At 33.3% G+C, this 50321-nt stretch carries 44 protein-coding genes, 1 rRNA gene and 1 other RNA gene; 25 read left to right on the top strand and 21 right to left on the bottom strand.

Annotated elements, in window-relative coordinates:
• Window positions 1-1746 (bottom strand): vWA domain-containing protein (locus ACQKCJ_RS21060; RefSeq protein ID WP_427402863.1); only part of this gene is annotated, 1746 nt, incomplete at its 3' end.
• Between the two features lie 37 nt (window positions 1747-1783).
• Window positions 1784-2335 (bottom strand): hypothetical protein, encoded by a 552-nt coding sequence (locus ACQKCJ_RS21055; protein ID WP_271337611.1) that lies wholly within the window; start codon window positions 2333-2335, stop codon window positions 1784-1786.
• Between the two features lie 500 nt (window positions 2336-2835).
• Here ACQKCJ_RS21055 and ACQKCJ_RS21050 point away from each other — a divergent pair, with 500 nt between their 5' ends.
• The 7 genes from ACQKCJ_RS21050 to ACQKCJ_RS21020 all read left to right on the top strand — a co-directional run bounded on the left by ACQKCJ_RS21050 (window position 2836) and on the right by ACQKCJ_RS21020 (window position 9319).
• Window positions 2836-3321, top strand: a complete 486-nt coding sequence (locus ACQKCJ_RS21050) for a SixA phosphatase family protein (protein ID WP_271337610.1) — start codon at window positions 2836-2838, stop codon at window positions 3319-3321.
• Window positions 3322-3327: 6 nt separating this feature from the next.
• Window positions 3328-5403 (top strand): polyphosphate kinase 1, encoded by a 2076-nt coding sequence (gene ppk1 / locus ACQKCJ_RS21045; protein WP_271337609.1) that lies wholly within the window; start codon window positions 3328-3330, stop codon window positions 5401-5403.
• A gap of 40 nt (window positions 5404-5443) precedes the next feature.
• A complete protein-coding gene (locus ACQKCJ_RS21040) occupies window positions 5444-6334 on the top strand; it encodes a Ppx/GppA phosphatase family protein (protein WP_072964926.1) in 891 nt (296 codons plus the stop codon).
• A gap of 149 nt (window positions 6335-6483) precedes the next feature.
• On the top strand, window positions 6484-7065 hold the full coding sequence (locus ACQKCJ_RS21035; RefSeq protein ID WP_271337607.1) for a TMEM175 family protein: 582 nt from the start codon (window positions 6484-6486) through the stop codon (window positions 7063-7065).
• A 17-nt stretch (window positions 7066-7082) separates the two neighbouring features.
• Window positions 7083-7643, top strand: a complete 561-nt coding sequence (locus ACQKCJ_RS21030; RefSeq protein WP_271337606.1) for a Crp/Fnr family transcriptional regulator — start codon at window positions 7083-7085, stop codon at window positions 7641-7643.
• Window positions 7644-7705: 62 nt separating this feature from the next.
• Window positions 7706-8737, top strand: a complete 1032-nt coding sequence (locus tag ACQKCJ_RS21025; protein ID WP_271337605.1) for a saccharopine dehydrogenase — start codon at window positions 7706-7708, stop codon at window positions 8735-8737.
• A gap of 3 nt (window positions 8738-8740) precedes the next feature.
• Window positions 8741-9319, top strand: a complete 579-nt coding sequence (locus tag ACQKCJ_RS21020; protein WP_271337604.1) for an NAD(P)H-dependent oxidoreductase — start codon at window positions 8741-8743, stop codon at window positions 9317-9319.
• Between the two features lie 73 nt (window positions 9320-9392).
• On the opposite strand, the gene ACQKCJ_RS21015 is transcribed toward ACQKCJ_RS21020, so the two are convergent.
• Window positions 9393-9767 carry a DNA polymerase III gene (locus ACQKCJ_RS21015; protein WP_271337603.1) on the bottom strand — a complete coding sequence of 125 codons (375 nt, stop codon included), beginning with the start codon at window positions 9765-9767 and terminating at the stop codon, window positions 9393-9395.
• 52 nt (window positions 9768-9819) lie between these two features.
• Here ACQKCJ_RS21015 and ACQKCJ_RS21010 point away from each other — a divergent pair, with 52 nt between their 5' ends.
• On the top strand, window positions 9820-9993 hold the full coding sequence (locus ACQKCJ_RS21010) for a hypothetical protein (protein ID WP_427402862.1): 174 nt from the start codon (window positions 9820-9822) through the stop codon (window positions 9991-9993).
• Window positions 9994-10021: 28 nt separating this feature from the next.
• On the opposite strand, the gene dnaX is transcribed toward ACQKCJ_RS21010, so the two are convergent.
• Entirely contained in the window at window positions 10022-11107 is a 1086-nt protein-coding gene (dnaX, locus tag ACQKCJ_RS21005) for a DNA polymerase III subunit gamma/tau (RefSeq protein WP_271337601.1), read from the bottom strand.
• Between the two features lie 248 nt (window positions 11108-11355).
• Here dnaX and ACQKCJ_RS21000 point away from each other — a divergent pair, with 248 nt between their 5' ends.
• From ACQKCJ_RS21000 to ACQKCJ_RS20985, 4 genes are all read left to right on the top strand, one after another.
• The gene (locus ACQKCJ_RS21000; RefSeq protein WP_271337600.1) at window positions 11356-11781 is read left to right on the top strand and encodes a hypothetical protein; all 426 of its coding nucleotides are present in this window, start codon (window positions 11356-11358) and stop codon (window positions 11779-11781) included.
• 59 nt (window positions 11782-11840) lie between these two features.
• Window positions 11841-12290 carry a nuclear transport factor 2 family protein gene (locus ACQKCJ_RS20995; protein WP_271337599.1) on the top strand — a complete coding sequence of 150 codons (450 nt, stop codon included), beginning with the start codon at window positions 11841-11843 and terminating at the stop codon, window positions 12288-12290.
• 123 nt (window positions 12291-12413) lie between these two features.
• Window positions 12414-12890, top strand: coding sequence for a BON domain-containing protein (locus ACQKCJ_RS20990; protein ID WP_271337598.1), 477 nt, complete (start codon window positions 12414-12416; stop codon window positions 12888-12890).
• Between the two features lie 7 nt (window positions 12891-12897).
• Complete coding sequence (locus tag ACQKCJ_RS20985) at window positions 12898-13269, top strand: LysM peptidoglycan-binding domain-containing protein (protein ID WP_271337597.1); 372 nt, start codon at window positions 12898-12900, stop codon at window positions 13267-13269.
• Window positions 13270-13921: 652 nt separating this feature from the next.
• Here the strand turns inward: ACQKCJ_RS20985 and ACQKCJ_RS20980 are convergent.
• Complete coding sequence (locus ACQKCJ_RS20980; protein WP_271337596.1) at window positions 13922-14215, bottom strand: hypothetical protein; 294 nt, start codon at window positions 14213-14215, stop codon at window positions 13922-13924.
• A gap of 124 nt (window positions 14216-14339) precedes the next feature.
• On the opposite strand from ACQKCJ_RS20980, the gene rnpB reads away from it, so the two are divergent.
• An RNA gene (gene rnpB, locus ACQKCJ_RS20975) (RNase P RNA component class A) lies at window positions 14340-14657 on the top strand.
• 234 nt (window positions 14658-14891) lie between these two features.
• On the top strand, window positions 14892-15815 hold the full coding sequence (locus ACQKCJ_RS20970; RefSeq protein WP_271337595.1) for a ketopantoate reductase family protein: 924 nt from the start codon (window positions 14892-14894) through the stop codon (window positions 15813-15815).
• 4 nt (window positions 15816-15819) lie between these two features.
• Here the strand turns inward: ACQKCJ_RS20970 and ACQKCJ_RS20965 are convergent, their stop codons facing one another.
• Entirely contained in the window at window positions 15820-16038 is a 219-nt protein-coding gene (locus ACQKCJ_RS20965; protein ID WP_271337594.1) for a hypothetical protein, read from the bottom strand.
• Between the two features lie 203 nt (window positions 16039-16241).
• On the opposite strand from ACQKCJ_RS20965, the gene ACQKCJ_RS20960 reads away from it, so the two are divergent.
• The gene (locus ACQKCJ_RS20960; protein ID WP_271337593.1) at window positions 16242-16790 is read left to right on the top strand and encodes a DUF3575 domain-containing protein; all 549 of its coding nucleotides are present in this window, start codon (window positions 16242-16244) and stop codon (window positions 16788-16790) included.
• Between the two features lie 33 nt (window positions 16791-16823).
• On the opposite strand, the gene ACQKCJ_RS20955 is transcribed toward ACQKCJ_RS20960, so the two are convergent.
• The gene (locus ACQKCJ_RS20955; protein ID WP_271337592.1) at window positions 16824-17513 is read right to left on the bottom strand and encodes a response regulator transcription factor; all 690 of its coding nucleotides are present in this window, start codon (window positions 17511-17513) and stop codon (window positions 16824-16826) included.
• A gap of 12 nt (window positions 17514-17525) precedes the next feature.
• On the bottom strand, window positions 17526-18884 hold the full coding sequence (locus ACQKCJ_RS20950) for a sensor histidine kinase (RefSeq protein ID WP_271337591.1): 1359 nt from the start codon (window positions 18882-18884) through the stop codon (window positions 17526-17528).
• 277 nt (window positions 18885-19161) lie between these two features.
• Between ACQKCJ_RS20950 and ACQKCJ_RS20945 the strand changes: the two genes are divergently transcribed.
• Entirely contained in the window at window positions 19162-21276 is a 2115-nt protein-coding gene (locus tag ACQKCJ_RS20945; RefSeq protein ID WP_427402861.1) for a TonB-dependent receptor domain-containing protein, read from the top strand.
• 282 nt (window positions 21277-21558) lie between these two features.
• On the opposite strand, the gene ACQKCJ_RS20940 is transcribed toward ACQKCJ_RS20945, so the two are convergent.
• A complete protein-coding gene (locus ACQKCJ_RS20940) occupies window positions 21559-22161 on the bottom strand; it encodes an RsmD family RNA methyltransferase (protein WP_271337589.1) in 603 nt (200 codons plus the stop codon).
• A complete protein-coding gene (locus ACQKCJ_RS20935; RefSeq protein ID WP_271337588.1) occupies window positions 22158-22979 on the bottom strand; it encodes a DUF3822 family protein in 822 nt (273 codons plus the stop codon). Before ACQKCJ_RS20935 ends, ACQKCJ_RS20940 begins: the two co-directional genes overlap by 4 nt.
• Before the next feature lie 329 nt (window positions 22980-23308).
• Here ACQKCJ_RS20935 and ACQKCJ_RS20930 point away from each other — a divergent pair, with 329 nt between their 5' ends.
• Window positions 23309-24733, top strand: a complete 1425-nt coding sequence (locus ACQKCJ_RS20930; protein ID WP_271337587.1) for an ATP-dependent DNA helicase — start codon at window positions 23309-23311, stop codon at window positions 24731-24733.
• 89 nt (window positions 24734-24822) lie between these two features.
• Window positions 24823-25653, top strand: coding sequence for a 4,5-DOPA dioxygenase extradiol (ygiD, locus tag ACQKCJ_RS20925; protein ID WP_271337586.1), 831 nt, complete (start codon window positions 24823-24825; stop codon window positions 25651-25653).
• Window positions 25654-25748: 95 nt separating this feature from the next.
• Here ygiD and ACQKCJ_RS20920 read toward each other — a convergent pair whose 3' ends face one another.
• Complete coding sequence (locus tag ACQKCJ_RS20920) at window positions 25749-27083, bottom strand: PQQ-binding-like beta-propeller repeat protein (RefSeq protein ID WP_427402860.1); 1335 nt, start codon at window positions 27081-27083, stop codon at window positions 25749-25751.
• Between the two features lie 114 nt (window positions 27084-27197).
• Between ACQKCJ_RS20920 and ACQKCJ_RS20915 the strand changes: the two genes are divergently transcribed.
• A complete protein-coding gene (locus ACQKCJ_RS20915) occupies window positions 27198-27656 on the top strand; it encodes a hypothetical protein (RefSeq protein ID WP_427402859.1) in 459 nt (152 codons plus the stop codon).
• Between the two features lie 36 nt (window positions 27657-27692).
• Entirely contained in the window at window positions 27693-28427 is a 735-nt protein-coding gene (gene kdsB, locus ACQKCJ_RS20910) for a 3-deoxy-manno-octulosonate cytidylyltransferase (RefSeq protein ID WP_271337583.1), read from the top strand.
• Window positions 28428-28819: 392 nt separating this feature from the next.
• Here the strand turns inward: kdsB and ACQKCJ_RS20905 are convergent, their stop codons facing one another.
• From ACQKCJ_RS20905 to ACQKCJ_RS20865, 9 genes are all read right to left on the bottom strand, one after another.
• Window positions 28820-31234: an alpha-ketoacid dehydrogenase subunit alpha/beta gene (locus ACQKCJ_RS20905; protein WP_271337582.1), complete on the bottom strand. Its 2415-nt coding sequence runs from the start codon at window positions 31232-31234 to the stop codon at window positions 28820-28822.
• 188 nt (window positions 31235-31422) lie between these two features.
• Complete coding sequence (locus ACQKCJ_RS20900; protein WP_427402864.1) at window positions 31423-34173, bottom strand: aminopeptidase; 2751 nt, start codon at window positions 34171-34173, stop codon at window positions 31423-31425.
• A gap of 350 nt (window positions 34174-34523) precedes the next feature.
• Window positions 34524-35252: a TIGR00730 family Rossman fold protein gene (locus ACQKCJ_RS20895; RefSeq protein WP_055096620.1), complete on the bottom strand. Its 729-nt coding sequence runs from the start codon at window positions 35250-35252 to the stop codon at window positions 34524-34526.
• A 396-nt stretch (window positions 35253-35648) separates the two neighbouring features.
• A complete protein-coding gene (locus ACQKCJ_RS20890) occupies window positions 35649-36557 on the bottom strand; it encodes a hypothetical protein (RefSeq protein WP_271337581.1) in 909 nt (302 codons plus the stop codon).
• 92 nt (window positions 36558-36649) lie between these two features.
• The gene (uvrA, locus tag ACQKCJ_RS20885) at window positions 36650-39481 is read right to left on the bottom strand and encodes an excinuclease ABC subunit UvrA (protein ID WP_271337580.1); all 2832 of its coding nucleotides are present in this window, start codon (window positions 39479-39481) and stop codon (window positions 36650-36652) included.
• Between the two features lie 101 nt (window positions 39482-39582).
• Window positions 39583-40443, bottom strand: a complete 861-nt coding sequence (locus ACQKCJ_RS20880; RefSeq protein WP_271337579.1) for a Fic family protein — start codon at window positions 40441-40443, stop codon at window positions 39583-39585.
• A 134-nt stretch (window positions 40444-40577) separates the two neighbouring features.
• Window positions 40578-42362 (bottom strand): chloride channel protein, encoded by a 1785-nt coding sequence (locus ACQKCJ_RS20875; RefSeq protein WP_271337578.1) that lies wholly within the window; start codon window positions 42360-42362, stop codon window positions 40578-40580.
• An 86-nt stretch (window positions 42363-42448) separates the two neighbouring features.
• Window positions 42449-44131, bottom strand: a complete 1683-nt coding sequence (gene ggt, locus ACQKCJ_RS20870) for a gamma-glutamyltransferase (protein ID WP_427402858.1) — start codon at window positions 44129-44131, stop codon at window positions 42449-42451.
• A gap of 40 nt (window positions 44132-44171) precedes the next feature.
• The gene (locus ACQKCJ_RS20865) at window positions 44172-44756 is read right to left on the bottom strand and encodes an acyl carrier protein phosphodiesterase (protein WP_271337576.1); all 585 of its coding nucleotides are present in this window, start codon (window positions 44754-44756) and stop codon (window positions 44172-44174) included.
• 284 nt (window positions 44757-45040) lie between these two features.
• Between ACQKCJ_RS20865 and glmM the strand changes: the two genes are divergently transcribed.
• A complete protein-coding gene (gene glmM / locus ACQKCJ_RS20860; protein ID WP_427402857.1) occupies window positions 45041-46429 on the top strand; it encodes a phosphoglucosamine mutase in 1389 nt (462 codons plus the stop codon).
• Window positions 46430-46497: 68 nt separating this feature from the next.
• Here glmM and ACQKCJ_RS20855 read toward each other — a convergent pair whose 3' ends face one another.
• On the bottom strand, window positions 46498-47370 hold the full coding sequence (locus ACQKCJ_RS20855) for a lysophospholipid acyltransferase family protein (protein ID WP_271337574.1): 873 nt from the start codon (window positions 47368-47370) through the stop codon (window positions 46498-46500).
• A gap of 112 nt (window positions 47371-47482) precedes the next feature.
• Here ACQKCJ_RS20855 and ACQKCJ_RS20850 point away from each other — a divergent pair, with 112 nt between their 5' ends.
• The 4 genes from ACQKCJ_RS20850 to ACQKCJ_RS20835 all read left to right on the top strand — a co-directional run.
• A complete protein-coding gene (locus ACQKCJ_RS20850) occupies window positions 47483-48121 on the top strand; it encodes a rhomboid family intramembrane serine protease (RefSeq protein ID WP_271337573.1) in 639 nt (212 codons plus the stop codon).
• A 53-nt stretch (window positions 48122-48174) separates the two neighbouring features.
• Window positions 48175-48864, top strand: a complete 690-nt coding sequence (locus tag ACQKCJ_RS20845; RefSeq protein WP_427402856.1) for an SIMPL domain-containing protein — start codon at window positions 48175-48177, stop codon at window positions 48862-48864.
• 1005 nt (window positions 48865-49869) lie between these two features.
• The gene (locus ACQKCJ_RS20840) at window positions 49870-50061 is read left to right on the top strand and encodes a hypothetical protein (RefSeq protein WP_427402855.1); all 192 of its coding nucleotides are present in this window, start codon (window positions 49870-49872) and stop codon (window positions 50059-50061) included.
• A 79-nt stretch (window positions 50062-50140) separates the two neighbouring features.
• Window positions 50141-50321: ribosomal RNA gene (locus ACQKCJ_RS20835) — 16S ribosomal RNA — on the top strand; the annotation flags it as partial.

Here is a 50321-nt window from a genome sequence, read left to right as displayed (position 1 = left end):
CGGCGCTTGGTTTTGTGCTGTTGTCAATCCGGCAGCATCACTACATTGCAGAGTTTTGTTAAGGGTTGTTGGAGCACTTGTCCATATTGGAGCTGTAGTATCTTGAATTGTAATAGTTTGCACCGCAGTAATGTCACCACAACCTGCCGAAACTTTAAAAGTTCGTGTTACTACTATCGGGCATGTGCCTGATACAGTGTCAGAATAGGATATGGTATAGGTGCCAATTGAAGCACTGTTTGGTAATGTTCCTCCTGCGGTTGTCAATTGAGCTAAAGTTATTGAAGTATTTGCCGTACTGTACACCAGTCCAGTAATTGCTGCAGTGCCACATCCAGCTATAGTACCATTTGCAGGTGCAGTGAGTGTCGCCGCAGGACTAATTGTAACAGTTGATCCAATCGAAGTTAATTCACAATTTGTAGCACCATTTTTTACTTTTACAGTATAAATCCCACTAGTCGTTGCAGTTAGTGTTGCAGCTGTTTGTCCGGCTATAACACTATTGTCTTTGTACCATACGTAAGTTGGTGAAGTTGCGTTTGTAGTAGCTGTTAAAGTAGTTGATCCACATGCTGTTAAAGTTCCTGTAATTACCGGTGCACAAGGTACAAAATAACTCGGACTACTGATAGCTTTTGAATCACTGGTGCAAGATGAATTTTGATAATTCAAAGTCGATGTACTTACAGTTTGATTTCCGCAGGCAGTTCCGGTTGGAGTTAATTCATAATTTAATGTAATCGTTTCTGAATTCAAAAAATCAGTATTCCATGTAATAACCTGACCGGATAAAGAAGCTGTTCCTTTAGTTGTAGTAATTGATCCTATGGTAAATCCCGGAATAATTGTTTCTTTCGTAATCAAACTTTGGGCCACCCATGATATTTGTGTTGCAATCTGATTGTAAATCGAAGTTAAGTTTGCTCCGGTTTGTGTAACGTAAGAAGCACTTCCTTGTATGCCGTCTAATGTGAATTTTGCAATATTTTGCTCGCTGTTATTTGTATTTACATTTCCGTTTAAACCTCCAAGAAGACCAACAGAAAATACCTGATTGTTATAAACGACATTTGATTTTGTAGTTGTTTTAGCACTTGTCCCGGCAGCAATAGCGTCAGTAACACATTGAGATGTTTTACTCGTGTTACAAGTTGTATTTCCGTTTGCACCTGTTGCATTAGTTACTCCATCTGTCAGTAAGATAATAGCTCTTGCGGTGCTGCAATCAAATCGGCCATTAGTGTCTAATTCCGTTTTAGATCTTACAATTCCTGCATAGATATTGGTTGAGTTGGTAGCCTTTAAAGCATTAATCTCATTCGTTATTGCTGTTACACCTGCAGCATCCAAATAAGTAAGTCCTATTTTTAAACTAGCAGTAGTAGTGTATGCAACAATTGCAATTCGGTTTTGAGGATTTGCTTTTGCCTGAGTAAGAAATGCTATTGCAGCATCTTTTGCATAATCCATAGAAGTTTTAAGACTTCCCGGAATAGTAAAAGCCATACTACCGGAAATGTCAATAGCTAGAATTACATCCGAATTTCGGGTAACTGGATTTGAACCCGTTATATCTATTTTTACATTTACGATCCCGCAATTAGTGGTATTTGCAGTAACGGTTTTATTGGTCGTTATTGTTTGAGCAAAGCCAATAAAAGAGGAAAGAAGGAAAAATACAATACAATGTATTTTTTGTGTGTCTCGTAAATAATTGCTGAAAGAGAGTAATAGTTTTTCCATGTTAAATTATTTTAAGGTCTTACTTGGTATATTTTGATTAATCATTAGCAGGGTTAATGATGTAAGTGTGTAAAACTGTATTGAAAGAATAATCCGCACAGTTTGTTGAAGTTGCAGTAACTTGATTGCAAGACCATTTTTGTAGTGTAGTGCCAGAAGGCAATGTTATGTGTATATAAAAATTGATAGATTGCCCCGCATTTAATGTGATTTCGCTAAGAGAATTTCTTTCAGAATCTATAAAATCAGTATTGATTATTACGTTGTTTGCTGTAGAAGTCCCGTCAGTATTAGCACAGGAAGCGTTGATGTTTTTACTACTAAAAACAAAAGTATCAGTAGAAGAGCTGTTGTTGGTGAGTACCATTGAGTAGTAAGTTCCGTCAGGCGGAGTACTTCTGATATTTCCATCATTTTCAACAACCAGTGTGCCGTTGCACGAACCAGATTGAGCAAGTGAAATGCTGGAGATTAAACAAAAGAGTATTGCAAATAGGTTTTTTTGAAAAATGTTATTTTTAAAAGAAAAAATAAACTTACAATTATGAACAAATTTCAATGCTTTTTCTAAAGTAGTTTTGGTTCTCATAGCTTAGTATTTTGGTTTATGATGTTTATCAAATTTTAACAGAATCAAAGTTATATACAGTGATTAATTTTGATTTTTTTTGTCCATAACTAACCTAAAAACTCGTTTAAGTGTAGAATTTTTGTTATAGAAAGCCAAAAAAAGCATTTTTATTTGTCATTTTTAACAAATAAAAAACCGTTGTATTTTTATTTTTTCGACTAAAAATCTAAAATATGAAACGGTTTAAATGATTAATAATCAACTATTTAGTTAAAATTTTACAAATTTGTATAATATCGACTAAGTGTTTATTTTAATAGATGAAGAACACTTGTCGTAAAAACAGCCCAATTTTAGAGTGATTGATTTTATCATTTTTAAAGATTGTTTATTCTTGTTAAAATTTGTATTAAATGTTAACAGAAATAAAAAAACGAGAGGGATTGATATTTCTTTTGTAAATTAGAAGTTCAATAAAAAAAGATTAACCTCCTAAGAGGTTTCTAAACCTGTCGCTTATGAAAAATTTAATTTTAATACGTCATGCTAAATCAAGTTGGGAAGCACCTCTTAAAGATTTTGATAGACCTTTAATGAAAAAAGGAATATTAGATGCACATGAAGTTTCATCGAATATTTCAAATTTCCTTCCTAAAACATATATAATGTGGAGTAGTACTGCCGCCCGGGCATCAGAAACCGCATTAATTTTTGCACAAAACATTTCGTATCCTATAGAAAGTATAGTTTATAAGGATGATCTTTATACTTTTGACGATAAACAATTGGAAAAGATTATCAAATCATGTGATAATAGTTTCGAAAGCGTTATTCTTTTCGGACATAACGAGGCTATTACAAATTTTGTTAATAAATTTGGGGATGTTTTTATCGAAAATGTTCCTACTTCTGGCTTTGTATCATTGCAATTTGATGCAGAAAGTTGGAATACTATAAATAAAGGTAAAACCCATAAAACAATTTTCCCCAAAGATTTAAAATAAAGAATAGTGTACGAACAGAAATATATCGATAGAGAAAAAAGCTGGTTAGCGTTTAATGCAAGAGTCCTTCAGGAAGCAGCAGACAACACCGTTCCGCTTTTAGACAGACTGCGTTTTGTTGGAATTTTTTCTAATAATTTAGATGAATTTTTTAGAGTCCGTTACGCTGCAATTCGAAGATTGAGCCTTTCCGGAATTTCTGGCGAAAAATACTTAGGAGGAGTTTCTGCCCATCAGTTAATTAAAGATATTACCGAAATTGTAATCCAGCAGCAATCAGAAAGTTTACGTATTCTGGGTAATATTGAAGCAGAGTTAGAAGCCGAAAATATCTTTATTATAAACGAGGATCAAATTACCGAAGATCAGAAAATCTTTCTTAAAGACTTTTTTGCTCAAAAATTAAGTCCCGAACTCGTTACGATTATCTTAAATGATTTAGCCGAATTTCCTATTCTAAAAGATACTTTGGGTTATTTGGCAGTTCGTTTAGAGATGAATACAAATGATGAAGTTCGTTATGCAGTTATCGAAATTCCAAAAACGATAAATAGGTTTGTCGTTCTTCCATCGCATGATGATAAACATTATGTCATTTTAATTGACGATGTGATACGTTATAATCTAAAAAATATATTTAATATTTTCGATTATAAAAGTGTTTCAGCACACATGATCAAAATTACCCGTGACGCTCAGTTAGACATTGATAGTGATTTGAGTAAAAGTATGCTCGAAAAAATTGCAACATCAGTAAAAGACAGGCGAATAGGAGAACCGGTACGTTTTATTTACGATAATTTAATCGAAAAAGATACACTGCATTTCTTTTTGGATAAAATGAAAATTGTGGAAACAGATAGTATTATTCCTGGCGGAAGATATCATAATCGTCGTGATTATATGAGCTTTCCAAACCTTGGGAGATACGATTTACTTTATAAACCAAACGAACCATTACCAATTCCGGGTTTAAGCCTGGGAGGAAGTATTCTCGAAAAAATCAGCAAAAAAGATTATTTATTACACGCACCATATCAGTCCTTTTCATACTTAACGAAGTTTCTACGTGAAGCAGCACTTGATCCTAAAGTAATGAGTATAAAAATCACTTTATACCGTTTAGCAAAGAATTCGCAAATCATTAGTTCGTTGATTAATGCAGCAAAAAACGGTAAAAAAGTAACCGTTCAAATTGAACTTCAGGCACGTTTTGATGAAGCATCTAATATCTCGTATGCAGAACAAATGCAAACCGAAGGTATTGATCTTATTTTTGGAATAAAAGGCTTAAAAGTACACAGTAAAATATGTGTCATAGAAAGAATTGAAGAAGGAAAAGCACGTCGATACGGATTTATTTCAACAGGAAATTTTAACGAATCGACAGCGAAAATTTATACAGACGTAACACTATTTACTTGTCATCAGGGAATTTTGAAGGATATTTCTAAAATCTTCGAATTTTTTGATATCAATTACAGAGTACACAGATACAAACATTTAATTGTATCGCCACATTATACACGAACAAAATTTATTAAACTAATAGATCGTGAAATTTTACATGCACTGGCCGGAAGAAAAACGCATATAAAGCTTAAAATGAATAGTTTGTCAGATTTTAAAATGATCGACAAATTATACGAAGCCAGTAATGCAGGAGTGAAAATTCAGCTTCAGGTAAGAGGAATTTGTTCGTTAATACCTGGAATACCGGGAATGAGCGAAAATATTGAAGCCATAAGTATTGTTGATAATTACCTCGAACATTCCAGAGTTTATATTTTTGGAAATGCCGGTTTGACCGAAGTATATATTTCGTCAGCTGATTTTATGACACGAAACCTTGATGGAAGAGTCGAAGTAACCTGCCCAATTTATGATCTAGAAATAAAAAAAGAATTAATAGATAATTTTAATATTGCCTGGAAAGGAAATGTTAAAGTAAGATATCATTCCTATAAATTAGATAACAAATACAAACCGCGAAATCATCATGCCCCATTTAGAGCTCAATTTGAAACCTATAAATATTATCAAAATAAAGTTTCAGTGTTAGAAGCAATTTCGCAGAAATAAAGTAATAAAATAAAGAATAATTTTCAAATCATAAGTGAGCATGATTAATATAAAGAAACTTGCAGCAATAGATATTGGTTCAAATGCCATGAGGCTTCTCATATCGAATGTTGTAGAACAAGAAGGCAAAGAACCTCAATTTAATAAGAGTTCGCTTGTTCGTGTGCCAATTCGTTTGGGACAAGATGCCTTTACAGTAGGAGAAATTTCAGAAGAAAATATAGATCGAATGGTAGATGCAATGAAAGCATTTAATCTTTTGATGAAAGTACATAAAGTAGAGCGTTATATGGCATTTGCCACTTCGGCAATGCGTGAAGCTTATAATGCCAAAGAAGTGGTGGCTTTGATTAAGAAGAAAGCCGACATAAAAATCGAAATTATCGATGGTAAAAAAGAAGCTGCTATTATTGCTTCGACTGATTTACATCATTTATTAAAAACAGACGAAACCTATCTTTTTGTAGATGTTGGCGGCGGAAGTACAGAGTTTACTTTGTTTTCTGACGGTAAGTTGATTAATTCCAGATCATTTAAAGCCGGAACAGTTCGTTTGCTAAATAATATGGTACATGATGTAGTTTGGGATGAAATCGAAAAATGGATTAAAACCAATACGGCAGATTATGAAGAAGTAACATTGATTGGTTCCGGCGGAAACATCAATAAATTATTCAAAATGTCAGGAAAGCAGCAAGAAAAGCCGCTTTCGTATATTTATATCAATTCGCAATATGCTTTTTTAAATTCATTGACTTACGAACAGAGGATTGCAGAGTTGGGATTAAATTCAGATCGTGCCGACGTTATTATCCATGCAACAAGAATTTATCTCAATGCAATGAAATGGAGCGGTGCACGCCAAATTTACGTTCCAAAAATTGGACTTTCTGACGGAATCGTAAAAGCAATGTATTACGGTAAAATTTAATTTTTAAGATATAAAAGAAAGAATTTTTTGCCACAAATTTCACGAACTAGCAGGAATTAATATTTCATCATTAAGAATAAAAAATTCGCGAAAATTTGTGAAATTCGTGGCGATTTTTTTTAATATTTGCTCAGAAAAAAATATAATAAATGAACAAAACAAGACTCGAAGCTTTTAGTGATGGTGTTTTAGCTATTATCATAACGATTATGATTTTGGAAATTAAAGTGCCTCAAGGACATGAATTTGCCGATTTAAAACCGCTTATAGCTAAGTTTCTAAGTTACATTTTAAGTTTTGTTTATGTTGGAATTTACTGGAACAATCACCATTATCTAATTCACGGAATGACTAAAATAAATGGTAAAATCCTTTGGGCTAATTTGCATTTATTGTTTTGGTTATCCTTAATTCCCCTTGCAACAGGCTGGATGGGAGAACATAATTTTGCAAAAGCCTCGATGACTTTGTATGGGGTTATATTGTTTTTGTCTTCAGTTGCTTATTTTATTTTACAACGGATTATAATCGTTAATGAAGGAGAAAATTCAGTATTGGCAAAAGCGATTGGCAGAGATTTAAAAGGTTATGTATCTTCTGTTTTGTATATTTTAGGAATCGTGTTTTCCTTTTATAGCGAATGGGTTTCAGGTGCTGCTTATTTCATAGTAGCATTGTTATGGCTTATTCCCGATAAAAGAATTGAAAAGGTTTTTGCTTCTAAAAATTAATCTATTCTGAATATATAATGAAATCAGTTTTTCAGTCCATTCAACATTTATCGCAAAACGAATTAGATCTTTTAGATGATTTAATTACTTTCCGACAACTTAAAAAAGGAGAATTATTATCAAAAGAAAATCAGGTTTGTAATGAAATCTTTTTTATCAAAAAAGGGATTTTGCGTTCGTATTTTTTCAACCATCAGGGAGATGAAATCACAAATTGTTTTGCTTTCGAAAATGAATTTATGGCTTCATTCTCCAGTTTCATAACACAAAATGTAGCCGAAGAAAACATTCAGGCTTTAGCTGATACGGAGTTACAGGTTATAAGCCGTGAAAGTCTGGGGAAACTTTATAAATTAGGTATTCATTGGCAGGGAATTGGGAGAAAGCTAACTGAAATGGAATATGTAGCTCTTCAAAAAAGAATGATTTCTTTTCAGAAATTATCCGGGACACAACGTTATGAAGAACTTTATAAGAACCATCAAAAATATCTTCAGCTCATTCCATTGCAATATTTAGCTTCGTATTTAGGCGTTACGCCAAGGCATTTAAGCAGAATCCGTAAAGCGATTTTATAGGACATTTGTCCGGTTATCAAAAGAGATCTCATTATTATTTTTGCTGAAAACAATATATAATAATGAGAAAAAATATTTTAGTAATTGGAGGAACCGGTTTAGTAGGTAAAGTCATATTGCGAATTCTTCAGACAAGAAATCCTGACTTTAACCTGTTTGTTGGAAGTCGTAAATTAGGAAAGACCAACAATGATTTGCTTATTGATGTTAACAATCCGGCAACTTTTGATTGTATTACAGATAATAAAATAGACCTGATTGTATTGTGTACAAAAGATGGTAACAATGAGATTTTAGAGTTTGCAATAAAAAGCAAATTAGATTATATCGATATTACAAAACCCACTCCGGATTTGACTCTTGCTTATAATTTAGCTAAAGCAAACAGACAGAAAATAAATAGCCGAATTGTTTTTAGCTCTGGTTGGATGGGAGGTATTGTAGGCAGTTTGATTGATTTTACAGAGCCGGAGAAGCATAAAATTCAGGAGGCAAATATTTATATTTATTATTCTGTAAAAGATCTGGCAGGGAAAAGTTCAGCTAATTTTTTAGCCGAAAATGTATGTAAACCATTCGTTGTTTATAAAAATAACAAACCACAAAATGTCAAACATTTTTTAGATTCCGAAAAATTTAACTTCACATTCGGAATTGGAAAACGTCAGGTGTATAACCTCGATGTTCCGGATTTATTTATTTTAAACCAGATAGAAAAAATAGCAACTGTTTCAGTTAAAATGACCTATAATTCTAAGTTTGTAACCAGTTTAATGGGCTATTTTCAATCTCTTAAGATTTTTAATATCATGTTTTTAAGAGAAAGGCAATTGCTTTTTGGCTCAAGCGGAAATGGCGATCAAACCATTTTTGAAGTAGTCATTAAAACTTTGGATAAAATAAAAAGAGTTAGCTTGCAAAGTAGTAAAGGCCAAGCCGAATTGACTGCTTTTTCTACAGTTTTACATGTCGAAAAGATGTTGAGTAAAACTTTATCGGATGGGATTTACTTTAGCCATCAAATGCATTCGTCGCAAGAAATTTATGAAGCCTTAAATAGTTATAGTACCATTAATCTTAAAATAAGCGAATAAGACATGAAAAAAATACTGATTATAAACGGACATCCAAATCCATCAAGCTTTAATTTTGCGTTAACTGATAGTTATAAAAAAGGAGCAATTCAGTCTAAAGCTCAGATAGAAACCATAACTATATCTGAATTGCAATTTAATCCGAATCTACAATTTGGTTATCAAAAACGAACAGAATTAGAACCGGATTTGTTAGATGCGTGGGAGAAAATTAAGAGAGCGGATCATTTAGTGTGGATTCATCCTGTTTGGTGGGGAGGTTTGCCTGCAATTACTAAAGGATTTATAGATAGGTTGTTTTTACCCGGAATGGCATTTCAATACCGCGAAAATTCTGTTTGGTGGGACAAATTGCTAAAGGGCAAAACAGCTCATATTATTACAACATTAGATCAGCCAGGCTGGTATTACAGATTGTTTTTTGGCAGGCCAAGTGTCAATCAATTGAAAAAATCTACTCTGGAATTCTGTGGATTAAAACCTGTGAAGGTTACTTATATTGGTGTTATAAAAATGGCTGATGAAACACAAAGAGCAAAATGGCTCAAAAAAGTTTTTGATTTAGGACTGAGTAATAAGTAAAATTAATAAATATGCCATTGATTGTTGTACTTACTTTGCTAGTTAAATATCGATCAGGCAGTTGTAAAAAAGATTAAGTAGTTAAATCCAATCCAAATGTAGAGCGTAAAAGGTCAAGATTTGGATTGATTTCTATCAAACGATTGTATCGATCCTGATCATTTAAACTTCTTTTACTTTCAATAGCTTCATTAACATTAATTTGAATTGTAATGTTATGATTGTGCAAATGTCCTTTCAAATGTCCTAAAAGACCATTAATCTGGCTTTCGAAATCCAGTTTAGAACCTTCATTTGGTAATTCAAGAGTAATGTTTGTTCCATCCAGAGTTGGGTCGTTAATTAATAATAACGCCTCCATGATTTTAAAACCTTTGTCACCCAGACGTTGTGCATATTTGTTCCATTCTACTAACATTTCAGTCTCTGTAAAGTCTTCTGTTGGCATTACAGAAGTTGGTTTTACATAAGCTCTGGTGCTGGCTTCGAGTTCTTTTTTCTTGCGAATACTGGATAATGAAAAAGCAGAAATTTTAGGTTCGCTGCTTACTTCAGGTTTTGGTGTTTCTGCTGTGGGAGCTTCAACAACTTCCTTATTTTTTGCAGTTTCAACTTCTGGTGCAGTTGTATTTGCAGTTTCAACTTTTGGAGTCTTAACTTCAACTATAGAATAACCGCCATTCTTATAATAAGTAGGAGGAATTATGAATTGCTCAACTTTTTTTTTTCTCCATCAAAGCTGATAGAGGCCAATTGCATCAAACATAATTCGACCAAAAGACGTTGATTCTGACTTAATTTATATTTTAAATCGCAGTCATTTGCAATTTCTATTCCCTTCAATAAAAATTCCTGAGAGCATTTCTGTGCCTGAACATTGTACATTTGTTGCGCCTGTTCACCCACTTCAAGCAAAGCGATTGTAGCAGGAGTTTTGCTGACCAATAAATCTCTGAAATGCGAAGCCAGACCGGCAATAAAATGATGCCCGTCAAAACCTTTTGCAAGAATATCATTGTACGCCAATAAAAGATCCGGAATTTTATTTTCTAAAAGTAAATCGGTAATAGTAATGTACGTTTCATAATCTAAAACGTTCAGGTTTTCGGTTACTGCCTGACGCGTTAAGTTCGTGCCACAGTACGAAACCACACGGTCAAAAATTGATAAAGCATCACGCATTGCGCCATCAGCCTTTTGAGCAATAATGTGCAAAGCATCGTCTTCAAAATTGATTCCCTGACTTTTCGCAACTTCTGCTAAATGTTCTTTAGCATCTTTTACAGTAATTCTTTTGAAATCAAATATCTGGCAACGAGATAAAATCGTTGGAATAATCTTGTGTTTCTCTGTTGTAGCTAAAATAAAAATAGCATGTTTTGGCGGTTCTTCCAATGTTTTCAAAAACGCATTAAAAGCTGCCGAAGACAACATATGAACCTCGTCAATAATATAGACTTTATATTGTCCGGTTTGTGGCGGGATTCGAACCTGATCAATCAGACTTCGAATATCATCTACCGAGTTGTTTGAAGCCGCATCTAACTCAAAAACATTAAAAGCAAAATCTTCGTTAGGATCATCATATCCGGGCTGATTTATCTTACGGGCCAAAATACGTGCGCAAGTCGTTTTACCAACTCCACGTGGTCCTGTAAATAAAAGGGCAGAAGCAAGGTGATTGCTGTCAATAGCATTCAGCAAAGTATTGGTAATAGCTTTCTGGCCTACAACATCCTTAAACGTTTGTGGGCGATACTTACGGGCCGATACTACAAATTGTTCCATATTCTTTTTATTCGATAGCAAATATAGGCTGAAAATTGCCAATTCACAAATCTGAAATTCATAAATATTAGAAGGAATTTTGAGTAGTTTGAATATGAGAAAGTAAGAGATCCAATGAGATAAAATTAAATGCCTTTGGAATAAAAAAACAAGTATTTTTATAAAAAATATAAACAGAACTATTTTAATTTATGAACCAGTATAACTTTAAAAATAATATTTTAAATCTAAAGGTTAAAAGATCGCCATTGACAGTTAGAATTGTAATGTTCTTTTTCGCTTTTGCATTTTTTGTTTTTCCTGTATTTGGAGCTATAGTCGGAATGTTGATGGGAAGCGGATTGCAATTCGGTTACTTTATTGGCATTGGCTTATTTTCGTTAATGGGATTTTATCTGCTTAGGGTTTCATTATGGAATACTTATGGAGAAGAAAATATTGAAATATTGGCTAACAAAGTTGTTTATGAAGCAAACTACGGATGGTTTAAAGACGGTAAAAAAGAATTAGTAATTTCAGCTCCAACTTATTCTTTTAAATCAGTTGGTTATGAAGAAGATAATGAAGGCGTTTTAGTTATTAGTTCTGAAAATGCTCAAATAGAATCAGTAGTAAAAATGTCAATACACGAGATTGAAGCATTGTTGTTTATTTTAGAACCAGCTGTTGTATAATAAATAGTGACTAAAAATAGTAGTTAATTTGAGATTTCCATTTATAAACCCCGCATGATATGAAAATATACCTTTTACTAACCACAATTGTATTCTCTTCTCTCCAGCTTCAGGCACAAACTGCTCAAGATACTATTGACATCAAACGTGTGGCATTGGCATACATTGAAGCGCAGCATACACCAAATCCTAAATTGATGGAAAGTGCTTTACATCCCCGATTGGTAAAAAGATCGGTTTTTAGAAGTAAAGCTGCTCAAAAAGATTTTATCTCAGAATACTTTGCAGAAAACATGGTTATTCTTGCTGAGACTTATAATGCAAAAGGGGACAAGTTTCCTAAAAAACCAAGAAAAGAAGTGAAGCTGTTAGATATTTCTGCAAGAACGGCTTCAGTAAAATTATTGGCTGATGCGTGGATAGATTATATGCACATTGTAAAAACTAACGGGGAGTGGAAAATAATAAATGTCCTTTGGCAATACAATGATGTAACGCAGCACGAGTAAGTTTTAATTGAAACGATGAAATTAAGAAACTGTAAAAAATATAAATTTTATAATATTATTATGTAAAATCTTGATAATTAATTTATTAACTTTAGATGTTTAATTAATTAAAAAATATCTAATATGAAAATTAAATCTATTTTACTAGGATTGAGCCTTGCTCTTGCACTAGTGGCTTGTGGTCCTAAAGATGCGGATATTCAAAAAGAAATTTCTGCAAAACTGAGCGCTCTGCCAGGAGTTGAAGTTACTGTAAAAGATGGTGTTGCTACTATTTCAGGTATTTGTAAAGATGATGCTTTCAAGCAAAATGCAGAAAGTATTATTAAAGGAATTAAAGGAGTTAAATCTGTAGTGAATAATTGCGAAATTGCTGCACCGGAAACTGTTGCGCCTGCTCCTGTAGAGATTAATCCTGATAGCGTTTTAAACACTTCGGTAAATGAAGTAGTGAAAACGTACAACGGTGTTAGTGCTACCGTAAAAGACGGAGTTGTAACTCTTACAGGGAATATCAAAAAAGACCAATTGCCTAATTTGATTAAAAGTGTGCAGGAATTGAAACCTAAAAAAGTAGAAAACAAGTTAACTATTAAATAATTAAGTTATGAGTTTACAAGATAAATACAAAGAGTTAACGGATTTGGCGACTAATTTAGGGATAGCTAATTTGCAGGTAAGAGAACAAGATAATGTTTTGTATATTGATGGTACAGCAAAATCTGCAGATGACAAAGAAAAAATCTGGAGTGCCTACGGAAAAATAGATCCTGATTTTAGAGCAGCTGATGCAGTTATAAATATCACTGTTGCCGAAGGAAAAACTACTGATTACACAGTTGTCAGCGGTGATTCATTATCTAAAATAGGGAAAGAACATGGTGTTTCCTGGGAAGCGATTTTTGAAGCGAATAGAGATATTATTAAAAATCCGAGCCTGATTCAGCCGGGTTGGAAAATAAAAATACCAACAGCATAATTATTTATGAGCTGTTATTGAAAGTCCGTCTTATGATGGACTTTTTTTATGGCTTATTGTTGAGAGATAGCACGCGGATGGTACGGATTCGCTATTGCGAAAACGCTGATTTATACGGATTTTTTATGCTCATTTTTTCATTCGATTTCTATTATAAAGCCTAATCTTTTTTTTAGGAGCTAATTCCCGCTATCCGTTCCAATCTTTTGTGTCCGCCGCGGCGGACACAAAAGGATTTCCACTTCTATCGGGGCTGGGACAATCATTTTCATAATAATATTTTCGTCTATTTGTCATCCTGACGCAGGAAAGATCACAAGAAGCTCGACAAAGATTGCGGAATTACTAGTGTGATCCTTCCTGGGTCAGGATGACAAGATTGTGGTTACTTTATTTTGAACAATTAAAAAAGAATAAAATCCATTTTTAATCCGCGTTTTCGCAATAGCGAACACATGTCATCCGCATGCTATGACAAAGATTATGGAATTACTTTGTCAGGTTATGAGTGTGATCCTTCGTTCAGGATAACAAAATAGACCAAAATATTATTATGAATTCTAAAGCCATAGCCCTGATCGTAGCGACATCCTTTTGCTTGCTCCTTTAGCAAGTAAAAGATATAGCGTACAGCGGGAACAGCTCCTGAAAATTACCTTCCCTTTATACTTAAATCGCTTAAAAACTTAGCAGTTTCCTGATCTGAGTCCGCAGAGAAACCTGATACGTAAACTCCTTTTTTGCCTGATGTTGATTTAATTCCGTATACAACTGCCTCATCGCCCGGGTCTGAATTTCCCTCGTATCGATACACATGAACAATTTCAAATTTTTCAGGATTTTTTTTTATCATATCTGAGTTTAAATTAAAATCAAACGTAAATCCTTTTTCATTCAATTGATCTAAAGCTTTTGAAACAGTTGCGTAGTGATACATTCTAATCATGATAATTGAATTTTAAAATTATGGATTTTAAAGATAACTAATTTAAAATTAAATTGTTATGAAATTAAGTCAAAAAACTAAAATTTAAAATCATTATTGTTAGTGTATAAATACCTATTTTTGCGCCGCAGACCGCCTTATCGTCGTCCTGATTTATTAGGAGGGAGGAAAGTCCGGACACCAAAGAGAAGCATAGCGGGTAATACCCGTCGGCGTTAGAAATGGCGCAAGGACAAGTGCAACAGAAAGTATGTACAGGTAATGCTGTAGTGAAACCAGGTAAACTCTATGCGGTGAAATACCAAGTATATCAGCATTTAAGGGCTTCTCGTCCGTTGTTGAAGGGTAGGTAGCTTGAGTCCCGTAGTAATGCGGGATCTAGATAAATGATAAGGCTCTGATTTATCAGAGACAGAATCCGGCTTATAGGTCTGCATTTTTTTTATATTTGTGAAACGCTCTAATCTATTTTCATGAATAACCCATCAAAACTCTATTTGTGAATGTATTGCTTTGTGTGATGGCACGCCGATGAAACGGATTCTCTTTCGCGAAAACGCTGATTGAACTGATTCTCTCACATAGTACTCTCATTTTTTTGATTTCGACCGGAGAAAGAAATCACAGTTGCAATTCGATAAAGATTGGCAATGAAAAACTATTTTAATAATTGATTATGAAAACAAGAATCGGAATTTTAGGACTCGGTGGAGTTGGTGGTTATTTTGGCGGACTTTTAGCCAAAGAATATTATAAATCTGATGATGTCGAAGTAATTTTTATTGCACGCGGTGAAACCCAAAAAGCAATTGCCGAAAATGGCTTGAAAATTATTACTGATGATTCTGAGACAATTGTTTATCCAAAAATGGTTTCGAACAATCCGAACGAAATTGGTGTGTTAGATTATTTGATCTGCGCTACCAAAACCTATGATATTGAGGAAAGTTTGCTTTCATTGCAGCAATGTATTTCTCCAAAAACTATAATTCTTCCGTTATATAATGGTGTTGATGCACCGGAACGTATTCAGAAATTATTTCCTGACAATGAGGTTTTGCAAGGTTGTGTTTATATTATTTCAATGATTTTTTCACCCGGAACAATTCGGAAAATTGGTTTTTATGAAAAGTTATTTTTTGGCTCAAAAACAGCTTCAGTTTCTAAACTAAATCAGCTTCAAAGTATTTTTCATAAAGCTAATATTGAAAGTTATCTGGTTGATAATATCGAAGAGACCGTTTGGGAGAAATTTATTTTTATTTCGGCTCTGGCTACGGTGACTTCTTATTTGAATCAGAATATTGGCGAAATTTTAGATAATCCGGATTCAAAAGCATTATATGTAGAATTACTAAAGGAAATCGAATCTGTTACTAAAGCAAAAGGTTTAAAATTACCTGACGATATTGTAAATCAGACTATCATAAAACTAGAGAAATCGCCTAAAGAAGCGACTTCATCTATGCATAGAGATTATTTAGCAGGTAATAAAATAGAAGCAAATTCGCTTACAAAATTTGTAGTGAACGAAGCTGCAAAATATGGCGTTAAAACTCCTCTATATGAAAAAATAAGTAATGTATTATTCTTGTCTTAGAAGTCTATGCTTCATCTTTTGTAGCGCGAACTAAGCTAATCCCGGACATGAAAAATACAATACCAAGTATACCGTAAATAATTAATGATTTAATGTCTCGTGTTTCGCCTGAAGTACCTGCGAATATAACAGCAGTGTAAATCAAACCAACTATTCCGAGGATCGTAAGTAACCCACCGAAAAATCTTTTTAGGTTCATGATGTTTGGATTTAAATGTTTCATTACAAATGTATTACGCGGTTTGTGAATAACGTTATATAATTGATTCTAAAACTTATATCATTTACAGTCTCGAATTCTAAATCTTAATAACCTTTGATTGACCTATAATTATCGAAACATTTTTGTTGTAAGAAAATATTTTGTTTTTAATTTGTTTGTATTGTTTTAATCTTATTTTTGATGCAACTTAATTAAAACCAAATATGAAAAAAAATTACCTGTTTTTATTTTTATCGATTCTTTTTATTAATGCTGTTCAAGCACAGGATGAAGCAGCAATTGCTGTTGAGAAACATCAATTCAAGATTAATATGTTATTGCCGGGCTTTGCTTACGAATACGGTTTTGATTCGAAAAACACCTTATATTCTGAGTTGAGCATAGGAGCGGGATATAGTTATAATGGTTTTTACGATGAGTCTAATTTTTATATTTTCCCAATGATTAATGAGCAATTTCGTCATTATTATAATTTAGAAAAAAGAGCGCAAAAAGGAAAAAGAACTGCTCGTAATTCCGGAAATTATTTAGCGCTTAATGCGTTGTATAATTTTAAGTCGATTTCCAGCAACGAAAAATACAGAGAGTTAGATCCGTCTTTTACAATTGCGGTTCTTTGGGGATTGCAGCGTACTTATAAAGGCAGGTTTAATCTTGATTTTAATATAGGTCCCGGAATTAATTTTGATAAATATGATACTGAATTCTCTCCGGTCGCAAACTTTACTTTAGGTTGGGTTATTGGAAAATAATTCCTCAATAAGATTTTAGAAAACCTTGATTTGTCAAGGTTTTTCTATTTTAAATTCCAATCCAATATTTCGAGTGCTTTCAATTTTTATTTTTGGATCTGAATTAAAATATTTTCTAAGTCTGCTGACAAAAACGTCCATACTGCGTCCTGAGAAATAATCATCTTTTTTCCAGACAGACATTAAAATGTGGTCCCTCTTTAATAACTGATTGTGGTTCAGATATAAATACTCAATAAGAGAAGCTTCCATTTCTGTGAGTTTCTGAACATGATTTTTATTACTTAAAGTTAATCTTTGATTATCAAATATATAAGACCCAATTTCAATTATATTCTCTCCATTAAGACTTCTCTTTTGTTCGATTCTCTTTAGAATATTCTGCAAGCGCAGAACAAGTTCGTCAACTTCAAAAGGTTTTATGATATAGTCGTCTGCACCCAGTTTTAATCCAATGATTTTGTCTTCTTGTAACTTTCTTGCGGTTAGAAAAATAAATGGAATCTCAGGATTGATTGTAATTATTTTTTCGGCCAGTGAAAATCCGTCCAATTTTGGCATCATGACATCAAAGATGCAAATATCAAAAGATTGGTTTTTGAAATAGTCCAAAGCTATTTCTCCATTTTCTGCCCAGACAACTTCAAATTGATGCAATTCTAAATACTTTTTTAGAATCCCGGCAAAATCAAAATCATCTTCAGCTAAAAGTAATTTTTTCAAAATAATGTAATATTAAACTTTTAATAAAATAGTAAATTGGGTTCCTTTTCCTAAATCGCTCACAACGCTAACAGTGCCCTGATGCGCTTTTATAATTTGAGCAACATAATACAAGCCTAAACCTAGGCCTTTTGTATTGTGAAGATTTCCTTGTGCTACGCGATAAAATTTTTCAAATAAAAGTGATTGTTTGTTCTTTTCAATTCCAATTCCGTCATCTTCAATACTAATCGAAAATTGATTTTGAACTAGTCGTGTTTTTATCGTAATCTTATTTGATCCATATTTTACAGCATTTTCCAGAACATTTAAAAAAGCAGTTGTCAGATGAAATTTATCTAAAACTAAAATGGTTTTCTGTGTTTGAAAATCAGTTTGAAGGTCGATTTTTGGATATGTAATCTTAAAATCATTCACGATTGTTAACAGAAAATCTTCCGTTTCTATTTTTTCTTTTTGCAATTCGATTCCACTTTCTGCCAATGAATTTGCCATAACCTGATCGATTAAATTTTGTAAACGATTGTTCTGGCGTGAAATCGTATTTATGATAGCATTAAAATTTTCGTCATTATCCCGAATATCTTTTCGTTCTAATATCTTGGTCGAAATACCTAAAGTAGTCAAAGGTGTTTTAAGTTCGTGGGTAATATTATTAATGAAATCTGTTTTGATATCGTTTACTTTTTTCTGCTTTATTAATGCTTTTATCGCAATGATAAAGAGTGTTATTATCGTTACTATCGACAGTAGTGACAAAATCAAAACAAACGTCATTCGTCTTAAAATAATCATTTCCCAGTCGATTACAGAAACATACATAGAATCTTCAGTCAAAAGCTTGTATTCCTGATTCTGGTAGGTTCCGTTTGTAGTGCCAACGTAATTACGAATGAGAAAAGCATGATTTAAAGAGGCGAGATTTCCGTAGAGTTTATTTTTGATAAAAGGTTTTTCAGAGAAAATGGTGTCCGCTTTTTTAGCATTTTGGTACAGTACAAATTTGTTCAGGACAATAGCGAAATCTATTTTTATGTTGGGTAAATCCCTTTGAAATTTACGTTGGATTTTCTGCGTTAAAACATCGTTATATTCATTGTCAAGAATGTAAGATTTGACTTCAGGTCTTGTGTTTTTTCCCTGAAGATAATTTTCAGATAATTGTTTGTAAAGTGCCTCTTTTTTAGAAACTATAACTGAATCAATATCACTGTAATCATTAGAAATCTTCGCAATTTCATTCTTAATTTCAGTATGAAACTGCGCCACTTTATAATCATAAGTCGTTTTTACTAAATAGCATTGTACCGCAGATAAAACAATCAAAGCGACGACAGAAAAGGCTATTAATAAATTGATTCTTTGTTTCATTAGTTGTTATGTTATGGCGCGCGGATGACACGGATCAAACTGGTTTACATGGATTTCTATTATGGGTAATGCAGATTAAAATTTTTGGAGGTTTTACAAAATATGAAAACCTGTTTTTAACCTGTTTAAACCGCAAAATTCGTGGGCTATTTCCAATTCAAAAATAATGCTTTTATCATATAATAAATGCATTAACTCCGCATTAACCTTCAATTAACCTACAGAACCTTTTTTTAGAAGCACTTTTGCGGGATTCGAACTTTAAATCAAATCAAAAATGAATCTGTTTTTGCCCTTTAAACTTTTTCTGATTCTGCTCTTTTTCTTGCTTTCCTTAATAGGAAATGCCCAATCTAAAACTCCAAAAGACAGTATTTCAAATGATCTTAATGAAGTTGTTGTCAGTAAGAGTCAAAAGACTTTTACCAATACCAACGGAAATATAAAAGTAGATGTTGCTAATTCTATTTATAGCTCAATCCCCAATACAGTAGATTTATTGTCAAAATTACCAACCATTCAGGTAAGTTCAGACAAAGAAAGTATTTCAGTTATTGGTCGTGGAAATCCTCTAATCTATATCGACAATCAAAGGGTTGGGATGAATGATTTACATGCTTTGGCTGTAGCCGATATTAAAACGATCGAAATCATTCAGAATCCATCTTCTAAATACGAAGCCGAAGGACGTTCTGTAATTTTGATTACTAGAAAATTTAGTAAAAAAGATAGTTTTAGGACCGAAGTTTCTGAGGTTGCTTCCTTTAGGAAAAAGTACAATAACTATCTTGGATTTAATACCAGTTTTAAAAAGAATAAAATCGAATGGAAAGCCAATTTCAATTACAATCAGTTGCAGCCCTGGGAAAATCATAGTATAGATTATCAAATTCCTGATGCTGACATTGCTTCAAAATATGATGTGACAGCCTACTCAAAAAAAAGACAATTTGTTTTTGGCGGCAGTTTATTTTATAAAATTAATGAAGATGATTATTTTTCGTTTAGTGTGAATAGTAGATTACAAAAAGACCTTTTTCCGATCAATACCATTACAGATAATAAAAATAAAAATATAGAAAATAACGTTGTGACTTATAGTGATAATGACAGCAAAAAAAAATTTGTGAATTCATTTTTGAATTATAATAAAAAAATAAAAGCAATAGATACGCAGGTTTTTGCTGGTTTGCAATATTCGAATTTTGATCAGGGATTATGGAGCCAGGTTGAAAATAATTATAATAATACTCAATTTGAATTGGCACAACTTCGGGATCAGAAATTTAATGTCAATGTGTTTTCAGGAAGAATAGATGTAGAAAAGAAGTTTAAAAACGAAATGAAATTTGAAATAGGAGGATTGTATGCAGCAGCAGATTCAAAATCTGATTCAGATATATTTGATTATGAAAACAGTAAAAGTGAAATTAACCATTATGATTTTAAGGAACAAAATTTAGCCGGTTATAGTCAGCTTTCCGGAAAGATTAAAAAAGTAGATTTCTCAGTAGGATTTAGAGTTGAAAATACCAACGTAGACGGAAAATTCAAGACAGACCAACTGCCTTTAATAAATAAAAATTACACCAATTTTTTCCCTAAAGTACAATTTTCAGTTGCTATCGACAGTACAAAAAATATTAGTGTAAATTATGCCAAAAGTATTTCAAGACCCAATTATTCATCTTTAAGTCAGGGCACAACATACATAAATCCGTATTTTTTATACGCTAGAAATATCAATTTGGATCCAACAATTGTCAACGAAATTTCTTCGACATTTCAGTACCATAATAAATCAGTTAAATTCACATATTATCAAAATACAAATCCGGTTTATAATAGTTTCTTCTTTGATACGGAGCTGAATATAATGACTTTTAAAGATGAAAATTTTGACAGGGAATCTGCTTTTGTTCTCGATTTCGAATTGCCTTTTACTTATAAATTCTGGACCATAACAAATTCTTTAGTTTTTGTTTCAGAGAAGATCGAAGATGCTTCGGCGGTATTTTTATCTTCAAAACCATATGCGTATTATTACTCAAACAACGAATTTAAACTTCCAAAAGGATATACGGCAATTCTTGCTTTGAGAGGAGTTACAAAACAAAACAAAGGTGTTTTTGAAAGGAATGCGAGAGCAATGGTAGATATGGCAGTTTCGAAAACATTCTTTAAAAATTGGAATTGCAGTCTGAATTTTAATAATGTATTTAAAAAGATAGATGAAGAAGAGGTCTTTACAATTAATAACATCAATTCAAAAGCAAGATATTTGGTGGATGAACATGAGATCTCAATTTCGATCAGGTATTCTTTTGGAAAAGTAAAGGAAACTGAATTTAAAGGAAAAAGAATGGAGGAGAATTCCGAAAGAGTAAATTAGAAAGAGAAAAAACAGCAAGTCTAATTATTTTTAACACATAGAAAACATAGATTTGCTGTGTAGGAAAAAGGCATTTCACTTATTTAAAAAGCACAAAGTGACTGTGTGAGAGAAATGTATTTCTTTTTGTTTTCTTATTACGAATAGAGCGCTATATTTCTATGTGCTAATTTTTTTTTCGAATTATAATAACATTTGCTGAAATATTGTCTCCCTGAGCGAAGTCGAAATCTTTGAAGAATCACGATTTCGCTCTATTTGACCTAATATATTACACAAAGATTAACCTTCGTCGTCTTCTGTAGCTTTATTTAATTTTATAGTCAGTTCTTCCTCATCATCAGTTGAATTTAATTCGAAGAAACTAAAAAATGAACCGCCGTAATTTTTCTGAAAAGAGAAATTGCTCAAATGTTCCATTTTGGTGTATTTAGAATGTTCGATAATCATCATTCCGTCTTCGTTTAGTAATTCTCTTTCGAAAACTGTTAGAACAATTTTTTCAAACGCATTCTGATCTAATCCATAAGGAGGATCAGCAAAAATAATGTCGTAAGAAGTTTTACAATTGTCAAGAAATTTATATACATCACTTTTAGTTGCAGCGATGTCAAAATCATATTCTGATGAAACTTGTTTGATAAATTTTACGCATCCAAAATCCCCGTCTACTGATGTAATTGGAGCGCTTCCGCGTGAAGCGAACTCAAAACTTATGTTTCCTGTTCCGGCAAATAAATCCAAAACCTTTAAGCCTTCAAAACTAAAATGATTGTTCAAAACATTAAATAATGCTTCTTTACTCATGTCAGTCGTTGGTCTTACAGGAAGGTTTTTTGGCGGAAAAATGCGGCGTCCTTTGTATTTTCCTGAAATGATTCTCATGATTGAAATAAAATATAATGTTTTTGATTTTGTGCAGTTGAAAAGCTATTTTTTTGTTGTAATGTACTTACATCCAGAAATGAAACATGACGAATGTATTTGTATGCAATCTCATAAAACGCATCGTTTTGATGTATTGTACCTAATAATTCAAGCTGAAAGCTTTCCGGATTTAAACTCAATTGCTCCGCTGTGAAAAGCAAGTAATAAAGAAAATCTTCCGGAGTCTGATATTCGAAAGAATTAAATAATAATAGTTTTTGATTCTGAACCACGATAACTTCAAAATGATTTGGATTGAAATTCACTACCATTTTTTTCTCGTCGTTGTTTTTTGAACTCTCCAGAATTTTTTCGACCAAAATACTGTTGACATGTTTGTAGTCAAATGAACCCACAGTATCTATTAAAAAATTATTGATATTGATGTACGGAATGTAAACGGAGTTCATTTCGTAGTTTGAAATTTTATCAAAAGTAAAAAAATCAGTCTCGAAAACTTTTGTATTGTACTGTAAATAACTCCCTAAGAAATTTTCATCAAATAAAGCACTTGGTACAAAAGTCGAAAGATTGTTGCTGTGAATTACCAGAATTTCGTCGTATGTCTCTTTTAATTCAGAATGATTTTTAAATGCAGCACTGTATAATTCTTCAATTTTTGATGTTTTTTGAGAAGTATCAAAATTGATTTCATTAAATGCTGTAATAGTATTATTTAAAGTATCAAAACAACAAAATGAAAATCCATTCAATGAAACCTGAATAGAAAGCTTTTTATAATTTTTGGAAGTGATATTAGTATTTTGCAATGACATATTGATTTACAATTCGTTACCTGTTTTACAAGAAAGAATTTAAGGCGATTACAAACTTACAAATTAAAAAGGAACAATTACAAATGCAATTTCGAAAAACAATTTTAAAGCAAAGTTAGCAACATGTTATTTTTGTGTTTTTTCTGAACCATACAAGTGATATAAGTTCTTATTACTTTATTATGCTAAATTCATTTGCTGCATTTTTTTTTGTTTGTATTAAAGTAAACGCTAAGCTTCAATTAACTTATATTACTTATATGGTTTAAATTTTTTTGACCTTGACATTGCCATTAAAAAAGCCGAACTTTGCATTTCAAATTACCCTTATGAATTCATCACTTTTTTACAGCCTTTTACAGAGAAAATTTCCTTTTGCACCAACTTACAAACAGGACATATTTTTTCAAAAAATCGCTATTTTCCTAACAGATACACATAACGATACGATTTTCGTATTAAAAGGATACGCAGGAACTGGAAAAACAACTGTGATTTCGACAATCGTAAATAATTTGGGTGATATCAATAAAAAGTTTGTCCTGTTGGCACCAACAGGTCGTGCAGCAAAAGTAATCGCCAATTATTCTAATACGCCTGCTTTTACAATTCATAAAAAAATATATTTTCCTAAAAAATCAGCTGGTGGAGGCGTGGCTTTTACCAAGCAATTAAACAAACATAAAAACACCATTTTTATCGTCGATGAAGCTTCGATGATATCAGACAGCAACTCAGATTCGAAATTGTACGACAACGGATCACTTCTCGATGATTTGATATCGTATGTTTATTCCGGAACGAACTGCAAAATGATTCTTTTGGGAGATACCGCTCAGTTGCCACCGGTGAATTTAGATATTAGTCCGGCACTGGATGTTCAGACTCTTGGGATTCATTATGATAAAGAAATCGAACATATCGAATTGGATGAAGTAATGCGTCAGGAAGAAAGTTCCGGTATCTTATTTAATGCGACTGAATTGCGCGAATTGCTGAAAGATAGTTTTATTACAGAGTTTAAATTTAATGTGAAAAAATTCAAAGATATCGTTCGTCTTACGGATGGTTATGATATTCAGGATGCTATAAATTCTGCTTACAGCAATTATAGTATCGAAGACACGGCTTTTATCGTGCGTTCGAATAAACGTGCAAACCAATATAATGAACAAATCAGAACCCGAATTTTATTTAAGGAAAGCGAACTTTCAGTAGGCGATTTTTTGATGGTAGTAAAGAATAATTATTTCTGGCTAAAAGAAACTGACGAAGCCGGATTTATTGCCAACGGAGATATTATTGAAGTTTTGGAATTATTTGGAATCACCGAATTGTATGGATTTAATTTTGCGAAAGTAAAAATAAGAATGGTCGATTATCCGGATCAGAAACCTTTTGAAACGGTATTGTTATTAGATACCATAAAAAGTGAATCTCCCTCATTAACTTACGAAGAATCGAATCGTTTGTATGAAGAAGTGATGAAAGATTATGAAAGTGAGACTACAAAATATAAGAAATTTCAAAAGGTAAAAGAGAACGAATATTTCAATGGTTTGCAAGTGAAATTCTCTTACGCTATTACGTGTCACAAATCGCAAGGTGGACAATGGAATACGGTTTTTATAGAACAACCTTACTTGCCAAACGGAATCGATCGCGATTACATCAGATGGCTTTATACTGCTATGACACGTGCCAAAAATAAATTATATTTGATAGGATTTAAAGACGAGAGTTTTGAAGAATAAAACACTAATTTCACGAAATAGCACGAATTAATTTTTTTAGATTTAGCATTAGTGAAAATCTGTGAAATTCGTGTTTATAATTATTTACAATGACAACACTAAACGATTTACATTCGATATCATCTGCGTTTTCGAATACAGATAAAATGCCGGTTTTGTTTTTAGGGCACGGCAGCCCAATGAATGCTATTGAAGAAAATCAGTTTGTGGCCGGTTTTCGTAATCTGGCTAAAACATTACCGCAACCCAATGCAATTTTATGTATTTCAGCACATTGGTTTACGAACGGAACCAAAGTAACTTCGATGCAAATGCCAAGAACGATTCATGATTTTGGCGGTTTTCCGCAAGCACTTTTTGATGTACAATATCCTGCAAAAGGAAGTCCTGAACTGGCAGCAGAAACAAAGAAAATATTAGAACCCGTAAATGTAGATTTAGACGAACATTGGGGTTTAGATCATGGTGCCTGGAGCGTAATCAAACATTTATATCCTGAAGCAAATGTCCCGGTAATTCAGTTGAGTATTGATTATACAAAGTCAGGTCAGTATCATTTTGAGTTGGCTCAGAAATTACAATCACTGCGCCATAAAGGAGTTTTGATTATCGGAAGTGGGAATATCGTTCACAACCTCCGTTTGGTTGATTTCAGAAATTTTGATAAAGACAATTATGGTTTCGATTGGGCAATTGAAGCTCGTGAAACGATCAATAATTATTTATTAGATGGAAATTTCCAGCCTTTAATTGACTTCGAAAGAATGAATAAGGCAACTCAATTGGCGATTCCAACTCCGGAGCATTATTTGCCTTTGTTGTACACTTTAGGTCTGAAAGAAGAATCTGAAGAACTCGACTTATTCAACGACAAATTATTAGCAGGTTCATTGAGTATGACGTCGGTAAAAATTATGTAATACAACTCTGCGAATCTCCGTGAAACCTTTGCGACTCTCCGTGGTAGAATTATTATACAAAGTGGCACGAAGGTTTCACTGAGATACACAAAGGGTTATTTCTTTAGATTGTAAGCATATAAATAACCATCTGCACTTCCAAAGTAAACAGCATTTTTACTGATGAACGGCGAAGAAACAATAGCACCTAATTTATAGAATTGAGCTATTACTTTTTTGTTGTTATCGTAAATAGAAAGATCTTCGTTTTGAGCCGCATATCCAAAATCTAAAAGATCATTTTTTAAAGTAGAAGTTGCAAATTGTTTGCGGTTTTCCGTACTTATAAAATTTGATTTTTTCCCGTTTGAAAGTAAATCCAAACAAAAAAAATTACCTGTAAAATCGCCAAAATAAATTGTATTTCCTGCGATCGCCGGCGATGAATAAACATAACCATTGGCTTTGAATCGGTATTTTTCGATTCCGGTTTTAGCATCCAGCGCTAATAAAGCATAAGTATCTGATGTGCCTACATAAACCGTATTGTCTTTTACGACGGCAGAACTTAATATCCAGGAATTCTCGGCATTGTATTTCCATATTTGTTTTCCGGTTTCAGCGCCCAAGGCAAAAAAGAAAGGTTCTCTTGCTCCAAAATAAATTTTACCATCAGAAAGTGCAACGGATGATTGTATTCCCTTAAAACCCATTTGTGTTCCCGTTGCGAAACGCCAGATTTCTTTTCCGGATTCGATGTTTAAAGCATATAAAGTGGCGTCCCAACCACCAATGTAAATTTTGTCTTTATCAATCACGGGACTTCCGTGAACGGGACCATTGGTTTTGAATTTCCATTTTAAAATTCCCGTTTTAGCGTCGAGAGAATAGATGTTTCCGTCACTGCTTCCAAATAAAACCTGCGAAGTTTTTCTGTTCTCATACACCACAGGCGATGAAAGATAAAAATCCCATAAATCTTCCATATATTGTGTTTCAGGTTTCATGCCCCACATTCCAAGTTCTCCTAACCAGTGTTCGCCACCAGTTTTAAATTTCCAAATTAGTTTCCCGTTTTGGGTGTTTATTGCGTAATAATTTCCGTCAAAACTCCCAAAATAAATAATATTTTCAAATATACTGGGACTGCTATGGATAGCACCATTAGTTTTAAATTTCCATTTTAAATTTCCAGATTTTTCTTCGATGGCGTAAAGAAAACCATCTTCGCTGCCTATATAGACTATTCCGTTTTGAGCAATAGGCGAAGAGAAAATTTTGCCACCAGTTTTATACTTCCATTTTAGGCTCGTAACCGGTTGGTAGCCTTTTCCGTTAAAGATACGATCTGAAAAGGCATTCAATATTACAGCATTTTTATTTTGGCTTAAAGCCGAATAAACAACAATTAAAAAGAAATAGAGTGGAAGAGTGGCTGAAAATCTTTTCATAGTTTTTTATTTTAAAAATAAATATTTTATAAGATATTAATATTTAATTATTTAGAAAATATGTTAGGAATATATTTTTAAAACCTAATTGCGAATCGGTATATTTGTTTCAATATGAATCTATCAAATAAACATATCAAAACATATAAATCTTCTAAACAAGTTGTTTTAGGGCCAATAATTATTGGAGGAATATTTGCAGAAATTGTTCTCCTCATAATGGGTGAATTAGAAATGACTGCAGTTTTGATTGTTTTGGTGATAATTTTGGGATTGATATCTTTAGCTGTTCAGGGATCTTTAAAAATTACAATTGATGCTGATCAGAAACTTTTGACATTCGAGAAAACAAATTGGCTTGGAAATATTTTATTTAAGATGGATTTTAACTTGAATGAGATTCAATTTGAAATTAGAGAGCAAAAAGCCCCGAGATCAGGTATAATTTACTTTGTTTATATCATAAACAATGATAATAATAGCGAAAGCAACTATGTGGCAGAAGGCTTTTCGAAAGGGATGTTGGAAATGATAAAAAACGAGATTGTAAATATTCAGGCAGAAAGACTTTAGCTTTTGCTGAATAAATAAAAATTAAAAGAATATAAAATGAAAATAATAGCTGTAATTCCGGCACGATATGCATCAACACGTTTTCCTGCAAAATTAATGCAGGACCTTGGAGGGAAAACGGTAATTCTAAGAACTTATGACGCAACTGTTGCAACAAAGTTGTTTGATGATGTATTTGTAGTAACCGACTCAGATTTGATTTTTAATGAAATAGTAAATCACGGTGGTAAAGCGATCATGAGCATCAAAGAACATGAATCCGGAAGCGATCGTATTGCTGAAGCTATATTTAGTCTTGATGTCGATATTGTGGTAAATGTGCAAGGCGATGAACCTTTTACTGAAGCGGGACCTTTAGAACAGGTTTTATCAGTTTTTAAAAATGATGAAGATCGCAAGATTGATTTGGCTTCGTTGATGCGTGAAATTACAAATGAGGACGAAATTAATAATCCCAATAACGTAAAAGTTGTAGTAGATCAATCACAGTTTGCCTTGTATTTTTCTCGTTCGGTAATTCCATATCCAAGAGATAGAGATGTTGGAGTTCGTTATTTTCAACACATCGGGATTTATGCTTTTAGAAAACAAGCCTTATTAGATTTTTATAGTTTACCAATGAAATCTTTAGAAGCCTCTGAAAAATTAGAGCAGCTTCGCTATTTAGAATTCGGTAAACGCATCAAAATGGTCGAAACGAATCATGTTGGTATTGGTATTGATACTGCCGAAGATTTAGAGAAGGCTCGCGCTATTTTAGCAGCTAAATAGTTGCGTGATAGCACGGGATTTTTTGTTTATTTGTGTTGGTCTGCCGATGTTCTGCAATGAATGTATTGCGAGATGGTACGCAGATGACACGGGTTCGCTATCGTGAAAGCGCAGATTTATGCGGATTTTTATGTTTACTTGTGTTGGTGTGCCGATGTTTAGCAATGAATGTATTGTGAGATGGCACGCGGATGATACGGGTTCGCTATCGCGAAAGCGCAGATTTACACGGATTTTTTATTGCTCTTTTTTTGTCAGGCTGAGCGAAGTCGAAGCCCGTGTTCCAATTGGTTTACCTTCGACTTTGCTCAGGATGACAAACGAGACTTTAATAAAAAAGGCTTGTAAACAATTGTTTACAAGCCTTTTTTTATATTGAAAGCCAAACTAAATTATTGATATAAATTCGGAAATTTAGCAGGATTGACTTCATGCATCATGTTGTACACTTTCTCAAAAATATCTTCGGTAGAAGGTTTAGAGAAATAATCACCATCAGTACCATAAGCTGGTCTGTGCGCTTTTGCAGCAAGAGTTTGCGGTTTACTGTCTAAATGAATATAGGCATCTTGCTCTTCAAGAACCTGCTGTAAAATATATGCCGAAGCTCCACCGGGAACATCTTCGTCGATTACTAAAAGACGGTTTGTTTTTGCAATACTTTTTACGATATCCTTATTGATGTCAAACGGAAGTAAAGACTGGATATCGATTACTTCACAATCAATTCCTAAATCTAATAATTCAATTGCAGCTTGTTGCACCAATCTTAAAGTAGATCCATAAGAAACTAATGTAATATCAGCACCTTCTTTTAGGGTTTCGACAACACCAATAGGCGTTTTGAATTCACCGTAATTTAATGGTGTTTTTTCTTTTAATCGATAACCATTCAAACATTCGATTACTAAAGCCGGTTCGTCAGTTTCTAAAAGAGTATTGTAGAAACCTGCAGCTTGTGTCATATTTCTTGGAACCAATACATGAATCCCGCGAATAGCATTAATAATCATTCCCATTGGAGAACCAGAATGCCAGATACCTTCAAGACGATGTCCGCGGGTTCTGATAATTAATGGTGCTTTTTGTTTACCAACAGTTCTGTATTGTAAAGTTGCCAAATCATCACTCATGATTTGAATCGCGTATAATAAATAATCTAAATACTGAATTTCGGCAATTGGGCGTAAACCTCTTAAAGCCATCCCAATTCCTTGTCCTATAATGGTAGCTTCACGAATACCAACATCTGCAACACGAAGTTCTCCGTATTTTTCCTGCATGCCTTCAAGACCTTGATTTACGTCGCCAATGTTTCCTACATCTTCACCAAAGATTAGTGCTTCAGGATATTTAGTAAACAGAGCATCAAAGTTATCACGAATAATCATTCGTCCATCCTGATCCGCTTTTGCGTTATCTGCATATTCTGGAAGTACTTTTTCTACAGAAAAAATATTTTGACCTGAATTAGAGTATAAATTGCTGCTGAACCTTGGCTGCGTGATTTCGATGTAATTGGTAATCCAATTAGACAATAATACTTTGCTGTTTGGTATTTCTATAAAACGCAATATTTTTCTTGCGATCACCAGCATTTCCTTTTTTAAAGGAGATTTGATGACGCTTATTTCAGAGATATATTTTTGAATTTTATCTTTGTGATTGATACTGGCAGCAGAAATCTGCTCCAATAAAATCATTAGATTTTTTTGATCTTCTATAATTGGGTTAATAAAAGAGTTCCATGCTTCTTTTTTAGCTTCGAGAACTTCTTTTTTCAATTCAGCTTCAATTTCTGCCAGTTCTTCCGGCGAAGCAATATTGATGGCAATCATCCATAAACGCATCTGGCGAATACAGTCAAAATCTTTTTCCCAAGCCAGTCTCTCCGCATTTTTATAACGCTCATGAGAACCTGAAGTCGAGTGGCCTTGTGGTTGTGTTAATTCGTTTACATGTATTAAAACCGGAACGTGTTGCTCGCGGGCTATGGCAGCAGCTCTTTCATAAGTCGAAACCAACTCTGCATAATCCCAGCCTTTAACTCTGAAAATTTCATATCCGTTTGAATCTTCGTCACGTTGATATCCTTTCAGGATCTCAGAAATATTTTCTTTGGTGGTCTGATGTCTGGCGTGAACCGAAATCCCGTATTCATCATCCCAAACACTCATTACCATGGGTACTTGCAGTACTCCGGCAGCATTTATTGTTTCAAAAAACAAACCTTCAGATGTACTTGCATTTCCTATAGTTCCCCACGCAATTTCATTTCCGTTTACAGAGAATTTGTCTTTGGTTTTGATTCCGGCAACATTCCTGTAGATTTTTGATGCCTGGGCCAATCCCAAAAGTCTTGGCATCTGACCTGCTGTAGGCGATATATCTGCGCTTGAATTTTTTTGTTTTGTTAAGTCTTTCCAGGATCCGTCTTCGTTTAGACTGTGCGTTACAAAGTGTCCGCCCATTTGTCTTCCGGCGGACATTGGATCATATTCTAAATCAGTGTGACCGTATAAACCTGCGAAAAATTGTTTAGGAGATAACTCTCCAATAGCCATCATAAAAGTTTGATCGCGGTAGTATCCGGAACGGAAATCTCCGTTTTTAAAAGATTTTGCCATAGCAAGCTGTGGTACCTCTTTTCCGTCACCAAATATTCCAAATTTGGCTTTTCCTGTTAATACTTCCTTACGACCTAAAAGACTACATTCGCGGCTGGTAACTGCAATTCTGTAGTCATTCAATACCTCAGTTTTGAAATCTTCAAATGTTAGTGTAGTATTGCTTTTTTCTTTTATCATAATCTTGAGGGGGTCATGTTAGACTGCGAAATTACTTAAAAACAATCAATAATCATAATTCTTTAAAATAAATATAATTTAATTATTTGTATTTAAAATCAAAAAACTATGCATATTTTTTGATTTATATTTATGTAAAAATGTAATTTAATGATAATAACGCATGTTTTTCTTTAAAATTTATTCAATTAAAACCATTTTCTAGTAAAAAGATTAACTAATGTTTTTGGCGAAAGAGTCATCACAAATCGAATTTTTTCGTTGTATTTATTTTGGGAAATTTCCCAACCATTATTAGAGTAAACTGGAAAATAAACTTCAAAATAATCCGGTACTAAATTTAATCTAATACCACTGTCGTAAACAAAATGCTCACTTTGATGTTTGCTTTTCAGGAATCCAATATCGCCATAAGCTTCAATCCAGTTCCAGATCGAATAACTGGCGTTTAATGTTGTTATCCATTGATTTGCATATGCTGGTTCCAGTTTTGACTTAAAACCACCTTCAGCCATCACAAATTGTTGGCTAAAAAATCCGGTACTTTCTGATCTTCCGTAAAAATTATAATCAAACATATAATCTGTTGGACGGTCTAAACCAAAACTAAAATAATCTGAATTTGTTGTGTTGTATAAAAAAGTTCCCGCATACAAGCGTATGTTTAGTTTGTGATTGTTTTCGAATAATCTTCGATATTCAACCTCACCGGCAATTTTCCCGAAATCTCCCGCAAACTGAAGATCATTCATGAAACTAAAATGGTCAATCAATTCAGTTTTAGTATTCGAATAACGGGCATTAAATACAGAATAATTTGGTTTAGAATTGTCAGTTATATATTTACTGGCTTCACGATTTACAATAACTTGCCTGAAAAGGATCAACTGTTTTCGATTATCTCTGAAATTCTCCTCTCGAATTCTAAACTGAACCATAGGATTCAATCTTAAATAAGTTGCATCAGGAGCATAATGATAATAATTTTGGCTCATCGAATATCTTACGCTATACAATGTGCTGTTTCTGTAATATTCATTCCAGACAAAAGCGGAAGAACCAGATATCGTTCCAGCTTTAATAGAGTAGGCAGGATTGATATCAAATGTAAATGGTTTGTCCAGAATGGTTTTATTATGAAATCGAACTCCGGGCGTAAAACCGTCGTATAGATTATAGGTAAGTGTTGGGATATATAAAATCTGGTTGTAATAAGGATCTTCAAGATCTTTAGCAAAATTAAATTTGATTGGGCGATTCGTTATAACGACACTTTTTAATGATTTCCAATTGTTTCTCAAATTGTATTCCGGAACTTCATTATCATAATTCAGTACTATTTTGTCCGCTTTTTCTCTGGCAAACTCATAAATTGAATCATTATTTTTTGGTTCAATCCATTTTTTGAAAACTACCTCATTCTTCTTGATTCCGTAAACCGGAATAGGAACAAAATTATTCGTTTTATTTTTTATCTGAAATTGTATACTGTCTTTCGTTCTAGAAACATTCGTAAATTTATAATCGATGATATCTCGTGAATCTATAATAGTATTAAAAAACCAATCAATATTTTTTGAACTGTTCTTTGTTAGTATTTTTTCAAAATCGTAACGATTTGTTTGTTCTTGTTTGTTGAGATCATAAAATTCCTGTACACTTTCAGGTACGATATCATGGTTTAAATAATCATCGAGGTAACTCAAACTTAGGCCTGCACGATATTTGCTGGCGATTTGTTCGTTAAATTTTATTAAAGTCTGTTTTGGATCACCAAGTGGCTGATCCAGATTTTTTCTGGCCATAAGCATATAGTAATAGCTGTATTGCTCGTTAAAAGTCAAATTGGCAATGTTGTAACTTTTAAATAGTTTCATGTCTGAAAGGCGTCCAAGCATCTTTTGGTCCAGATGGTTTTCCTCCATGAATTTCATCATGCTGTAAATTTGAATACCATCATAAACCCAATTGTCTTTTCTGGGATCCAGTCGTAAGCTATTTTTTAGATAATTATTGAGATACGTTTTTAGAAAGGTGATTTCGAATATAAAATCATCCGGAAACGGACTAATAAAAGAGGGCAGCTGATTTAGGCCATAAAATGGATTTCTGTCGTAATCAACCTGAGAAACTGTGATTTTTTGATGCGGATATTTCCCGATAAAAGCACTTGCAAAATTCACAACCCTATTGATGATAATCGCTTTTTGAATTTCGCTGACTTTTTTATTTTTAAGATTTGTAAGTACCTCTAGTGAACCATTTTCATAGCTTACAAAATTATTTTGTTTTTCTATAAATAAATTAAAATCAGTTCTGTTTTTTCCGGAGTACAAATATGTCCTGAAAGAAGGATTTGTAAGATCTTCAGAAACTGAATTCAGGTCAGTTGTAATAGAATATTGGTTAGGTATTCTGATAGAAATTTCATAATCAGTGCTGGCATTTGCGATATCATCTAAGTTGAAATTGTTATATTTAATAAAACGATGATTCTCAAAACGAGCAGGACTCAAAAACCAGTTTTTTAAATTCATTCCGCCATTTTGATCAAAACCATAACGAGTAAATTTATCACTCGGGATTTTGGAAATATAAGTCAAATGCAAATCTAATTTTTGCCCGGGATATAATTTTCGATTTAGTTTTACAATAATAAAATCCGGATTTTTAGCAGTTCTTTCCCATTCAAGCGCCATATTATCCGAATCGCTTAAATTTAAAATTGTTGTGTTTCCTCTTTCTGTTGGTTTTGCTAAATGAAAACCCCTGTAGAATTCATCAGAAAATCTTCTGGCTAAAGGTGTGTTTTTATCAGAGAAAGCATTGTTCCAGTCGTTTAAAACAATCGATATCAAAGAGTCATTCGAAGTATTGTAATAAGTTATATCTTGTTTTACGTTAAGTGTTTTCAGTTCGAGATTAACCGCCACTTCCATCTTAGATTGATGTTGTGCATATTGTTTTAATGAACTCATCAAAACAAAAACGAAGAATATAATTTTATAAGATGATTTCAATGATGGCTTAAAAATTAAGGGATATAATCTAAGTTACGAGCTTATAGTCGTTCTGGTTTTATTGTAAAAATAGTATAAAAAAAGCTGTTTAAAAAAAACAGCTTCAATTTTTTGTAAGATTTAATGTGATTTCACCATATAAAGGATAAAAATAAAATTTCAATTTTTAAATTCTAAATTCCAATAAAATCCGTTTTTATCCGCGTCTTTGCTTTGGCGAATCTGTTAAATCCGCGTCAATTTATTTACTGATATGCTGAAAAAAAATTTTAGAAATTTGGACTTAAATCGTATTTCTTGTAGAATTTATCTAATACATCAACAACTTCATCTTCAGTATCTACGATTTTAAATAAGTTTAAATCTTCAGGGCTTACAGTTTGCATTTTTTCAACCAAAACTGTTTTTACCCATTCGATCAACCCAGACCAGAATTCAACACCAACTAATATAATTGGGAATTTTCCGATTTTCTTAGTTTGAATTAAAGTAATAGCTTCGAACATTTCATCTAAAGTTCCAAAACCTCCAGGCATCACCACAAAACCTTGCGAATATTTTACGAACATAACTTTTCTCACAAAGAAATAATCGAAATTCAGGTTTTTATCGTGGTCGATATAAGGGTTGAAGTGTTGTTCAAAAGGTAATTCGATGTTTAAACCAACCGAAATTCCACCTCCTAAATGCGCACCTTTGTTACCAGCTTCCATGATTCCGGGACCACCTCCAGTGATCACACCATAACCAGCTTTACTGATTTTGTATGCAATTTTTTCAGCCAATAAATAGTATTTATCATCCGGTTTCGTTCTCGCCGATCCAAAAATAGATACACAAGGACCAATACGTCCCATGCTTTCGTAACCGTTTACAAACTCGGCCATGATTTTAAAAATCGCCCAGCTGTCATTTGTTCTAATTTCATTCCACGTTTTTTGTTTTAAACGGTCCTGAATTACTTTGTCCTCATCATTATCAAAATCTTCTAATCTCATTTTAGGTATTTTAATTATTTATATTTTTATTTAAGTTGTGTCTTTTTTTTAATTATCATTCTCAGAGTAGTTATTGTCACACTGAGCGTAATCGAAGTGAGGAGCTTAATCCTGCTGTTCGCTATATCTTTTGCGGTGAACCGTGCCACAAAAAGATGCCGCTCCCATCAGGGCAAGGGCACCAGTTTTCAATCGAAACATTGTTTTTAGCCCATAAAAAATTGCCAAAGTTTCTGATTTTGGCAATTAGGGCATACTAAATTACTGCTTTTTTCGAGAATTGTTACAGAAATGAGCATTTATTAATTTTAAAGTAAGGTAGTGATAATGATCTCTTAAGCTGTTAATTCATTATCAATGAATTATGAAAGTATTTTTAAGTTTGTATAAAGTCCATCATTTTAAATTTTCGATAGTTATCGTCCGGAAAGTTTCACAATAAGTGTTTTTAGGAATGTCATTTTTTTTACCTGGAATTATCACTTGATTGAAAGATGTTATAATCTGGTCAATTTCATCTTTAATGATTTTGTTTGGAGCAATAGAATTAACACGGAAAATTTTTCCATTAGAATCAATAGAAAAACGCGGATTGATAACGATTTCTCCTCTTTTGTTTTGTTTCGCAATGTTTTCAAGCGAGATGTTTTTTAAAATATACTCGAATATTTGATCATAAAGGCATCTGTTCAACTCGGAATTGTAGGCAATACTTTCGCATCCTTTTAAAACGGGAAGCTCATCTATGACGACAAATGTACTTGCTTTTATTAGTGTGTTTTTGTCTTCTTTTGTAAATAACTGAACACTAATTTTTCCAAGTTTAGCATTATCATTTAAGTTTAATTTTTCTAAAGGATAATTTTTAAAAATTTCGATAACTTTTTTATTGAGCTCCCTGTCTCCTGTATTAATGCGAAAATTAAAAGCTTTATTCTTCTTATTTATCTCAAAGGTTAGTCGGATAGTGTAATTGTATTTTTTATTAGAAATGCCTTTGTAGTAAGAAGATGTTTTCAGTTTGCTAAAATTAATTTTTTTTAGAAGTTTTTGTTCCAGATAAATTTTATAATGATTTGCTAAATCACTTTCTGTGCTAGGCTGAGCTAAAGATTGAAATACGCTGTTTTCACGGAGATATTCCTCTTCGAGTTCTTGTCTGGAATAGTAAGGGTTGTCAATTTGTTTTTCATTAATATTTTTAATCCTTTCTTTTACAACATCTCTAAGGCTATCTTTTTGTGACTGGGAAAAACTTTTTGCACTAAGTAATACTAATATAATGAATGGCAAAATTGATTTCATCTTTTATATTTTAATGCTAAAATATAAAATTACTACTGTTAATTTTTTAAATCAATACATCTTTGTCAAAAAAAAATGACAAAGATGCATTTCTATTCTAATTCCTTTTTCAAGAACTTAGCCGTATAACTTTTTTTACTTTTCACTACTTCTTCAGGAGTTCCTTTGGCGATTAATTGTCCGCCACCTTTTCCTCCTTCGGGACCAATATCAATGATGTAATCAGCGAGTTTTATGACATCCATATTATGTTCGATAATCAGGATCGTATTTCCTTTATCAACCAGTTTATTAATTACATCCATCAAAACACGAATGTCTTCAAAATGCAATCCTGTAGTAGGTTCGTCAAGAATATAAAAGGTATTTCCGGTATCTTTTTTAGACAATTCTCCGGCTAATTTGATACGTTGTGCTTCACCACCGGAAAGTGTGGTACTTTGCTGACCAAGTGTAATATATCCTAACCCAACATCCTGAATTGTTTTTACTTTTCTATAAATCTTCGGAATCATTTCAAAGAACGGAACAGCTTCATCAACGGTCATATTCAAGACATCTGAAATTGATTTCCCTTTATATCTTATTTCTAATGTTTCTCTATTGAAACGTTTTCCCTGACACGTTTCGCATTCGACATAAACATCCGGTAGAAAGTTCATTTCGATAGTTCTTACACCGGAACCTTCGCAGGTTTCACAGCGTCCGCCTTTTACATTAAAACTGAAACGACCCGCTTTATAACCACGAATCATACTTTCAGAAGTCATCGTAAAAAGATTTCTGATTTCAGTAAAAACCTCTGTATAAGTAGCTGGATTCGAGCGTGGTGTTCTTCCAATCGGACTTTGATCGATATCAATTACTTTGTCAATATGCTCAAGGCCTTCAATCTTTTTGTATGGTTGTGGTTTTTTTACGCCATTAAAATAATAAGCGTTCAGGATAGGATAGAGGGTTTCGTTTATTAAAGTAGATTTTCCACTTCCTGAAACTCCTGTTACACAAATCATTTTCCCTAATGGTAATTCGATCGAAACATTTTTAAGGTTGTTTCCTGTCGCTCCGGTTAGTTTTAGGAATTTGCCGTTTCCTTTACGGCGCTCTTTCGGAATCTCTAATTTCATTTTACCGTTCAAATATTGAGCGGTAATTGTATTCGATTTCAACGTTTCTGCGGGAGTTCCAATACTGATGATTTCTCCTCCGTATTTACCTGCTTTCGGACCAATATCAATTACGTAATCAGCACGTTCGATCATGTCTTTATCGTGTTCTACAACAATAACCGAGTTCCCGATATCGCGTAATTGTTCTAAGGAGTGAATTAGTTTTTCATTGTCTCTTTGGTGTAAACCAATACTTGGCTCATCGAGAATATATAAAACACCAACCAGTTGTGAACCAATTTGTGTAGCCAGACGAATACGCTGTGCTTCACCACCCGAAAGTGATTTTGAACTTCGGCTTAAAGCCAGATAATTCAAACCAACATTCATTAAAAAGTTCAAACGGTCTTTTATTTCTTTAACGACTTCTGATGCAATCAAAAGCTGTTTGTCTGATAAATGTTTGTTTAAATCCTGAAACCAGACAGTCAAATCGGAGATGTCCATATCACACAATTCAACGATATTTTTGCCGTTGATTTTAAAGAACAATGCTTCTTTTTTCAAACGGGAACCGTCACAAACCGGACAATTTACTTCGTCCATGAAATCTTTTGCCCAACGTTTTATCGTGGTTGAAGAAGTTTCATCAAACTGATTTTTGATGAAATGTGAGATTCCTTCAAAATCTATTTTATAATCGCGGGTAACGCCTAAATCTTTAGAATTTACGACAAATTTATCTTTTCCACCATGAAGGATCATCGTCATAGCTTCTTCCGGAATCTTCTCAATTGGATCTGTTATCTTAAAACTGAATTTTTCTCCAATAACTTCTAGTTGTTTAAAAATCCACGAAGATTTGTATTCACCAAGCGGAGCGAAACCTCCGGCTTTAATGGATAATTTAGGATTAGGAATAATTTTTTTAATATTAATTTCATGCACTGTCCCTAATCCATTGCAATGCGGACAAGCTCCTTTTGGGGAGTTGAACGAAAATAAATTTGGTTCTGGGTTTTGATACGATATTCCTGTTGTTGGACACATTAAGTTTCTACTGAAATAACGTACTTCATTTGTATCCTGGTCCAAAATAATTAATACGTTTTCTCCATGATGCATGGCTGTATTGATGCTTTCTGATAATCTTTTTTGATTGTCTTCAGTATCTTCTATCAACATTCTGTCGACTACAATTTCGATATCGTGTGTTTTGTAACGATCCAGTTTCATTCCTGAAACCAGATCCTGAACTTCGCCGTTTACACGAACTTTAAGGAAACCTTGTTTGGTAATTTGCTGGAATAACTCGGCATAATGTCCTTTTCTGGCTCTAATAATTGGAGCAAGGATATTGATTCGTTTCCCTTTAAAATCCTGAATAATCAAATCTTTAATTTGTTCATCAGAATAGGAAACCATTTTCTCTCCAGTGTTGTAACTATAAGCGTCAGCACCACGAGCATAAAGAAGTCGTAGGAAATCATAAATTTCAGTAATAGTACCAACGGTCGAACGCGGACTTTTGCTGGTTGTTTTTTGTTCAATAGCAATTACCGGCGAAAGTCCGTCGATTTTATCAACATCTGGACGTTCTAAGCCACCAAGAAACTGTCTGGCATAAGCCGAAAAAGTTTCAACGTAACGACGTTGTCCTTCCGCATATATGGTATCAAATGCCAAAGAAGATTTTCCCGAACCTGATAAACCGGTAATAACAACCAGTTTTTCACGCGGAATAGAAATGTCTATATTTTTTAGATTATGAACCCTTGCACCAAGAACTTCAATAGTATTGTCTTTTTCTAACATAATTTTGAGCAAAACGCAAAGTTACCACTTTGATTTGTTCTTTTTGTGCTCGATAGCAAAACTTTATGTTACAATTAGTAACAAAATAACGCTAGTAGGAACTAGCGTTTTCTTTTTCGGGTTGCCCTGTATTCTTCAATAGCTTCTCTGGTTGTATACCAATTTCTACCTTCTTTATATGCATCAATTTTTCCTGTTCTGGCTAGTAAACTAACATATTCCTGTTCGTAAGGAGTTTCAGGTTCGCTAACAATATCAGAAATTTTTTGGTAGTCATAATCATTTCCGGGCATCGAACTTAGGTATATGTTTAATGCACGTTCTAAAGCCTGAGACATTAAAAGTGTTAGTTTTTGATAATTATCATTATTAGCCTGATTAAGTGCTTCATAATGTTTTTTCCTGTCGTTTTTTAGGATAATTGCTGGAGGAAAACCGCAACGCATCAATAGTAAATTCATGCTCAAACGAACAGTACGCCCATTCCCATCAAAGAATGGATGAATCCAGACTAGTTTATGATGATAAATTGTGGCCAGTTCGATGTCATTTAAATCTAATGGATTTGTATTAACAAAATCGATTAGCTCATCCAGATAATCTGAAATTTTATTGGCATTTGGTGGCATGAAATTAGCACCTGAAATACGAACACCTCCATTGCGTAAACGTCCTGCAAAGTCATCTTCGATAGAACGTAAAACTAATCCGTGAATAGAAAGAATATCAATACTTCGAAGGTTGTAACTATCATCGACAATAGAATATAAATAATCTATTGCCTTATCATGATTATGTGTTTCAAAATGTTCACGCAGTGATTTCCCTTTAATAGTAATTCCTTCCTGAATAACCATTTGGGTTTCTCGTAAACTCATAGTATTTCCTTGGATACCATTAGAATTGTATGTCCATTCTAGTGATAAACTCTCGCGAATTTTGTGCAAAGCAATGTTGGGCAATAGTCTGCTGTTTTGCAGGTCAAGCCTTTTTTAGCACAATCGGTCAAAAGTTGACTGAAATTCAGTTCTGTATGTTAAGTCTATATTCCACATAATCTCACAAAGGCACTTCTTGGTATCGGATAAATTAAATTTTACTCAATTGTCATGGAACGTAATTTCATTCTGTAGGCTTCAAGTGCTATAGATTTAGAAATAAAACCAAAGTATTTGTCATTTCGTAAGACCGGAAGAAAGGCTGATTTTGATTTTTCGAATTTACTCATTACGATTTCCATACTGTCGTTTGATGAGATAATGGCCAGCGGAGTTTTCATAACATCTTTGATCAGAGTATATTTTACCTGATATGAATTGAAGATAATTTCTCGAATATCATTAAAATGAACTACACCAACGAGGTCTTTCTCATTATCAACCACGGCAAAAACAACCTGGTTAGAGTGTGAGATAAGATCAACAAGTTTGCTTAGGTTCTCTTCCGGATGAACCGTCAGATAATCAGTTTGAATAATAGTATCAATATCAAGAGTAGAAAGAATGTTTGAATCTTTATTACTTGTAAATGCGTGACCTTTTTTAGCAAGACCTTTTACGTCAAGAGAATATTTCTCGAAACGTTTAGAGATAGCAAAACTTATTGAAGAAACAATCATAAGTGGAATCATCAGGCTATAGCCACCCGTAATCTCAGCAATTAAAAAGATTGCAGTTAGAGGTGCATGAAATAGTCCGCTCAAAATACCTGCCATTCCCACCATTGTAAAGTTACTGATAGGCAATTTCGACAATCCGATAAGACTTATAAATTTTGCAAAGAAATATCCCAAATAAGATCCTAAGAATAAAGACGGAGCAAAATTCCCTCCATTTCCACCACTTCCAAGGGTTAATGCTGATGCAAATACTTTAACCATCATTGTGCATCCAACAAACAGTAATAGAACCCATTGATTATCTCTAAAATCAGCAAATAAAGTATTGTCTAATATTTTTCCGGGATCACTTTCAGATAACGTTTTAATACTTTCATAACCCTCTCCAAACAGTGTTGGAAATATAAAAATAAGCAGTGCCAATAACGAAGAACCAATTAATGCTTTTTTATAAGGACCAACTTTTAAATTAGAAAAATAATGTTCGACTCTTTGAAAATTTCTTGCGTAATAAACGGCAATAAAACCAGTCAATATGCCTAACAGCACATAAAAAGGAATGTTATGATAATTAAAAGCTTCTTGTTTTCTAAAAGATAATAAAATACTTTCGTCTAATACAATTGCAGAAACCAGCGCACCGGTAGCGGCAGAAATCATAATTGGTGTAAAGGCAGAAATACTGACATCAACCAATAAAACTTCAATAGCAAAAAGAACACCGGCAATTGGAGCGTTAAAAGCAGCAGAAATACCTGCGGCAACACCACAGCCAATAAGCAATGTTCTGTCTTTATAAGGTAATTTGTAGTTTTGTGCAAAATTTGAACCAAATGCTGCACCTGTAATCACAATAGGGCTTTCTAAACCCGCAGAACCTCCTAAACCTACTGTTAAGGAACTGGTAACAATTTGGGCGTACATTTGTTTTCTGGGAATAATACTTGCTTTTTTCGCAACAGCATATAAAATTTGAGAGGTTCCTTTTTCGATACTTCCATTTAGAATTCGTTTTACAACAAAAACAGTCAGAAGGATTCCGACAATAGGAAGAATACTATTGATAAAACTTAATTTAAGAATACCATTAATATAAGTAGCAAAGGAAAAAACACTATGGGCAAAAGTTTTTAGAACAATTACAGCCAAAGAGCAAGAGATACCAATTAAAACACTTGATAAAAAAATAAATTGCTTTGGTGTCATTAATGATTGAGCCAAAGCAATAATGCTTTCTAGTCTTCTAAAATATTTTTTTAGCATGCTGTTGTAAAAGTTAGGTGTAGTGCAAATTTAGCTTTTAACATTTAAATTTGTACGACATTTAAGGATAAATCTAATTTTTTAACTTAAAAACCAACAGCAGTATCATCTCCACGAAAATCTGCCCCACCTTCAAGAGTATTGTCAGGTAAGACTAAAATGCAATCTAATTTACCGATTACAGGCGTTGTTTTTTCATTAATCAAATATCCTTTTGCTTTTAATTTGTCAATTGTGATTTTGTCAAAAGCATTGGGTTCAAACGTAATTAAATCCGGTAGCCATTGGTGATGAAAACGTGGCGCATTTACAGCATCCTGCATACTTAGATTATATTCATAAACATTTAAAATAGCCTGCAAAACACTTGTAATAATTGTAGATCCACCTGGTGAACCAACGACGATAAATAGTTTTCCGTTTTTCTCTACAATTGTTGGTGTCATTGAACTTAGCATTCTTTTTTGCGGCGCAATACTATTAGCTTCATTTCCTACTAAGCCAAACATATTTGGAGATCCTGGTTTCGCACTAAAATCATCCATTTCGTTGTTTAAGAAAAATCCTAATTCATCGCAATAGTATTTTGATCCGTAACCGTCATTAAGCGTTGTGGTTGCGGCAACCGCATTTCCCTGCGCATCAACAATAGAATAATGAGTAGTTTCTGTGCTTTCGTTAAAGTTGACTTTTCCTTCTTTTATTTCTGATGATAGGCTCGCTTTGTTTACATCAAAACTTGACATTCTGTCCTTTAAATAAGCATCAGATAATAATCCGTTAATTGGAATTTTTACAAAATCCGGATCACCTAAAAACTGGCTTCGATCTGCATAAGCTCTTCTTTCGGCTTCTACAATAACCTGAATAGATTCCTCAGTGTTATGTCCCATTTTTGATAAATCATAGGGAGCAATCATTTTCATGATTTGTGCCAGACAAATTCCGCCACTGCTTGGAGGTGACATTGAAGTTATTTTTAAATCTTTATAATTAAATTGTAATGGTTTTCTCCATTTAGCTTCATATTTCTCCAAATCCTTAAGCGTTATAATTCCACCTTTTTTCTGAATATATTTAACTAAAATTTTTCCTGTTTCACCTTTATAAAATTCATTTCTTCCGTTCTTAGAAATTCGTTTTAAAGTATTGGCAAGCGCAGGATATTTGATGGTATCATTTTCTTTAAAATTACCTGCCAGTAATGTATTCGGTCCATTTACTTTAACAATAGCATCGTGATAATCCTGAAGTCTTTTTTCTTGTTTTTTAGTTACAATTACACCTCTTTCTGCTAAGGCAATTACTGGTTTTAAAATTTCAGACATTGGCATCGATCCTAATTTTTTGTGAACGGCAAATACTCCGGCAATAGTTCCCGGAACGCCAATTGCTAAAGCAGTTGCAGTACTTTTACCTTTAATGACGTTTCCGTCTTTATCCAGAAACATATCTTTTGATGCTGCAAGTGGCGCTTTTTCGCGATAATCTAAAGATCCAACTTCGCCATTTGATTTTCTGTAAACCATAAATCCTCCTCCTCCCAAATTTCCTGCGTACGGATATGCAACTGCAAGAGCCAGTTCAGTAGCAACCATTGCGTCAAAAGCATTTCCGCCTTTTTGTATAATCTCGGCGCCAACTTTCGAAGCTTCCTGGCGTGCCGAAACTACCATGGCTTTTGTTGCTGTTAATCCGGTTGGTTTTGCAGTTTGCTGAGCAAAACTATAAAATGAAATAAAGCTGAATAAAAGGGCAATCTTTTTCATAAAGAGAATTGTATTTTGTTTTTATAGAACCGGACCGATTTTATAAAGTAAGTAATTTTTGTTTGGAGTGTTGTTTGAGATCCTCGAAGAACAAAGTAAATTCTTGTTCAAATTCAGTATAAAATTCTATCAACTCTTCACTTGCAAACTGCATTTTCGATATGTTTTTCGACCTTCTGTCCATTTGTGTCAAAATCTGATGAATTCCTTCTACGGTCTGATAACTTAAAAGCCAGTTTTGTTTAACCATATAAGGCATTAAATCCTGTGTCTTTTCAGTCAAAATGGGATAGTTTTCGTGTAATGATCTGTAAAAACGGTTAATGAAATTATCTAATTTTTCATCTGAGTATTTCTCCCAGTTTTTGGCTAAAAAATGATCATAAAGAATGTCTACAATTACGCCGGCATAATGATGGTATTTTTCATGTAATCGTTTGGTACTTTGTCTGAAAACATCATGTGAATCGGTATAAGTATCAATTGACCGATGCAAAATAATACCTTTTTGAATTTCTTCAGGAAAATGCTCAAATTGTTTCCCGCGAATTCCATCGGCCATAAAATTGCCAATTTTGATTAAATCATTATCTCCGGACAAATAGATGTGGGCTAGGAAATTCATTTTTTTTGAGTTGCTAAGATTCTAAGTCGCTAAGGCTCTAAGTTATTTTTAGTAAAAGTATTTTTCGAGTTACTATCCCGAAGCTTCGCGGCTAAGAGGTTAAGAAACTAAGTTTATTTTAGTAAAAGTATGAAAACTTTTTTATATCGTTTCATGAATGATCACGCCTTTATTAAAATGTAAGAACCTTAGCTAGTCAGAACCTTAATAACTTTTAAAAAAAAAGCACCTAAGAACCCTGGTAACTTTTCTATATTTGTAACTGGTAACCATAACTCATAAAAATGACTTTAATAAAATCGATATCAGGAATACGTGGAACAATTGGTGGAAAAGTAGGAGATAACCTGACTCCTGTTGATGCTGTAAAATTTGCATCGGCATATGGTACTTTTCTTAAAAACAATACTTCAAAAGAAAAATTAACAGTTGTAATAGGTCGTGACGCCAGGATTTCCGGACCAATGATTCACAATCTTGTTGTAAATACTTTAATAGGTTTAGGGATTAATGTAATTGATCTTGGACTTTCGACAACGCCAACTGTAGAAGTAGCTGTTCCGTTAGAAAAAGCAGATGGAGGAATTATTTTAACAGCTTCTCATAATCCGAAACAATGGAATGCATTGAAATTATTAAATGCAAAAGGAGAATTTTTAAGTGGAGCAGAAGGTGCTAAAATTCTTGAAATTGCCGATGCAGAAGCTTTCGATTTTTCGGATGTAGATAGTTTAGGAGAAATCACGGTGAATGATGCTTATATGGATATTCATATCGACGAGGTTTTAAATTTGCCTTTGGTTGATGTTGAGGCAGTAAAAGCTGCAAAATTCAAAGTAGTTGTTGATGGTGTAAATTCATCAGGCGGAATTATTATTCCAAGGTTATTGGAATTAATGGGTGTTGAGGTAGTAAAATTATACTGCGAACCAAACGGACATTTTCCTCACAATCCGGAGCCTTTAAAAGAGCATTTAACTGATATCTCTGAATTGGTGGTAAAAGAAAAAGCTGATTTAGGTGTAGTGGTTGATCCAGATGTAGATCGTTTGGCTTTTATTTGCGAAGATGGAGAAATGTTTGGAGAAGAATATACATTAGTAGCTTGTGCTGATTATGTTTTAGGTAAAACTCCGGGGAATACGGTTTCTAATATGTCATCATCACGTGCTTTACGTGACGTGACGGTTGCTCATGGTGGAAAATACGAAGCGAGTGCCGTAGGAGAAGTGAATGTTGTAGAGTTAATGAAAAAGAATAACGCTATTATTGGCGGTGAAGGAAACGGTGGAATCATTTATCCTGAATCTCATTACGGACGTGATAGCTTGGTAGGAGTAGCTTTGTTTTTGACGCATTTGGCAAATAAAAAAATGTCGGTTTCGGCTTTGCGTGCTTCTTATCCTGAATATTATATGAGCAAAAACAAAATTGAATTAACACCACAAATTGATGTTGATGCGATTTTAGTTGCCATGACAGAAAAATATAAAAATGAAGATATCACAACAATTGACGGAGTTAAAATTGATTTTGCAACAGAATGGGTGCATTTAAGAAAATCAAATACAGAACCAATTATTAGAATTTATACAGAAGCTCCATCTCAGGAAAAGGCAGATGTTCTGGCACTTCGAATTATAGACGAAATAAAAGCAATTGCGGGAATTTAATTTTCAGCAATTTAAATCACAAAAAAATACCTCTTTCATTAATTTTGAAAGAGGTATTTTTTTGTAAATTATTCAACTCGGTGTTTCCATCTTTTATGCGTCCATAAATAGTATTCAGGAGCTTCATAAATCTGTTTTTCAACTTCCCTTAAGTATTTTTCTGTAATATCGAAGTTTTTATAATCGTTAGGATTATCTGCAATAGGTACAAATGTTGCTTCATAATAACCTCTTGCTACTTTTTTTACTTTTACAAAAATGACACTTAGGTTGTATTTTTTTGCCAGCATTTCTGCGCCTGTATGTACAGGAACTTCAATACCCATAAATTTCATCGAATGAAAAATTCGATCCAGTTTAGGAGATTGATCGCTTGCTAATCCGTACATGCTTAAAATTCCCTGACGTTGATTTTGAGCCATAGTGGGAATCGCTTTTCTCGTTTCTACTAATTCCGTATCATATTTTGAACGTATTCTTCGTACTAATTTATCAAAATAAGGATTGGCGACTTTTTTATAAACAGCAATTCCCTTAAAATCAATTTTCGGGTTAATTGTCAAAAGCCATTCGTAGCTAGCATAATGTGACGCCACCAGAATGACGCTTTTGTTTTTTGTTGCATATTCATTTACAAGTTCAATATTGGTAACACGAAATCTTTTTTCCATCTCTTTTGGTGAAATACTCATCGTTTTAATCGTTTCCAGAAACATATCACACATATGGTGATAGAACTTTTTTTCGATTTGCTTTTGTTCCGTTTTGCTTAAGTAAGGCAAAGTAAGCGCAAGGTTTTCCTTAACTACTTTTCTTCTGTATCCAATGATATAATATATAATAAAATAGACACAATCTGATAACCAGTAAAATAAACGAAACGGTAGTATAGAGATCAGCCAAAGTAAAGGATAGGCCAGTAAATAAACGAGAAATTGCATGTAATATTTTTTTACAAATATAAAGTAAAAATGAATAAACATCGATATTTTGGTTTGAAGCTAACATATGTTTAAGAATGACTATATTTACAAATCACATTAAATATTTTTTATGAATACCATTTTAGTAGGGATTATAGTGGCTAATGCTATAATTAGTTACAAAGGTTTTAATGATCTTGCTTTTTTTAGAAAATACGAATTTCATGTAGGAAGTATTCGTTCCGGAGAACAAATCAGAATGCTTTCATCCGGGTTTTTGCATGCTGATATTATGCATTTAGCTTTTAATATGCTTACGTTGTGGTTTTTTGCTCCTGTAGTCATACAATGGTTAGGAACTTTTTCTTTTGTTTTGATTTATTTCGGCAGTTTGATTTTTGGAAGCCTGCTTACAATGCTTTTTCATAAAAATGATTACAGCTATAGAGCTGTAGGAGCTTCGGGAGCTGTAACAGGGGTTTTGTATTCTGCGATATTATTACAGCCGGATATGATGCTGGGAATCTTTTTTGTCATACCAATGCCAGCTTATTTATTTGGAATTTTATATTTATTATATTCAATTTACGGAATGAGAGCTAAAAATGATAATATTGGGCATACAGCGCATTTTGGAGGTGCCATAGGAGGTTATTTGATTACGTTGATAAAAGAACCATCCTTGATTGTAGATCATAGTTTAATGGTAATTCTGTTAGCAATTCCTATTTTGATACTTTTTGTAATGGCAAAATTGGGTAAATTATAATATTGGCACAACTTTTGAAATTCGATTATCAAACAAATTTAAATATAACAAAAATGAAGAAAGTAGTATTATTTTTAACAATCATGTTTATGACTATGTCTTACGCACAAGAAACCAAACAAATTCCTCAAATCAATGTGAACGGGGAAGGAAAAGTAAAAGTAGCACCTGATCAGGTTTGTATTTCAGCAACTGTTGAAACAAAAGGGAATAATGCTAAAGACGTCAAAAAACAAAATGACGAAAAAATCGATGCAGTTTTAAAATTCATAAAAAAAATGAATGTTCCAACAGCAGATTTCAAAACAAAACAAGTTGCTCTTAATCCACAGTACGATTATGAGAAAAAGAAAACCAGTTATAACGCTACACAAACAGTAGAAATTATATTAAAAGATTTATCTAAATATGATGAATTAATGGAAGGCTTGGTTCAACAAGGTATTAACCGTATTGACAGAGTTTCTTTTGAAACTTCTAAATTGGCTCTAATTGAAACAGAAGCTCGTAAATTGGCAATAAAAGATGCTAAATTAAAAGCAGAAGATTATGTTTCGGTTTTAGGTCAAAAAGTTGGTAAGGCATATACTATTTCTGATAATACTCAGGTTTACCGTCCACAACCAATGTATGCCGCTATGAAATCAATGGCTATGGATTCAGCCGGTGCTTCAAACGAAACTTTAGCTATTGGAGAGATTGAAGTTGTTGCAAACGTTAGTGTGAGTTTTATTTTAGACTAAGCGATATCAATTCAACATAATAAAATCCAGATCTCAACTTAAAAATTGGGATCTGGATTTTTTTGTCCATATAGTTTGTCGGATTTGAAATTTCCCTCCTAGTATAAGGTAAGATTTGGTTCTTGAACCCGGCGGTTTTTCAAACTGTCGGGTTTCTTATTTATAGATATAAGGATTGGGTTTGCTAGGGTGGGTACAGTTAAAGCTTGTTGAGTGCATTTTTGGAATTAGAAATTTCTTTCCTATATATAAGGTAAGAATTTGAGCCTTGAACCTGACAGGTTTTTAAAGCCTGTCGCGTTTGTTGTTATAAGTATAGATTTATTTGGCTGGCTCCTGGTTTAAGCTTAGTTAATATGTTTTTGAAATATGAATTAGGAGCTTCATCTCGCTATGCATTTCAATCTTTTGTTTTTTAAAGAAAAGAGCAAAAGGATTTCCATTTCTATCGGGGCTAGGGCAGCTGTTCTTAATTAGAAGTATAGTGTATATAGGTATGGGAGCAAATCCTAGTGTCTTATTCAAAAGGCAAAGCAAAAGAACCTTCGTGTCTTCGTGGTATAATCAGGTAAGCCCCGGCGCAGGGAGCCGAAACTAATATGTGATTACTATTATAAAGTAATAGAAAAACCTCGATAAGTCTGTAAAGTTCATAAAAATGGCAGTTCTTCAAGTGTTGTTATTGTGAAAAGCACAATGTGCTTACGAAAATTCCGATAAAGTTAAAAAAAGAACGATGGTTAAGGTTAGTGTTATCAGAGTGTTAAGAAAAAGTTTGTAAAAACATTGAAATTATACAACAAAAAGGCTTGTAAATGTAAACAAACCACCTACTTTTGCACCCGCAACAACGACAGACGTTCACTGAAATACTGACAAGTCTTACTAATCAAAACGAAAATTTATTTTCTAAAAAAGATTTCGAAAAGCTTGTGAGATTTGAAAACAGATGTTACATTTGCACCCCGCAAAACAACGGAAGTTCATTGATAGATTGGTTAGGAAATGAGAAGAAAAGGAAATGAAAATTTCCAAAAAAAAAACTTCAAAATTTACTTGCCAGTTGAAAATAAATTTTCTACTTTTGCACCCGCTTTGAGAAACAAGCGAAACACAAAATTAAGAAGACACGTTCGTAGACATATTGAATTGACAGCCGTTTTAACAGAGATGTTAAAACAAAAGAATAAAGAGTAAGATAATCGAGAGATTGAAAAAGAACCGATAGAGACTGATTCGAATAACAATACGATCTAAGTGATTAGATCAACAATATACGATGAAGAGTTTGATCCTGGCTCAGGATGAACGCTAGCGGCAGGCTTAACACATGCAAGTCGAGGGGTATAGTTCTTCGGAACTAGAGACCGGCGCACGGGTGCGTAACGCGTATGCAATCTACCTTTTACAGAGGGATAGCCCAGAGAAATTTGGATTAATACCTCATAGTATTATGA

The sequence above is a fragment of the Flavobacterium sp. NPDC079362 genome (assembly GCF_050267765.1).
Lineage (GTDB): Bacteria > Bacteroidota > Bacteroidia > Flavobacteriales > Flavobacteriaceae > Flavobacterium > Flavobacterium azizsancarii.
This window is presented reverse-complemented; position numbering and strand designations above follow the sequence as displayed.

Excerpts from the sequence above, each read along its gene's own strand:
- ACQKCJ_RS20895 (WP_055096620.1), bottom strand. The coding sequence starts at position 35,252 with ATGAGATTAGAAGATTTTGATAATGATGAGGACAAAGTAATTCAGGAC.
- ACQKCJ_RS20840 (WP_427402855.1), top strand. The coding sequence starts at position 49,870 with ATGAGAAGAAAAGGAAATGAAAATTTCCAAAAAAAAAACTTCAAAATT.
- ACQKCJ_RS21035 (WP_271337607.1), top strand. The coding sequence starts at position 6,484 with ATGAACAAAACAAGACTCGAAGCTTTTAGTGATGGTGTTTTAGCTATT.
- ACQKCJ_RS20890 (WP_271337581.1), bottom strand. The coding sequence starts at position 36,557 with ATGAAATCAATTTTGCCATTCATTATATTAGTATTACTTAGTGCAAAA.
- ggt (WP_427402858.1), bottom strand. The coding sequence starts at position 44,131 with ATGAAAAAGATTGCCCTTTTATTCAGCTTTATTTCATTTTATAGTTTT.
- ACQKCJ_RS21050 (WP_271337610.1), top strand. The coding sequence starts at position 2,836 with ATGAAAAATTTAATTTTAATACGTCATGCTAAATCAAGTTGGGAAGCA.
- dnaX (WP_271337601.1), bottom strand. The coding sequence starts at position 11,107 with ATGGAACAATTTGTAGTATCGGCCCGTAAGTATCGCCCACAAACGTTT.
- ACQKCJ_RS20965 (WP_271337594.1), bottom strand. The coding sequence starts at position 16,038 with ATGAAACATTTAAATCCAAACATCATGAACCTAAAAAGATTTTTCGGT.
- ACQKCJ_RS21025 (WP_271337605.1), top strand. The coding sequence starts at position 7,706 with ATGAGAAAAAATATTTTAGTAATTGGAGGAACCGGTTTAGTAGGTAAA.
- ACQKCJ_RS20940 (WP_271337589.1), bottom strand. The coding sequence starts at position 22,161 with ATGAGAATCATTTCAGGAAAATACAAAGGACGCCGCATTTTTCCGCCA.
- ACQKCJ_RS20990 (WP_271337598.1), top strand. The coding sequence starts at position 12,414 with ATGAAAATTAAATCTATTTTACTAGGATTGAGCCTTGCTCTTGCACTA.
- ACQKCJ_RS20855 (WP_271337574.1), bottom strand. The coding sequence starts at position 47,370 with ATGCAATTTCTCGTTTATTTACTGGCCTATCCTTTACTTTGGCTGATC.
- ACQKCJ_RS20845 (WP_427402856.1), top strand. The coding sequence starts at position 48,175 with ATGAAGAAAGTAGTATTATTTTTAACAATCATGTTTATGACTATGTCT.
- glmM (WP_427402857.1), top strand. The coding sequence starts at position 45,041 with ATGACTTTAATAAAATCGATATCAGGAATACGTGGAACAATTGGTGGA.
- ACQKCJ_RS21030 (WP_271337606.1), top strand. The coding sequence starts at position 7,083 with ATGAAATCAGTTTTTCAGTCCATTCAACATTTATCGCAAAACGAATTA.
- ACQKCJ_RS20980 (WP_271337596.1), bottom strand. The coding sequence starts at position 14,215 with ATGATTAGAATGTATCACTACGCAACTGTTTCAAAAGCTTTAGATCAA.
- ACQKCJ_RS20900 (WP_427402864.1), bottom strand. The coding sequence starts at position 34,173 with ATGGAAGTGGCGGTTAATCTCGAACTGAAAACACTTAACGTAAAACAA.
- ACQKCJ_RS20930 (WP_271337587.1), top strand. The coding sequence starts at position 23,309 with ATGAATTCATCACTTTTTTACAGCCTTTTACAGAGAAAATTTCCTTTT.
- ygiD (WP_271337586.1), top strand. The coding sequence starts at position 24,823 with ATGACAACACTAAACGATTTACATTCGATATCATCTGCGTTTTCGAAT.
- ACQKCJ_RS21040 (WP_072964926.1), top strand. The coding sequence starts at position 5,444 with ATGATTAATATAAAGAAACTTGCAGCAATAGATATTGGTTCAAATGCC.
- ACQKCJ_RS20850 (WP_271337573.1), top strand. The coding sequence starts at position 47,483 with ATGAATACCATTTTAGTAGGGATTATAGTGGCTAATGCTATAATTAGT.
- ACQKCJ_RS20865 (WP_271337576.1), bottom strand. The coding sequence starts at position 44,756 with ATGAATTTCCTAGCCCACATCTATTTGTCCGGAGATAATGATTTAATC.
- ACQKCJ_RS21055 (WP_271337611.1), bottom strand. The coding sequence starts at position 2,335 with ATGAGAACCAAAACTACTTTAGAAAAAGCATTGAAATTTGTTCATAAT.
- ACQKCJ_RS20905 (WP_271337582.1), bottom strand. The coding sequence starts at position 31,234 with ATGATAAAAGAAAAAAGCAATACTACACTAACATTTGAAGATTTCAAA.
- ACQKCJ_RS20970 (WP_271337595.1), top strand. The coding sequence starts at position 14,892 with ATGAAAACAAGAATCGGAATTTTAGGACTCGGTGGAGTTGGTGGTTAT.
- uvrA (WP_271337580.1), bottom strand. The coding sequence starts at position 39,481 with ATGTTAGAAAAAGACAATACTATTGAAGTTCTTGGTGCAAGGGTTCAT.
- ACQKCJ_RS20995 (WP_271337599.1), top strand. The coding sequence starts at position 11,841 with ATGAAAATATACCTTTTACTAACCACAATTGTATTCTCTTCTCTCCAG.
- ACQKCJ_RS20950 (WP_271337591.1), bottom strand. The coding sequence starts at position 18,884 with ATGAAACAAAGAATCAATTTATTAATAGCCTTTTCTGTCGTCGCTTTG.
- ACQKCJ_RS20875 (WP_271337578.1), bottom strand. The coding sequence starts at position 42,362 with ATGCTAAAAAAATATTTTAGAAGACTAGAAAGCATTATTGCTTTGGCT.
- ACQKCJ_RS20935 (WP_271337588.1), bottom strand. The coding sequence starts at position 22,979 with ATGTCATTGCAAAATACTAATATCACTTCCAAAAATTATAAAAAGCTT.
- ACQKCJ_RS20920 (WP_427402860.1), bottom strand. The coding sequence starts at position 27,083 with ATGAAAAGATTTTCAGCCACTCTTCCACTCTATTTCTTTTTAATTGTT.
- ACQKCJ_RS20960 (WP_271337593.1), top strand. The coding sequence starts at position 16,242 with ATGAAAAAAAATTACCTGTTTTTATTTTTATCGATTCTTTTTATTAAT.
- ACQKCJ_RS21020 (WP_271337604.1), top strand. The coding sequence starts at position 8,741 with ATGAAAAAAATACTGATTATAAACGGACATCCAAATCCATCAAGCTTT.
- kdsB (WP_271337583.1), top strand. The coding sequence starts at position 27,693 with ATGAAAATAATAGCTGTAATTCCGGCACGATATGCATCAACACGTTTT.
- ACQKCJ_RS20985 (WP_271337597.1), top strand. The coding sequence starts at position 12,898 with ATGAGTTTACAAGATAAATACAAAGAGTTAACGGATTTGGCGACTAAT.
- ACQKCJ_RS20915 (WP_427402859.1), top strand. The coding sequence starts at position 27,198 with ATGAATCTATCAAATAAACATATCAAAACATATAAATCTTCTAAACAA.
- ACQKCJ_RS20945 (WP_427402861.1), top strand. The coding sequence starts at position 19,162 with ATGAATCTGTTTTTGCCCTTTAAACTTTTTCTGATTCTGCTCTTTTTC.
- ACQKCJ_RS21015 (WP_271337603.1), bottom strand. The coding sequence starts at position 9,767 with ATGCCAACAGAAGACTTTACAGAGACTGAAATGTTAGTAGAATGGAAC.